At 59.6% G+C, this 56,899-nt stretch carries 58 protein-coding genes (2 of these 58 cut by a window edge); 41 read left to right on the top strand and 17 right to left on the bottom strand.

The genetic code is table 11. The features are described from left to right. The 22 genes from IG616_RS05075 to IG616_RS04970 form a co-directional block, all read left to right on the top strand. Positions 1-770, top strand: the 3' portion of a protein-coding gene (locus IG616_RS05075) for a phage protease (protein WP_192147049.1). The gene continues 244 nt to the left of window position 1, outside the view; only the last 770 of its 1,014 coding nucleotides appear in the window; its start codon lies beyond the left edge, outside the window; the stop codon is at positions 768-770. Next, positions 770-1,171 carry a hypothetical protein gene (locus tag IG616_RS05070; protein WP_192147048.1) on the top strand — a complete coding sequence of 134 codons (402 nt, stop codon included), beginning with the start codon at positions 770-772 and terminating at the stop codon, positions 1,169-1,171. The genes IG616_RS05075 and IG616_RS05070 overlap by 1 nt, the downstream gene beginning before the upstream one ends. Positions 1,172-1,205: 34 nt before the next feature. Continuing rightward, the gene (locus IG616_RS05065) at positions 1,206-2,105 is read left to right on the top strand and encodes a Mu-like prophage major head subunit gpT family protein (protein ID WP_192147047.1); all 900 of its coding nucleotides are present in this window, start codon (positions 1,206-1,208) and stop codon (positions 2,103-2,105) included. 35 nt (positions 2,106-2,140) lie between these two features. Continuing rightward, complete coding sequence (locus IG616_RS05060) at positions 2,141-2,503, top strand: hypothetical protein (protein ID WP_192147046.1); 363 nt, start codon at positions 2,141-2,143, stop codon at positions 2,501-2,503. Positions 2,504-2,506: 3 nt separating this feature from the next. Further along, positions 2,507-2,938, top strand: a complete 432-nt coding sequence (locus tag IG616_RS05055) for a gp436 family protein (protein WP_192147045.1) — start codon at positions 2,507-2,509, stop codon at positions 2,936-2,938. A 20-nt stretch (positions 2,939-2,958) separates the two neighbouring features. Next, complete coding sequence (locus IG616_RS05050; RefSeq protein ID WP_192147044.1) at positions 2,959-3,417, top strand: phage virion morphogenesis protein; 459 nt, start codon at positions 2,959-2,961, stop codon at positions 3,415-3,417. After that, positions 3,414-3,917, top strand: a complete 504-nt coding sequence (locus IG616_RS05045; RefSeq protein WP_192147043.1) for a hypothetical protein — start codon at positions 3,414-3,416, stop codon at positions 3,915-3,917. The genes IG616_RS05050 and IG616_RS05045 overlap by 4 nt, the downstream gene beginning before the upstream one ends. Continuing rightward, complete coding sequence (locus IG616_RS05040) at positions 3,877-4,410, top strand: hypothetical protein (protein ID WP_192147042.1); 534 nt, start codon at positions 3,877-3,879, stop codon at positions 4,408-4,410. The genes IG616_RS05045 and IG616_RS05040 overlap by 41 nt, the downstream gene beginning before the upstream one ends. A gap of 10 nt (positions 4,411-4,420) precedes the next feature. Further along, positions 4,421-4,618 (top strand): hypothetical protein, encoded by a 198-nt coding sequence (locus IG616_RS05035; protein ID WP_192147041.1) that lies wholly within the window; start codon positions 4,421-4,423, stop codon positions 4,616-4,618. Beyond that, on the top strand, positions 4,618-4,953 hold the full coding sequence (locus IG616_RS05030) for a GPW/gp25 family protein (RefSeq protein ID WP_192147040.1): 336 nt from the start codon (positions 4,618-4,620) through the stop codon (positions 4,951-4,953). Before IG616_RS05035 ends, IG616_RS05030 begins: the two co-directional genes overlap by 1 nt. Positions 4,954-4,961: 8 nt before the next feature. Further along, complete coding sequence (locus IG616_RS05025) at positions 4,962-5,873, top strand: baseplate assembly protein (protein WP_192147039.1); 912 nt, start codon at positions 4,962-4,964, stop codon at positions 5,871-5,873. Next, complete coding sequence (locus IG616_RS05020) at positions 5,870-6,610, top strand: phage tail protein I (protein ID WP_192147038.1); 741 nt, start codon at positions 5,870-5,872, stop codon at positions 6,608-6,610. The genes IG616_RS05025 and IG616_RS05020 overlap by 4 nt, the downstream gene beginning before the upstream one ends. After that, positions 6,607-7,179, top strand: coding sequence for a phage tail-collar fiber domain-containing protein (locus tag IG616_RS05015; RefSeq protein WP_192147037.1), 573 nt, complete (start codon positions 6,607-6,609; stop codon positions 7,177-7,179). The genes IG616_RS05020 and IG616_RS05015 overlap by 4 nt, the downstream gene beginning before the upstream one ends. A gap of 1 nt (position 7,180) precedes the next feature. Continuing rightward, the gene (locus tag IG616_RS05010; RefSeq protein WP_192147036.1) at positions 7,181-7,888 is read left to right on the top strand and encodes a hypothetical protein; all 708 of its coding nucleotides are present in this window, start codon (positions 7,181-7,183) and stop codon (positions 7,886-7,888) included. A 26-nt stretch (positions 7,889-7,914) separates the two neighbouring features. Then, complete coding sequence (locus tag IG616_RS05005) at positions 7,915-8,322, top strand: hypothetical protein (protein WP_192147035.1); 408 nt, start codon at positions 7,915-7,917, stop codon at positions 8,320-8,322. A 170-nt stretch (positions 8,323-8,492) separates the two neighbouring features. Next, the gene (locus IG616_RS05000) at positions 8,493-9,716 is read left to right on the top strand and encodes a phage tail sheath subtilisin-like domain-containing protein (protein WP_192147034.1); all 1,224 of its coding nucleotides are present in this window, start codon (positions 8,493-8,495) and stop codon (positions 9,714-9,716) included. Between the two features lie 24 nt (positions 9,717-9,740). Continuing rightward, the gene (locus IG616_RS04995) at positions 9,741-10,259 is read left to right on the top strand and encodes a phage major tail tube protein (RefSeq protein ID WP_192147033.1); all 519 of its coding nucleotides are present in this window, start codon (positions 9,741-9,743) and stop codon (positions 10,257-10,259) included. Between the two features lie 79 nt (positions 10,260-10,338). Continuing rightward, positions 10,339-10,683: a phage tail assembly protein gene (locus IG616_RS04990; protein ID WP_192147032.1), complete on the top strand. Its 345-nt coding sequence runs from the start codon at positions 10,339-10,341 to the stop codon at positions 10,681-10,683. A 185-nt stretch (positions 10,684-10,868) separates the two neighbouring features. Continuing rightward, entirely contained in the window at positions 10,869-14,387 is a 3,519-nt protein-coding gene (locus tag IG616_RS04985) for a phage tail tape measure protein (RefSeq protein ID WP_192147031.1), read from the top strand. Next, entirely contained in the window at positions 14,387-14,803 is a 417-nt protein-coding gene (locus tag IG616_RS04980) for a phage tail protein (protein WP_192147030.1), read from the top strand. Before IG616_RS04985 ends, IG616_RS04980 begins: the two co-directional genes overlap by 1 nt. Next, entirely contained in the window at positions 14,791-15,021 is a 231-nt protein-coding gene (locus IG616_RS04975) for a tail protein X (RefSeq protein WP_192147029.1), read from the top strand. Before IG616_RS04980 ends, IG616_RS04975 begins: the two co-directional genes overlap by 13 nt. Before the next feature lie 4 nt (positions 15,022-15,025). Beyond that, complete coding sequence (locus IG616_RS04970; protein ID WP_192147028.1) at positions 15,026-16,003, top strand: contractile injection system protein, VgrG/Pvc8 family; 978 nt, start codon at positions 15,026-15,028, stop codon at positions 16,001-16,003. A 6-nt stretch (positions 16,004-16,009) separates the two neighbouring features. Here the strand turns inward: IG616_RS04970 and IG616_RS04965 are convergent, their stop codons facing one another. Next, positions 16,010-16,510, bottom strand: a complete 501-nt coding sequence (locus tag IG616_RS04965) for a hypothetical protein (protein WP_192147027.1) — start codon at positions 16,508-16,510, stop codon at positions 16,010-16,012. A gap of 119 nt (positions 16,511-16,629) precedes the next feature. On the opposite strand from IG616_RS04965, the gene IG616_RS23420 reads away from it, so the two are divergent. The 6 genes from IG616_RS23420 (at position 16,630) to IG616_RS04935 (ending at position 26,271) form a co-directional block, all read left to right on the top strand. After that, positions 16,630-16,839, top strand: a complete 210-nt coding sequence (locus IG616_RS23420) for a Com family DNA-binding transcriptional regulator (protein ID WP_425504151.1) — start codon at positions 16,630-16,632, stop codon at positions 16,837-16,839. Positions 16,840-16,843: 4 nt separating this feature from the next. After that, positions 16,844-17,551, top strand: coding sequence for a DNA-methyltransferase (locus IG616_RS04955; protein ID WP_192147025.1), 708 nt, complete (start codon positions 16,844-16,846; stop codon positions 17,549-17,551). Between the two features lie 187 nt (positions 17,552-17,738). Continuing rightward, entirely contained in the window at positions 17,739-19,715 is a 1,977-nt protein-coding gene (locus tag IG616_RS23000; protein WP_192147024.1) for an AAA family ATPase, read from the top strand. A 141-nt stretch (positions 19,716-19,856) separates the two neighbouring features. Next, entirely contained in the window at positions 19,857-22,781 is a 2,925-nt protein-coding gene (locus IG616_RS23335) for an autotransporter domain-containing protein (protein WP_192147023.1), read from the top strand. A gap of 287 nt (positions 22,782-23,068) precedes the next feature. Continuing rightward, entirely contained in the window at positions 23,069-23,920 is an 852-nt protein-coding gene (locus IG616_RS04940) for a 3-oxoadipate:acetyl-CoA acetyltransferase (protein WP_192147022.1), read from the top strand. Between the two features lie 281 nt (positions 23,921-24,201). Next, a complete protein-coding gene (locus IG616_RS04935) occupies positions 24,202-26,271 on the top strand; it encodes an EAL domain-containing protein (protein WP_192147021.1) in 2,070 nt (689 codons plus the stop codon). Positions 26,272-26,321: 50 nt separating this feature from the next. Here the strand turns inward: IG616_RS04935 and IG616_RS04930 are convergent, their stop codons facing one another. Continuing rightward, positions 26,322-27,278 carry a cation diffusion facilitator family transporter gene (locus IG616_RS04930; protein WP_192147020.1) on the bottom strand — a complete coding sequence of 319 codons (957 nt, stop codon included), beginning with the start codon at positions 27,276-27,278 and terminating at the stop codon, positions 26,322-26,324. A 412-nt stretch (positions 27,279-27,690) separates the two neighbouring features. Continuing rightward, complete coding sequence (locus IG616_RS04925; RefSeq protein WP_192147019.1) at positions 27,691-28,332, bottom strand: MarC family protein; 642 nt, start codon at positions 28,330-28,332, stop codon at positions 27,691-27,693. 242 nt (positions 28,333-28,574) lie between these two features. Here IG616_RS04925 and gyrA point away from each other — a divergent pair, with 242 nt between their 5' ends. Then, a complete protein-coding gene (gene gyrA / locus IG616_RS04920) occupies positions 28,575-31,379 on the top strand; it encodes a DNA gyrase subunit A (RefSeq protein WP_192147018.1) in 2,805 nt (934 codons plus the stop codon). 116 nt (positions 31,380-31,495) lie between these two features. Here gyrA and IG616_RS04915 read toward each other — a convergent pair whose 3' ends face one another. After that, positions 31,496-31,900: a hypothetical protein gene (locus tag IG616_RS04915; RefSeq protein ID WP_192147017.1), complete on the bottom strand. Its 405-nt coding sequence runs from the start codon at positions 31,898-31,900 to the stop codon at positions 31,496-31,498. 190 nt (positions 31,901-32,090) lie between these two features. On the opposite strand from IG616_RS04915, the gene coaD reads away from it, so the two are divergent. The 6 genes from coaD to tgt all read left to right on the top strand — a co-directional run bounded on the left by coaD (position 32,091) and on the right by tgt (position 36,420). Then, positions 32,091-32,597 (top strand): pantetheine-phosphate adenylyltransferase, encoded by a 507-nt coding sequence (gene coaD, locus IG616_RS04910; protein WP_192147016.1) that lies wholly within the window; start codon positions 32,091-32,093, stop codon positions 32,595-32,597. 37 nt (positions 32,598-32,634) lie between these two features. After that, entirely contained in the window at positions 32,635-33,174 is a 540-nt protein-coding gene (locus IG616_RS04905; protein ID WP_192147015.1) for a peptidylprolyl isomerase, read from the top strand. Positions 33,175-33,248: 74 nt separating this feature from the next. After that, entirely contained in the window at positions 33,249-33,710 is a 462-nt protein-coding gene (locus tag IG616_RS04900; protein ID WP_192147240.1) for a peptidylprolyl isomerase, read from the top strand. Further along, the gene (locus IG616_RS04895; RefSeq protein WP_192147014.1) at positions 33,710-34,114 is read left to right on the top strand and encodes a VOC family protein; all 405 of its coding nucleotides are present in this window, start codon (positions 33,710-33,712) and stop codon (positions 34,112-34,114) included. The genes IG616_RS04900 and IG616_RS04895 overlap by 1 nt, the downstream gene beginning before the upstream one ends. Before the next feature lie 52 nt (positions 34,115-34,166). Next, positions 34,167-35,264: a tRNA preQ1(34) S-adenosylmethionine ribosyltransferase-isomerase QueA gene (gene queA / locus IG616_RS04890; protein WP_192147013.1), complete on the top strand. Its 1,098-nt coding sequence runs from the start codon at positions 34,167-34,169 to the stop codon at positions 35,262-35,264. A gap of 4 nt (positions 35,265-35,268) precedes the next feature. After that, a complete protein-coding gene (gene tgt / locus IG616_RS04885) occupies positions 35,269-36,420 on the top strand; it encodes a tRNA guanosine(34) transglycosylase Tgt (RefSeq protein WP_192147012.1) in 1,152 nt (383 codons plus the stop codon). 30 nt (positions 36,421-36,450) lie between these two features. On the opposite strand, the gene IG616_RS04880 is transcribed toward tgt, so the two are convergent. The 3 genes from IG616_RS04880 to galU form a co-directional block, all read right to left on the bottom strand. Beyond that, positions 36,451-36,888, bottom strand: a complete 438-nt coding sequence (locus IG616_RS04880; RefSeq protein WP_192147011.1) for a DUF4864 domain-containing protein — start codon at positions 36,886-36,888, stop codon at positions 36,451-36,453. 158 nt (positions 36,889-37,046) lie between these two features. After that, positions 37,047-38,351, bottom strand: coding sequence for a nucleotide sugar dehydrogenase (locus tag IG616_RS04875; RefSeq protein ID WP_192147010.1), 1,305 nt, complete (start codon positions 38,349-38,351; stop codon positions 37,047-37,049). Positions 38,352-38,468: 117 nt separating this feature from the next. Further along, on the bottom strand, positions 38,469-39,371 hold the full coding sequence (gene galU, locus IG616_RS04870) for a UTP--glucose-1-phosphate uridylyltransferase GalU (RefSeq protein WP_192147009.1): 903 nt from the start codon (positions 39,369-39,371) through the stop codon (positions 38,469-38,471). 324 nt (positions 39,372-39,695) lie between these two features. Here galU and kdsA point away from each other — a divergent pair, with 324 nt between their 5' ends. Both kdsA and eno read left to right on the top strand, forming a co-directional pair. Then, positions 39,696-40,538, top strand: a complete 843-nt coding sequence (gene kdsA, locus IG616_RS04865; RefSeq protein ID WP_192147008.1) for a 3-deoxy-8-phosphooctulonate synthase — start codon at positions 39,696-39,698, stop codon at positions 40,536-40,538. Positions 40,539-40,643: 105 nt separating this feature from the next. After that, entirely contained in the window at positions 40,644-41,918 is a 1,275-nt protein-coding gene (gene eno, locus IG616_RS04860; protein ID WP_192147007.1) for a phosphopyruvate hydratase, read from the top strand. 76 nt (positions 41,919-41,994) lie between these two features. Here the strand turns inward: eno and IG616_RS04855 are convergent, their stop codons facing one another. The 4 genes from IG616_RS04855 to IG616_RS04840 all read right to left on the bottom strand — a co-directional run bounded on the left by IG616_RS04855 (position 41,995) and on the right by IG616_RS04840 (position 47,531). Continuing rightward, a complete protein-coding gene (locus IG616_RS04855; protein ID WP_192147006.1) occupies positions 41,995-42,678 on the bottom strand; it encodes a DsbA family oxidoreductase in 684 nt (227 codons plus the stop codon). A 90-nt stretch (positions 42,679-42,768) separates the two neighbouring features. Then, complete coding sequence (locus tag IG616_RS04850; protein WP_209007289.1) at positions 42,769-43,950, bottom strand: response regulator; 1,182 nt, start codon at positions 43,948-43,950, stop codon at positions 42,769-42,771. 38 nt (positions 43,951-43,988) lie between these two features. Next, the gene (locus IG616_RS04845; protein WP_192147005.1) at positions 43,989-45,617 is read right to left on the bottom strand and encodes a class I adenylate-forming enzyme family protein; all 1,629 of its coding nucleotides are present in this window, start codon (positions 45,615-45,617) and stop codon (positions 43,989-43,991) included. Between the two features lie 21 nt (positions 45,618-45,638). After that, on the bottom strand, positions 45,639-47,531 hold the full coding sequence (locus IG616_RS04840) for an extracellular solute-binding protein (RefSeq protein WP_425504150.1): 1,893 nt from the start codon (positions 47,529-47,531) through the stop codon (positions 45,639-45,641). Positions 47,532-47,867: 336 nt separating this feature from the next. Between IG616_RS04840 and IG616_RS04835 the strand changes: the two genes are divergently transcribed. The 3 genes from IG616_RS04835 (at position 47,868) to IG616_RS22985 (ending at position 50,222) form a co-directional block, all read left to right on the top strand. Continuing rightward, positions 47,868-48,491 carry an invasion associated locus B family protein gene (locus tag IG616_RS04835; protein ID WP_192147004.1) on the top strand — a complete coding sequence of 208 codons (624 nt, stop codon included), beginning with the start codon at positions 47,868-47,870 and terminating at the stop codon, positions 48,489-48,491. 776 nt (positions 48,492-49,267) lie between these two features. Further along, positions 49,268-49,630: a helix-turn-helix domain-containing protein gene (locus IG616_RS22990; RefSeq protein WP_246476117.1), complete on the top strand. Its 363-nt coding sequence runs from the start codon at positions 49,268-49,270 to the stop codon at positions 49,628-49,630. A 16-nt stretch (positions 49,631-49,646) separates the two neighbouring features. Then, positions 49,647-50,222: an IS630 family transposase gene (locus tag IG616_RS22985; RefSeq protein WP_343072344.1), complete on the top strand. Its 576-nt coding sequence runs from the start codon at positions 49,647-49,649 to the stop codon at positions 50,220-50,222. Between the two features lie 12 nt (positions 50,223-50,234). Here IG616_RS22985 and hspQ read toward each other — a convergent pair whose 3' ends face one another. The 3 genes from hspQ to IG616_RS04815 all read right to left on the bottom strand — a co-directional run bounded on the left by hspQ (position 50,235) and on the right by IG616_RS04815 (position 52,739). Further along, the gene (gene hspQ, locus IG616_RS04825; protein WP_192147003.1) at positions 50,235-50,558 is read right to left on the bottom strand and encodes a heat shock protein HspQ; all 324 of its coding nucleotides are present in this window, start codon (positions 50,556-50,558) and stop codon (positions 50,235-50,237) included. Positions 50,559-50,670: 112 nt separating this feature from the next. Next, on the bottom strand, positions 50,671-51,714 hold the full coding sequence (locus tag IG616_RS04820) for an HpcH/HpaI aldolase/citrate lyase family protein (protein WP_192147002.1): 1,044 nt from the start codon (positions 51,712-51,714) through the stop codon (positions 50,671-50,673). Positions 51,715-51,851: 137 nt separating this feature from the next. Further along, a complete protein-coding gene (locus IG616_RS04815) occupies positions 51,852-52,739 on the bottom strand; it encodes a lysophospholipid acyltransferase family protein (protein WP_192147001.1) in 888 nt (295 codons plus the stop codon). Between the two features lie 214 nt (positions 52,740-52,953). On the opposite strand from IG616_RS04815, the gene IG616_RS04810 reads away from it, so the two are divergent. Further along, complete coding sequence (locus IG616_RS04810; protein ID WP_192147000.1) at positions 52,954-53,910, top strand: AEC family transporter; 957 nt, start codon at positions 52,954-52,956, stop codon at positions 53,908-53,910. 415 nt (positions 53,911-54,325) lie between these two features. On the opposite strand, the gene IG616_RS04805 is transcribed toward IG616_RS04810, so the two are convergent. From IG616_RS04805 to IG616_RS04795, 3 genes are all read right to left on the bottom strand, one after another. Further along, the gene (locus IG616_RS04805; protein ID WP_343072343.1) at positions 54,326-54,922 is read right to left on the bottom strand and encodes a regulatory protein RecX; all 597 of its coding nucleotides are present in this window, start codon (positions 54,920-54,922) and stop codon (positions 54,326-54,328) included. A gap of 151 nt (positions 54,923-55,073) precedes the next feature. Further along, positions 55,074-56,630 carry a DHA2 family efflux MFS transporter permease subunit gene (locus tag IG616_RS04800; RefSeq protein ID WP_192146998.1) on the bottom strand — a complete coding sequence of 519 codons (1,557 nt, stop codon included), beginning with the start codon at positions 56,628-56,630 and terminating at the stop codon, positions 55,074-55,076. Positions 56,631-56,664: 34 nt separating this feature from the next. Continuing rightward, positions 56,665-56,899, bottom strand: the final stretch of a protein-coding gene (locus IG616_RS04795) for an HlyD family efflux transporter periplasmic adaptor subunit (protein WP_192146997.1). It continues 908 nt past the right edge of the window; 235 of the gene's 1,143 nt are visible here — the last part of the coding sequence; its start codon lies off the right edge, out of view — the gene reads right to left on this strand; its stop codon occupies positions 56,665-56,667.

The following is a 56,899-nucleotide window of genomic DNA, read 5'->3' as shown; positions in this document are numbered from 1 at the left end:
GTCATATTGTGGAGCTGGAGATCCGCGACGGCGGGTCCGTCTGGGGCCGGGCCGAGTGGTCCACTCTGGGGGCGGACAAGGTCTCCAGCCGCCAGTACCGGTACATTTCTCCGGCCTTTTACTACGAGATCGACAGCGGGCGCATTCTTGAGCTGACCTCGGCTGCGCTGACCGTCGATCCAAATCTCTCCCTGACCGCGCTGAACAGGCGCGGCGCTTCCCTCCCTGAAACCGAAAGAGAAAGCACCATGGACAAGGAAAAGCGCCGGGCGCTTTGCTGTACCCTCGGTCTGGCCGATGAGGCGTCTGACGACGCGATCATGACTGCGGTGGCCAGCTTGAAGGACGGCAAGGCCAAGGCCGAAAACGCGGCTCAGATGCCGGACGTTCAAAAGTTCGTGCCGCGCGCGGACTACGACAAGGTCGTCGGTGAGCGCGATACCGCGCTCAACACCATCAAACGATCCGGAGAGGCCGAAATCGAGGCCTTGATTGATCAGGCGGCCCAGGAGGGACGGATTGCCCCGGCCTCCAAGGACTATCACCTTGCCGCCTGCAAGGCGTCTCCCGATGGCCTCAAGAACTTCAAGGCTTTCATTGAGGCCGCGCCGGTTCTCGATCTCGCACAGAACAGCGGCCTTGACCGGGCGGACCCGGCCAAGGGCAAGGCCGTGCTTTCTGCCGATGAAAAGAAGGTCGCCGCTCAGCTGGGACTTTCCGAAGAGGATTTCGCCAAGAGCCTGGCTGAAGACCGGAAGGGAGATTCCTGATGCTTTCGAAGATGAAGAACATTCACCGGCGCGTTGGCCGTCAGGTGGCACACCCGGTCGCGGCAGGCGCGAAGATCTTTGGCGGCGGGCTCGTCGTTCTGGAAGGCGGCTTCGCCAAGCCCGGCTACACCGCAACCAACCTCATCGCTGCGGGTATGGCGGATGCATCTGCCGACAACAGTTCGGGAGCTGCCGGTGCAATCACGGTCACCGTGAGCCGGGACGATTGGGTTCGTGTCCCCAATGACATTGGCGATCCGGTGACCCGCGCCTCCATCAACCAGCCTTGTTTCATCGTGGACGACGAAACCGTCGCCGCGACCGACGGCGGCGGCACCCGGTCTGAGGCTGGCACCGTCCGGGACTTGGACGACGGCGGCGTCTGGATCGAATTCGCCTGACCTTAGGCGCGTCACTTAAAGCGGAGACAGTTTAATGGAAGTCACAGGCGCAACCCTTAGAACCCTCGGCACCGGGTTCAAGACGAATTACCAGAATGGTTTCGATGAAGTCGATCCGTCCTGGAACAAGATTGCCGAGGAAATCCCTTCCACGACGGCGAGCAACGAATATGGCTGGCTCGGCGAGTGGCCGTCCTTGCGCGAGTGGATTGGCGACCGGCTGATCAAGGCCCTGACCGGCCACAGCTACACCATCAAGAACAAGGAATTCGAGAGCACCGTCGGCGTCAAGGCGACAGACATCGAAGACGACAACCTGGGGATCTATGCGGGCCGCTTCAAGGCCATGGGCCGCGCCGCTGCGCGCTGGCCTGATGAGCTGGTCTGGCCAGCATTGGCGGCTGGGTTTTCGTCAGAATGTTACGATGGGCAGTTCTTTTTCGACACCGATCATCCGGTTGGCGATCCGGCTGAAGGAAACGTCAAGACCGTTTCCAACATGCAGGCCGGTGGTGGCGATCCCTGGTTCCTGCTGGACACCAGCCAGGCCCTGATGCCGCTCATCTTGCAGATGCGCAAGAGGCCGGTGTTCACCCAGCAGGTGGACGCAAACACTTCGGAACGGGTGTTCATGAAGGGCCAGCATCTTTACGGCGTCGATGGCCGCGCAAACGTCGGATACGGCTTCTGGCAGATGGCCTTCGCCTCCAAGGCCGAGCTGAACGAGGACAACTTCAAGGCCGCTTACGCAGCCATGACCAGCCTTGAGAATGACCAGGGCGGCAAGCTTGCCATCAAGCCGACGTTGCTTGTTGTGGGGTCTTCCAACCAGTGGAAGGCGGACGAGCTGCTGAAGAAAGCCCGCAAGGCCAACGGCGAAGACAACATCCTTCAGGGCAAGGTGGACGGTTTCGTATCGCCGTATCTCGCTTAACCGCGGTTCGATCCGCCATCGTCAAGGAGCTTGCCATGAATTTTGAAGATGCCAACGCGGTGATCGTGACCGCATCCCGCGAGCGCTGGCGGGCTGGCCGGAAGTTTCCGGCCAATAAGCCCGTCACTGTTCCTTTCTCGGAGCTGAGCGAAGAACAGGCCCGGCAGCTGGAAGCGGACCCGCTTCTCAGCCTGCGCTTTGTTGAAGTGCCGGATACGGCTTCGCATGATGCCGCCCCTGGCACCATCCTCGACGCCATCGAAAAGCTGGACCGGGAAAAGGACTTCAACCACGACGGAACGCCGAAGGTCCAGGCCGTCTCGAAGATCCTCGAACGGGACGTTTCCAAGTCCGAGATCCTTGCCGCTCTCGGCAACGCAAAAGCCGGGGAAGCTTAAGCCATGGCTTACGGGAGCGTGGACGACTGGCTGACCTTGGAGAAATCGCAGGCGCACATCGGCGACCTTGACGGCGACGGCGTCGCCGACGCCTCCGAGATCGCCAATGCGCTTGAGGCTGCCTCGAACGAAATGGACGGCTGGCTGGCTGGGCGTTACCGCGTGCCGGTTACCGATCCTGCGGCCCAGCCTGTGCTGAAGGTCCACGCTCTCAACATCGCCACCTATCATCTGGCCCGCACATCCAGCGTGGTCACCGAAGAAATCAAGGACCGCTACGACGCGTCTATCGCCTATTTGAAGGCCATTTCAAAGGGTGACGCCCAGCTGCCGCAAACGCCGGTGTCCGACGATACGATGACCCCGACTGTGGGGGATGTGCAGATGGTTGCCTCTGGCCGGGTGTTCGCCCGCGACGAGTTCGGGGGCTGGTGATGGCGGGAGTTCAGTTCATCATGGACCTTGATCTTGACCTGCCAGCCGCTCAGCTCGGCAGGCTGGCGGATCTCGACCGATCCGAATTGATCGATGGGCTTGGCGCGTTAGGTGCCAGCCAGACACAGCGCCGGATCGAGGAAGAGAAAACCGATCCGGACGGAACACCCTGGCCCGCCAACGGGGCAGGCTCCGGCATCTTGTTCCAGTCGGGGGATCTGGCAACCAGCATCGATCATCAGCAGGAAGGTGCGGATCAGGTTTCTTGGGGATCGCCCCTGATCTATGCCGCCATTCACCAGCAGGGGGGCGAGATCCGTCCGAAGACGGCAAAGGTGCTGGTCTTCACGATTGGCGGCGAGACTGTCTTTGCCAAGAAGGTGACCATTCCGCGCCGGTCGTATCTGGGAATGAGCGCTGACAATGCCCGCGAAATGGAGCAGGCCGCTCTGCGCTTCATTGGGGAGCAGCTGCGATGAGTGCTCCCGTCTCGCCAACCAGCTATAGCGCTATTCAGGACCAGATTGCCGGGCGTCTGGAAGCCTCCGGATTGCTGAAGCAAGGGGCGCGCATCGAGGCCGCTCCGGGCAACCTGACGGAAGCCTGGCTGAAGACCAATTCCTTGCCGCGCCAGGGCGCGGCCCTGATCGCAACCGGCTTGCTCTACGGCGTGCGCCATGAGGCAAGTGGCGCGCAGATGCACACCCTCGGTCTGGGCCTGTTTCTGGTTCCGGAGATCGGCAAGCGGGAGCGGCAGGCGTCTTCCCTGGTCGACCTGACCGGCGTGGTCGTCCGGTGGATCGACCGGAACCGGTTCGGCCTGTCAGGAGCCCGTCAGCCTTCGAACCTTTCGGCACGCAATCTCTATTCGCCGACGCTGGACAGCCGGGGAACAACGCTCTGGCAGATCGAGTGGCGGCAGGAGTTCCATCTGTTTGATGCTGAAACCGGCGGTGAAGCGGGGCTGGTCGATGTTTGACGGCTATCACGATCTTCAACGCCGTGTGGCCGACCTTGAAAAGCGGATTGAAAACGGTGTCCGGAAGGTCCGTGTCAAGTCCTATGAGGGCGGCAAGGTGGTCGTGGAAGATGACTCCGGCTTTGTCTCTGCGCCGATCCCTCAAGGCTCGATGTCAGCGGGGGCATGGCGCATCGATGCGCCCGCCGAGACGGGCACGCAAGGGCTGATGTTCTCGGACGGCGATCCCGCCAACGGTGTCTTCGTGCCGATGCTGCCAACCCAAAACGCAGGCAATGCATCGACAGAGACCGGCACCATGAGGCTGATCTCACCTGCGGGCAAAGTGCTGACCATTGATGGCGATGGTTTCGCCCTTGAAGGCGACGTGAAGATCCAGGGCCGTCTCGATGTTTCCGGAGCGGGGGTCACCCATAACGGCACAAACATCGGCGACGACCACAAACACACAGACGTTATGCCGGGTCCGGCTTTGACCGGTCCCCCTGTCTAAAGGAGCGACCATGAAACAGACAAACACCAAGCCCTACCGGGTTCTGAAAAAGCAGTTCGTCAACGGGGCCTGGCACGAGCCGGGGGCGGAAGTCGGTCTGACAGAACAGGAAGCCCTGTTCCGCCTCAGATCCGGCAGCATCGAACCGGTTGCGGCAGCCAAGTCTGTTGCATCTTCACCCAAGAAGCAGGAGGCGAAAGCGGACTGATGGCTGGCTTCGACGCAGCAACAGGCAGACCGCTCAGCGGGGATGACCGGATTGCCCAGGCAATCCGGCGCCTTCTCGTCACCGAGCATTCGCTTGTTATGCGCCGGGATCTCGCCTGCGCCTTGCCGCGCATCATTGGCGCTCCGGGTAACCCGGCGATTGAACTCCAGTTCTGCGCGGCGGTTGCCGAGGCCATTCATGAATACGAACCGCGTGTCGATCTGATCAGCGTCGCCTTCACAGAAGGGACGGCTGACGGCGAGCGCCAGCTCTCCATTCTGGCGACCAGCCGGGAAACCGGCAACGGCATCGACCTGTCGGCACCGGTCCAGTGAGGTTTTGAATGAGCCGCTTTGACGACATTCTGCAATTGCCGGGGCTGCCAGCTCCCAAGCTGATCGAGGACTTGAGCTTCGAGACGCTGCTCGACCGGCAGATGGCGGAGTACAAGCGCCTTTGGCCGGAATTCGCGGACGAGACCGAGTTCGAGCCGGTTCGCGCCCATCTGGGTGTTGATGCCTATGTGGAGAACCTGCTGCGCCAGCGAATCAACGAGGCGGCTGCGGCGTCCCGCCTTGCGACGGCGACTGGCAAGGATCTCGATATCATCGGAGCTTCGCGCCGCCGGAATATTCCGCGTCTGGTTCTGGACCCGGGCGACCCGGATGCAACGCCACTCATCGCGCCAACCTATGAGGATGACGAGGCATACCGCGCCCGCATCCAGCTCGGGCCGGAGAGCTATTCTGTTGCCGGTCCCGAGGGCGCTTATGTCTTTTGGGCAATGTCGGTGGCCGGTGTTGCCGACGCGACAGCCGTTTCACCCGCGCCTGCCGAGGCTCTGGTGACCGTGCTGGCCATTGAGGGCGATGGCGCAGCGGATGAAGGATTGCTTGTACAGGTCGCCGAGGCGGTGACAGACAAGACCCGGCGTCCGATTGGGGACAGGGTCACGATTGAGGCGGCAACCATTCTCTCCCATACGCTGCGGGTCACGCTGTCGATCCCGGCAGGTCCGTCTCCGGAGCTGGTTCTTGTGGAAGCCCAGGCGCGGTTGGCGGCGTATCTGGCGGAGAGGCGCGGCATTGGCCGCAGTCTGCCCGTTTCCGGACTGCATGCAGCGCTCACCGTGTCGGGCGTACTGGACGTGGCGCTGGAGGTAGACGGTGCGCCAATCGCAAGCGTGGGGATCGTGGCGGCAGCGGGAGAGGCCATCCATATCAGCGCTGCCGAGATCGTGACGGTGGTTCAATGACGGACCTCTCCAATCATGCCGGTCTTCTGCCGTCCTATGCGACCGATCTGGAGCGGCGCGTTGCCAGCGTTGGCTATTCGGTCGAGATCGAGGGCCGGTTTGGACCGCTGTCCAAGGTGACCTTGCCGCTAGATGCGCCGGAGGCGGAGCTGCCATTTCTGGCCTGGGAAGAGAGTGTGGACTATTGGCGAGACGAGTGGCCGGCTGAGATCAAGAGGCAGGTTATCGACGCGGCGGAAACCGTCCATATCTTCAAGGGCACTTTATTTGCCGTTGAAACGGCACTCAAAGCCCTCTCCATCACAGCCCAGATCACCGAGTGGTTCGAGGCACTGCCGGAACGGGAGCCCGGCACCTTCCATGTGACGGCCTATGCCAACAGCGCGGTGTTCGAAGATGGCCCGATCCTGGACGCGCGTTTGCAAGCCGACGCCATCGCTTGGGTCAACGCGGCCAAACCCTTGACCCGCCAGTTCAGCTTCGAACTCGGTGCTCTCTCATCGAGTGACTTAGGTCTGGCCGAGGGCGCGCGCGCCACAGGATTTCAACGTCTCGATGGCAAAGCGCTCATCCCAAACACCGGCAACGCGGTTGGCTCAGGGGTTTCCGGTCGCCAGATCGCGCTTTGCTCTGGGAGCGCCTCAGCCGATCTGCCATCGCTTGGTTGCGCAGCGGGTATATCCCTTGCCGGGCGATCAACCCAAATGCTCCGGGTAACAGGAGACCTCATCAGATGACGATTACCGCTCTCAATCCTGTGCTCACGACACAAGGTCTGGCGAAGGCGTTCAAGGCCGATGGCACCGGGATTGCTCTTACTGTGAGTCATATTGCGTTCGGAACCTCCGGATACACGCCGGTAGGGGCGGAGACCGCGCTCGCTTCGGAAATTGTTCGGGTGCCGGTCGCAAGCGGCAAATACGTCGGCGACCATGTGGTGGAGATTGCTGCACTGCTCGACCACGATGCGGGGTTTTGGGTGCGCGAATTAGGCTTTTACCTGGATGACGGAACCCTCTTTGCTGTCTGGTCCGATCCAACCGTTGCCCTTGCCTATTTCACTCCGGGCGTTCCTCTCGCCGTCGCATATCTCTTAGCGCTTGAGGCGCTGCCCGCTGGGGCTATCACCTTCACCGGGGACGTCGATCTGCATCTCACGTTCGCGGCAGAATTCGCAAAAATAAGCATGGCCTTGGCCCGCAACACACGGGTAATCGAGGCCGACGCCCTCCGCATCAAAACCCTTGAAAATGAAGTGAAGGCACTGCGATCCGTCGTCGTGGCCTTGGCAGACAGGAGCAGATAGAATGTCGCTGGAAAGCAGTATTACCGATCTGACGGCCGCACATACCCAACTCGCCGATAGCTTTCGATCCTTTCAGGAGGACGCCAAAGCCGCGCTCGCCGAGGCATTGTTGGTTACGCCGACAACCATTCGCGCCTACCATGTCGATCAGATCAATGGTTCCGATGCCGGAGAAGGGACTGCCGCTGATCCATTCCAATCCCTTGGAAAGGCAACTTCCTTGGGTGTGCAGGGTGGTGTCCTGAAACTCATGGTCCATGGGACGTATTTTGTTTCCGAAGGCGTCTACTTCCCGGAAGGCGTGGTTGAGCTGTACTCTGACAATGCGGTGACAGGTAGGATCGTTTTTGGAAATCTACGTTCCGACAACCCTGCCGAAATGCCTCGTTTCTATACGGCGTTCACGGGTGCGCGTTTTTTCATTCACGACATAACATTGGTTGCAGGAACCGCCCCTGATGGGGTTGGGCAACGGCATATGATTGCATGTCATGGTCACACAACGGCAGTGTTTGTGAGTGCTGTCTTTGATCTGCCGGAAGGGTCAAACCAAAACATATTCCAGCTCGCTCATGGGGTGGGGTTCGTCTGCCAGGATTGCACGTTTCCCGCGTCTGGTATGGGGGGGCGTTGGATTGAGGCTGTGCCTGCTGGGACAGCCCATACAGAGGTTCGCCAGCTGAGTTTTACCAACGTAGGAACGCTTTGATTGTATAGCCCACGAGGAGCTAAAACATGACAGATGACCAATTGTCCGTATCGCACAACAATAATCAGCTTCTCGGATCTCCCGAGTGGCTCAGAAAGCAGGGTGTTCCGGATACTGCCATCGATGCTGCGCGCGCCGCTGACAGAACGACGCTGGTGAAGGCGGAGTGCCGTCGGCGCATCTACCGCGTTGCGTCTGCCGAGAGCCAGATGAATATGGCGGCGGCAGCCAGTGTGATTGCCGCAAAGACGGCCAGTGCCCGTTCTTCTGAAGAAAACGACGTGCTGGCGAGGATCGAGGCCACAACCGCTTGGGTTGCGGCTATGCGAGGCAATATCCTGCCGCTTTCAGAAAGTGCTTCAGCCGATGTCTATGCCAACGAGAGTTGGCCGGAGTGCCCGGCGGAAGTTGCTGCACTGGTTGCGGAGTATTGAGGAAGAGGCAATTGGCTCGTGGCCCCTTGACGGCCAATCGAAAGCGGGCCTTTCTATAGGTCTTATGTGAATTCAGTCTACCGGCGGCATTTGTCGCCGGTTTTTGTTTGTGCCGGTGCCGCTACCGTCTGCTCATCCAATTGAGGTTACAGACAAGCGGGCCGAAGCACATGGCAACCAATTACCATCATGGCGTAAGGGCGAGCGATCAGACGTTCGGCACGCCGCGTATTCGCGTCGCTGACGCAGGCGAGATTTGCATCATCGGCACCGCGCCGGATGCGGATGCTGCGATCTGGCCGCTGAACCAGCCGGTCGCCATTCTCGGCGACATTACCAAGGCGGATACGCTTGGTGACACGGGCACCCTGCCGCTATCCCTGAAGGCCATCTGGAACCAGTACGAGAAAACCTCTGGCAAGATCGCCGTGATCCGCGTGGAAGAGAAGGTGGACCCCGCCGAGCAGGTCTCCGCCGTTGTCGGCAGCGCCATAGACATGACCGGCGTTCACGCAGCCCGCAAGGTTCAGGATCAGCTCGACTTCGTTCCGGACCTCTTGATCGCGCCGGGCTTTGCCTTTGCCGACGATGCGGTCACCGCCAATCCGGTGATCAAGGAGATGGTTTCGGTCGCCGAGCGCATCCGGGCCTATGTCTTCGCCGATGGGCCGAACACAACAACCGCAGAGGCAATCGCCAATCGCGACCTCTATTCCTCTGACCGTCTCTCGATCATCGATCCGATGTGCAAGATCTGGGACACGGTCACCAGCACCAATATTGAAGTGCCGGGATCTGCGGTCTATGCGGGCATTCAGTCCCGGCTGGATCTGGAGAAGGGCTTCTGGTGGTCGCCGGACAACAAGGAAGTACGCGGCATCACCGGTCTGGCCCGTCCTGTCGACTGGCGCTTGAACGACAGCAACTGCGAAGCGACCCAGATGAACGCATCGCAGGTCTCCACCTTTTTCAAGGACAAGGGCTTCTGGACCTGGGGCGGCGGGTCTGTTGATCCGCTGCGCACGCTCGGGGGCACCGTCGTTGGCCGCCGCGTTGCTGACAAGGTCTATGACGCGCTGGAACAAGGTCTTCGCGCCTATATCGGCGTTCCCATGTCGCTTCACGCCATCCGGGACATTGCCAGCCTGGTTGAGACCTTCCTTCGGGAACTGGTCCAGAAAGGCGCAATCATCGGCGCCGAGTTCGAGATGCCCGAAGATCTCAATACCCCGCGCCAGATGGCGGACGGCATTCTCTTCTACCGCCTGAAATTCGTCGAAGCCACGCCGATCCGGGACATTGAAATCTGGGGCTACCGGACCCCGGAACTCTATGAGGAGTTCCTTGAACAGGCCTCGGCTGCATCTGCCTTCACGCTTGTGAGCGGTAACTGACGCGCAGCCCCCTAGGAGACCGATATGCTTCATTCACAAGCTCACCGCCAGTTCACACTGTGGCACGGCACAAACGATTTTGGCGGTTCCATTACCGAGTTCAAGCCTCCCATGTCCAAGCTCAAGACGGCGGAACGCCGTCCTGGCGGCATCGCGGCTCCGCTCGACACCCGCCACGGCTTTGAGAAGCTGACCACAGAGATCACCCTGACCGGCATGTCCGACGCGCTGTTCGGCTTGATCAAGGGGTACCGGATCGACCAGGAGCGCTTCTTCCTGCGTGCTGGCTGGGAAGATGAAATCACCGGTGAAGCCTTTACCGAAGTCCATACGATGCAGGGCCGCTGCACGGAGAATGACCTTGGCGACCGGAAGCCGGACGAGGACGTAAAGGTGAAGCTGGTCTTCTCGCTTGTGTTCTGGTCCCACGAATACGCCGGTTCCGAGCGCTATTATTTCGATCTTCTGAACAACAACATCCGCCAGAACGGCACCACGATCACGGACGCGGTCAACGCGGCCTTGGGCCGGGGCGGCGCTTAAGTCCACCGGATAAGACCGTCTGCGGACGGCGCAGGCCGGTGAGAGCCCGGCCCTCATCCCTTACCAATCGAGGCACATCATGGACACTGTTGAAGTCACCCTTCCGAAGCCACTCACCGTGAACGGTGAAACCGTCAGCACCATCACCTTGATGCGCGAACCGACAGGGCAGGATCTGGGCCGGTTCTCGGTCATGGATCTTCTTGTCGAGGGCGACAAAAAAGCGATTGCCCATGTGACCGAGAAAATCGGCGTGCCGTGTGTTCCTGCCGAAGTGATCCGCAAGGGATCTGGTGCAAACCTCCTGGCGTTGCAGGCGGCCTTTGGCTCTTTTTTCGAAGCCATCGACTTCGATGGGCTGGTGGTGCGCAAGACGATGACGCCGGAGACTGGGACGACACCGGGGCCGAAGACGCCGAAGTAACCCTGCTCAGGCCGGAGAGCATCAACCAGATCTATTACGAGATCACAGAGGCTTTCCACTGGCAGCTGTCGGAACTGAAGGCGCTGCCCTGGTCTGAGCTTTACGAGCACTGGATCGCCGCCCGCAAGCTCCTGGAGGAACGGGTGGCGGCAATCGAAAACGCACAGCGGGAGAGGCGGTAGCCGGTGGCTCAGCTCAAGGCACAAATGCTGCTTACCTTGCGCGACCGGCTGTCCGGCAAACTCTCCCGCGTGCGCCGTCAGATGAAGGACATCGGACGGGACCAGCGAGGCGTTCGCCGCGAGTTCAGTGAGACCGCCCGTCAGTCCGCCCGGATGGGGTTGCGTACGGCGGAAGCGGCAAAAGTGGCCGCTCAAGGACAGTCCAGGCTGCTCCAGGAATTCCGGGCACTGAAGCAGCAATCCGTCGCCACGCGGGAAAAGCTTGCCGGTGTGCAGACGCGCCTTAAGGATCTCTCCAAAGCCGGAAAGGCAACGGGGCAGGAGTTCAAACGGCTGCGCTCTGAAGCAGGCCGTTTGAAACGGTCTTTAAGCACCAATGAAAGGGGGCTTGAACAGCTGCGGCGGAAGCTGCGGACCACGGGCACCTCTACTCGCGATCTTGCGAAAGCAAGCCGGGACAGCGCAAGCGCCTTGCGCGCCTCGACCGATGCGGTCAACACGCACGAAAAGTCTCTCGCCAGAATGGAACGCCGCCAGCAGGCAGTCCAGCGGCTGACCAACCGGCTGCGCGACCGGCGCAACCGTCAGATGGCTCTGGGGGCGGGGTTTGGCATTGCGGGTGCCGGTGGGCTTTACGCCGGGCGTCAGGCCGTGCGGCCCGTGCAGTCCACCGTCACAGAATTTGCGTCCTTTGAAGAGCAGATGGATGCGGTCGCGGCTGTCGCCCGCGTAACGAAGGGCAGCGCTGCCTATGAGGCTCTTGCCGAAAAGGCGCGTGAGCTTGGTGCCTCGACCAGTTTCTCCGCCCAGGAAGTTGCCGAAGCCATGCAGTTCCAGGCCATGGCCGGTTTTGATGGCAATGCGATCCTGGCATCAATCGCGGATAACCTTGATCTTGCGAAAGCCACCAAGACGGGGCTTGGCGAAACCTCGGACATTTCGTCCAATATCCTGTCTGCGTTCGGGCTGGACCCGAAGGAGATGAAGCGGGTCGGGGATGTGTTGACCGCGACCACCACCCGCGCAAACGTCGACCTGATCATGCTCGGTGAGAGCATGAAATACGTGGCTCCGGAGGCCAAGGCCCTAGGCGTTTCCCTGGAAGAAACGGCTGCCATGGCCGGTCTGCTCGGCAATGTCGGCATTCAGGGCAGTCAGGCCGGTACATCGCTCAGAGCCATCTACCAGCGCCTGGCTGCACCGACTTCCAAGGGAGCCGCCGCCTTGAAGGAACTGGGCATTCGCGCCAAGACGGCTCATGGCGATCTTCGGCCTGTCCCGGAGCTTCTTGCCGAGATCGGCAAGGCGACCGAAGCGATGGGATCGGCAGACCGCAAGGAGATCTTCAAGGAGCTGATTGGCGTAGAGGCAGGCTCTTCATTCTCGGCCTTGATCGATGAAAAAGGCTTTGCCGTCTTTCAGGATCTTCTGATCGCCTTGAAGGATGCAAACGGCGAGGCCTCCCGTGTCTCCAAGGCGATGGGGGACAACCTGTCGGGAGATACGAAGGGGCTGCTTTCGGCTCTGAGTGAACTCAAAATGGTCATCGGCGAAGAGCTTAACCCTGCCATGCGAGAGGCCACGCAATGGCTGACGGCTGCAACGCGCGGCATCGCCTCATGGCTCAAGGAAAACCCCAGGCTCACCCGTGCAATCGGCTTTGCCGCAATTGCTCTTGCCGGGTTCCTGATCGTTGGCGGAGGGTTGCTGACCTTTCTGGGGTCCATCACCATCATGCTTGCGGGCATGCGCTTCGGGATGCAGATGCTCGGCCTAAGAGCCATGGCATCGGCGGGCCGTGTCGGGTTGCTTGGGCGTGCCTTGAACGGGTTGAGGCCTGTTCAACTGGCGATCCGGCTGTCCGGATTGTTGCGGCTTGCTTCGCTCTCCGGTCTGTTCGCAGGGCTCCAGGCTGCGGGTGTGGCGGCGCTCTCCGCCATTGCCGCCATCGGCTGGCCGGTTACGGCACTGATCGCGGCAATCGCTGCCGGAGCGTTCGCTGTGTGGAAATATTGGGACCGCATCAGCTCCGTGGTCTCCGGCTTCCTGGGCGGGCTCGTGGGCGCCTTTACCCCGGAACTCGACGCACTAAAAAACGCTTGGGCAAGCGGGATAGATGCGATTGCTGGCACCATCGGCGAGGCGGCATCAGCCATCGGTCTCGACGGCGGCAAGATCCATCAGGCTTTGGCGAGTGCCTTCGATATGTCTGGCATGCTGGCCGGTCTTGCCAGCATCAAGGATGCCGTCGCCTCGTTCTTCTCCGGCTTGTTCAGTCAGGAAACGCTCGGAGCGGATCAAAAGGAACGTTTTGCCAATCTGGGCCGCGAGGCCGCTGCCGCGTTCGGTGAGGCGATCAAGTCTTCCTTCAAGGCTCTGGCTGGTGCGAGCAGCTTTGCCCTGGCTGCTGTCACCGGTGATTTCCGGAAGCTGCAGCAGCTTTTCGATATCGATCTGACCGAAGCCGGGCGCAAGATCATCACCTCACTGCTTGAAGGCATGAAATCGGTCTTTGTTCAGCTGATGGCCTGGGTCGATCAAAAGATCGCCGCGCTGAAGGATGCCTTCTCTTTCAACATCTCAATGCCGAGCATCTTCGGCGGCGGCACTCCGGCTGCTGCCCCGGCTCCAGCCTTAGCCAATGACAACGCCCCGGTGGGCAAATATGCCTCCGGCGGCATTGTCCGCAAATCCGGCATTCAGCTTGTTGGCGAACGCGGGCCGGAGCTGCGCTATGCCAGCAAGGGCGAGTTTATCGCTCACCACGGCCAGCTGCGGGACATGGCCCAGCTCAGCCGCCACATCCAGGAGGGCGGTCAGACGGGCGGGACTGCGACACCGACGGGCCGCGCCAGATCCTTTGTATTTTCTGTGCCGGATCTTTCCGCGCTCCGCGCTCTGGTCCCTGCGAATGACTCTATCCCGGCAGGTAAGAATGCGGGCGTGTCCACTGCGCCTGATGGCCTGCCGCGAGAGACCGCCCGCGTCAGCCGGCACATCACCACGGGCAGGCCTTTGGGCGCGCCTGTGTCCTATGCGAGGGGAGGATCATTCAGGCTTTCGATGCCGGATCTTTCCGGGGTCAGCACTCCCATTCCCGCGAATGACTTCACCCCGGTGGGCAAATATGCCTCCGGCGGAATCGTCCGTAAATCCGGCATCCAGCTTGTCGGCGAGCGCGGGCCGGAGCTGCGCTATGCCAGCAAGGGCGATTTCATTGCGCACCACGGCCAGCTGCGAGAAATGACGCAGCTCAGCCGCCGCGCCGAGGAAAGCCGTCAGGCGGGCGGGCTCGTGTCTTATGCGACCGCCGAGCCGATCATGCCCCGTCTTGCCGCAGCAACCGGGCGCGCCGAGGGGCAGTCCCCGGCAGACGGTGGCCAGGGAACCGGTTCGGATCGGGCAGTGAGCCAGCAGACCAACTACAACACGTTCCATCTTTACGGCAGTGATCCGCAGGCCTTGGCCCGCGAGGTCTCCGACATTCTGGAACGTCAGTCGCGCCGGAGGATGTCTGACTGATGCAGCGACCCCTGGCAGCGCTTTCGGGCGGCGGAACGTTCATCTTCGCGCCGTTGCAAGGTTCTTACGAAGAACTGTCCCAGACCTGGTCCGCAAGCTGGGCAAGGCACGACGTTATCGGCGCGCCTGCTGTGCGTCAGTTCACCGGGCCAGATGACCGCGAGCTGTCCATTCGCGGCAGCATATGGCCGGAAATCCAGCTGCCGGGCCTCTGGCGCATCGAGGCGCTGGCGGGCGTTGCCGAAAGCGGACGGCCCGTAACCTTCATTCTGGCCTCGGGAAGGGTCGTTGGCCGCTTCGTGATCGAAGAGGTCACCAAGGACGAGGCCCTGATCGAAGGTCTTGGCTATCCCGGCGAGATCCAGTTCGAGCTGCGCATGGTCCGCTATACGGGAGGGATTTCATGGCCGTTTTAACGAGCCTTGAAGGCGAGACCATCGAGCAGGTCGTGTTCCGCCACTATGGCCGCCAGGACGCGGTGCTTCTGCGACGGGTCCTGGACGCTCCGGCCAATAAGGCCCTTTCCGCAAGCGGCCCGTTTCTGCCCATCGGCACGTCCGTCACCATGCCCGAGGTTGAAGAGGAAACCACCGTGCCCGGTGCGATCTCTGCCGCCGTAAGCTTGTGGGATTAAGGCCATGACACCGATCTTTCTTGTCAGCGTGGCGGGTTTGGAAATTGCCGGTCTTGTGGGGCAAGGCGGGCTTTTGAATGCGACCGTGACCGATGAGGCGGGCATCAAGTCGGACGCCTGCGACTTGGAGTTTGCCCGTTCCGCGCTCTCCGCACCGCCGCCGCCCGGCTCACCCATCCTGATTGCCTTCGGCTACAAGGAAAGTGGCCTCGGGCAGATCTGGAGGTTTGTTGTCGATGAGGCAGAGACCTCCGGCTCCAAGTCGGGCGGTCACCTGATCAAGGTTTCCGGTACTGCCGCCGATATGACCCAGGGTTTCAAGGAAGAGCGCACCGAAAGCTACGACAACAAGACCATTGGCCAGATCGTCAAGACCATCGCGGGCCGGAACAAATTGCAGCCTGTCGTATCTCAGAAGCTTGCCAGCGTGATGATCAAGCATCGCGATCAGACACAGGAATCGGATCTGCATTTTCTGCAGGGTCTTGCGAGGGACTACGGCGCAACCGTCAAGGCGGCAGAAGGCAAGCTTGCGTTCCTCGAAAAGCGATCCGGCCAGTCTGCGGGCGGCTCCGCCCTTGATGCACTCGGTGTGCCCACGTTCCTCATAACGGACTACCGGTGGCGGGGAGCCAAGCGCGGCGAGTTCAAGTCCGTCCGGGCGGCCTGGCACGACCAGAAAGAGGCCAAGAAGAAGTACGAGGAAGCCGGGTCCGGCAAGCCTCAGAAGACGTTGAAACGGACGTTCCCCGATCAGGAGGCGGCGAAGAAGGCGGCGGAAGCGGAACTGAGGGAAACGGCCTCCACGGCAGAGATCTCGCTGACGCTCCCAGGCAATCCGATCATCCGGGCCGAACGGCCGATCTTCCTGCCGCCCATCCAGCCGGAACTGGTAGGCCAGTGGATCGTGACGCGGGCGGTGCACCGGTGCAGCAAATCAGGCGGCTACACGACGGATGTGGAAGCGAGGAAGCAGGTATGAAGTGCTTTAATTGCAAAGCTCGCCTGGGAGTGCTCCCAGGAGCTGTCCCAGAAAGCCAACAACGATCAGCAGAACCGCAACTTCGGTGTTTCGGATTGTCGCACTTGCTGAGACAGTCAATTGCTTGCGCGCGGCAACATTGCTTTCGAGTGCCCGTATCAGGACTCTCGAGGTTTCTCGTGATCCTAATCCGATCACCTCGCCGCGTTCAGCAGCCTGCCTTGAGCTGTAAACAAAGGCTGCATCGCCAAAGCGGGCAGGGTCGAGAATACCTGTTCGTCCAGAACTCATGGCAGTATCGACCCTTTTTTGAAGCTCGCGAAGACCTCGTAGCTCTTCTTCAAGCGCGTCATTCTTTTGCAGAACGAGTTCTTGAGTCCTTACAAGGTCGAAAACCAACACGCCAAATCCGGCGATGTCAAACAACAATCCACCAACGCTCCAGAAGGTGCACCCCATACAAACAGCGGAGGGCAAGAGGCATAAGTCTTCCACGACTGTCATCAATACGGCCTCCGTAGCTGACGGACGGCCCGGACCCGAAGATCCGGACGGCGGGCCTCAATCGCCAAACCAAGTGCCCGCCCGGCAGGAATAGACAACCACCGCGCCCGCTGCATCGCGCGATGCCGGGAATTTATGGACGAGTCGCCATAAGGTTGTCACCAAGTATGAACGAGATCCGATGCGGCAGCTGCCGCAAGCTCCTGATGAAGGCACAGCAAAACGCCATCACCGGCACGATAGAAATCAAGTGCACCCGCTGCGGGACACTCAATAACCTGAGGCCAGTCGAGCCCTTCTCAGATCGCCAAGAGCGCCTGACGAAAGCTTGAAAACATGAACTGGCAACTGTTTCAGCAAGACGCTTTAACCTGGTTGAATGACCAGTCGGACGAACAGTTCGATGCACTCATCACCGATCCGCCCTATAGCTCCGGCGGGCTTCATTCCGGCACCCGGACAGCCGGATCGGCGAATAGCAAATACATCAACGACCCTACGCTTTATCCGGAGTTCTCCGGCGAGAACCGCGACCAGCATTCCTATCTGCTCTGGTCCGTGCTGTGGCTGACCGCTGCCTTCCGGACTTTGAGGCAAGGTGCACCGGTCATGGTCTTCATCGACTGGAGGCAGCTGTCGGTCATGATCACCGCCATCCAGGCGGCGGGTTTCACCTATCGGGGATGTGTGCCTTGGGACAAGACCGAGGCCTGCCGACCCATGAAGGGCCGTTTCCGCCAGCAGGCAGAATTCATCCTGTGGGGTTCAAAGGGTGAATGGCACGACAAGGATGGCCCGACGCGGCCCGGCGTCTATCGCTTCGCCGTCAACGCCGGTGGCCCGAAGCTTCACACGACAGGGAAGCCGCTGCCGCTGATGGACGCGCTTGTGCAGGTCTGCCCGGCGGGGACCATTCTCGATCCGTTTGCAGGTTCAGGCACGACGGGCGTTGCGGCACTGAGGGCCGGACGCCGGTTTGTGGGGTGTGAACGGGAGGCTGCCTATTACGACATTGCGAGTGCGCGGATGGCGAAGGTGGCTTAGGTTGTGGGTTCGGTGTTTACGCTGGTAGGGCCGGTTCGGGAGAGGGAGCGGAATGGCAGCTATAAAAGTGGTAAAACTAGAAGAGCGGCCATTCGCTCGCGCTGCCAAGCGACATCTACCAAAAAACTTCTCTGATCAGCGCCTACGATACCATTTTAGTGCAGATAAAAGCCGGGGGATTCGTTAAGTGAGGCTTTCGTTCAAACAATCACACCTATCTATATTGGCGTTTCCCGATATCGAGCTCCCGTCCTTTTCGGTCATTGTTGGCCTGAACGGCAGCGGGAAAAGCCATCTGTTGCAGGCTATAGCCAATGGATGCATTTCTAATTCGGTCGCGGCGGGACAGCCCGAACTTTCTGGCAACGCCAACCCGAGTATAAAACTGTTTGGTCAGGATGGCCGCGTCCTTGACCTTGGCCAAGCCTATTTCGTTACCCCGCAAGGCGACGACATGATGGAATCGTTCGAAGAAACACGGCTTCAACTCTTGCGGACACAGCGCGTGGCGCTTGAAGAGGCAGCAAACCATAAGATCGCAGAGATTTTGCAGTCTGGAGAAGACGTCTGGCGGCTTGGAGCGAGCGAGGTCGCCTGTAGGTTAGGTGAAGCGGACACTGGTCGGATCGAAGGTATCTTTGCCGCAGCGGAGCAATCACTCGTAACACCCAATGATAACATTCGGTTCATTACTAGAGATCTTCGCAGAGTGCCGGTACCACAATTGCAGGCGATGGTGCAGAAGGTCGCAGCGAAAATCGGGATCTCACCGTTGCAGGTCGACATGACGCAGATGAAGTTGTTTGCGCCATGGGGCAGTATGGATCAATTCTCCACAAACTTGCCGCTCTTGTTCGGCAAGTATCGCGATGCTCGGCTGCGGAACCAGCTTCGTCGAATGGGCGACAGTGAGCGTGGCTTAGTAGACGCGATGAGCGACGAGGATTTTATCGCGAGCTTTGGTAGTCCGCCATGGGAACAGATCAACGAAACCCTCGCTGCATTCGCGTTGCCCTACAAAGTGTCACCGCCGAGCCTTTTCGACTACGATCCAGTAACTGTGAATCTCAAAAAAGTGGGCACGGACCATGTTGTAAGCCCACAAAATCTCTCTTCGGGTGAGAAGGTCTTGCTGCAATTTGCAGTCTCCTTATTCCACATTGATGAGTACTTTATCTCCGTTTCACGACCACAGCTTCTGCTTCTAGATGAAATGGACGCCTCGCTTCACCCTGAAATGGTCCACAGGTGGCTTGGAGCCGTTCAGCATGGCTTGGTCGATGAGCAAGGTATTCATTGCATTGCAACAACCCACTCACCCACCACGGTCGCGCTCGCCCCCGAAGAATCTTTGTTCGAGATGAAGGATGGGCTCTCGGGGCTGGCAAAGATTTCCAAGCAGGAAGCGCTGAACAGGCTCACATTTGGTGTCCCGACGCTTTCGATCAACTATACAGGTCGTCGTCAGGTCTTCGCTGAAAGTGACACAGACGCCGCAGCCTATGAGAGAGTTTACGCGCTCATCAAATCGCACATTAGCTGCGAAAGGGAATTGAACTTTCTCTCCACCGGCCTGCGCGACAAGGACAACGGCGAAATCAATGCAGGCTGCACAATCGTAAAGCAAACCGTCGGGCATCTCGCCAGTTGCGGTATCTCATCGCTCTTCGGCATTGTCGATTGGGACGGCGAAGCTATTCCCACTGATCGGATTAAGGTCGTGGCGTACGGCGAACGCAACGGCATCGAGAACGTTCTCCTCGATCCTCTTCTTGTGGCACTGCTACTGATGAAAGAGCAGCGCTTACCGGAAGGGCTTGAAGATATTAGCCGCTTCACGGGAGCGCAAAGCCTTGAACCTCCTGAACTCCAACGGTTGGTTGATGCGATCCAAATTGCCGTATTTCCTGACGAAACCGAGCAGGTGGCAGTCTCCTATCTTGGAGGAGCAACGAGCAGCGTCTTCCGCGCCTATCTCCAAGCTGACGACCATGCGCTCGAAGAGGCTCTCGTCGAAAAGTTTCAAACACTCAACAAATGGAAAGGCAGAGGCAGAGGCGCACTCGTCATGGCCGTGATCGAGCATGTTATATCGGAGCACGTGCCATTTTGCCCCGTTGCATTACGAGAGGTTTTTGAAACCATCGCAAACGCCCCTGACTAGTCGTCCGGCATCAGCAGATTAAACGATCGTTTTTGGAGTGAGTGATGTTGCCGCATAATATTGAAAAGCGGGCGGGGGAAAGCTGCCGGGCGATGGGTGGGATACTCAACTCTAGCTCCCAACGACTGGACTTGAATTTGGGTGCCAAATGAAGTTGCGCGGAATGCCAAGCGATTTTGCGCGCTACAGGAGCTGGCGGGAGCGTTCGGTTTCACCTTCACGCTTGGCAACGACGATTCCGATGAGAACCCCTACACAGTTGCCGTCAGTGGTTCCGCCGGCGGGACACCGGAAATCGCCGTGAGCTCTTCGGAAGGCGGCGGCGTTTCGAGCGGCGGAACAGATACCGTTACATCTGTTCCAGTTGCAGCCACGGCTTCGTCCATTGTTTACACCATCACAAATTCCGGTACCGATGCACTGACCATTACCGCGCCGTCGGTTGCTGCGAACGTCAGCTCCACCAGCAATGTCACCGTTGCCAGCATGACTCTTGCATCAACGAGTGTTGCCGCAAATGGCGGAACGACAACGCTCACGGTCGGATATACGCCCGCGGCAGGCGGGGCGTTCGGCTTCACTTTCAATCTGCAGAACAACGACGCGGACGAAGGAACCTATACGATCAACGTGGCGGGGACGGCCGCGAGCCAACCCACGCCGGACCTGACGGTGATCGCGCCGGACGGCGGTGAGGTGCCAAACGGCGGCGAGGAGACGGTATCAACGCCGCCGCAAGCGGGTTCCTCAACGACCATAACCTATACGATCAGGAACCCGGGAGGGTCTCCTCTCACGGTAACCCAGCCGACGGTGTCCGGAAACATCAGCGGACAAACCAACGTGGAAGTCCGGAGCATCAGTCTGACGGTGTCAGCGCTCAGACGGGCTTCCCGCTACAGTATCATGACTGCAGGTCTTTCAAGAAAGGCACAGGCGCTTTCCGGGTTCGACCGGGTTGCGCTGTCCGTAGCCGCAACGGCCTCTTCGATCGTCATTCCTGCTGGCGGAACCGCAAATCTCGTCATTGACTATGTGCCGAGTGGTCTGGGGGCTTACAGTTTCAAGCTGAACTTGACGTCTGATGACCCAACGACACCGGTTTTCCAAGTCACCACATCAGGGACGGCGGTTGGCAACGCGGATATGGCGGTTTCCTCCTCTGAAGGGGGGAGCATTACCAATGGCGGTGAGGACGCCATCAAGGGCAACAAACAGCAGGATGAACAAGCTACAGTCACCTATACGATCACGAACAGCGGCAATGCCGACCTGACCCTGACGGCCCCGACTGCCGCAGGCAGTGTCAGCGGATTGACCAATGCCACGGTCGACAGCCTGATCCTGTCGGCAACGACTGTTCCTGCAAATGGCGGATCCGCGACCCTTGCGGTGACCTATACGCCCAAAGGCCCAGGAGCCTTTGGATTTACGCTCCGGCTCGATAACAACGACCCTGACGACAACCCTTTTGTCATCATGGCCAAGGGTAACTCCCTGGGGTTTGCCTCCGGTCTCGTCGCCGTGTCGGGCGATGGCCAGGAAACGGATATCAACCAGCGCTTTGACCAGCCACTCGTTGCCACAGTGGTGGATGACGCCGGTCAGGGAATACCCGGCGTCAGCGTCACCTTCACGGCTCCGGGCAGCGGGGCATCCCTGATCTTTGCCAGCACGGGAACCCATACCGAGACAGTCACCACAAATGCGGCTGGTGTCGCGGCAAGTTCCGCCATGACCGCAAACGGCACCGCGTCGACCTATCTTGGCGGAAGGTCCTTCGCGCCCTACGCGGTGACCGCAAGCTCGTCCGGACTGAGCAGTGTGTCCTTCTTCCTCAAGAACAGACGCGACTCCGCCGCCGATGTGAAAAAGACACAGGAAGTTATTGCCACTTTTGTTACCCGGAGAGCGGACCGTATTGTCAGCGCCCAGCCAGACCTGGCCCAGCGTCTGATCGGAGGCCCATTCGGCCAGCAACGCGGGCTGAACGCGCTTAACTTCAATGCGGCACCCGGCAGCTTTAATGGCAGCTTCCAGTTTTCGCTGCGCTCGTTCATGAACAAGCTTCAACAGCCGGACGAAAGCCGGAGGAAGCAGGTCAAACCGGCGGCGGACCGGTTTGCGGTCTTCGACAGCTTCAAGACAGAGGAAGAGAAACGGCAAGAGCGCAGCACCAATCCGTTCCTGGCGAATGCCTACACCCAGTCTGCAGCCTCGGAAGCTCAGGAAGCAACGGAAGCGGTTCTAACCTCGAACGATGCACCGCAGGGAGACGGCGAAGGGGAGGGCCAGTCCGGCTTTGACGTCTGGCTGCAAGGCTCCTTCAACAAGTCGTCAAATGGCAGCAACAAGGGCCAAAGTGGCATCTTCTTCGCGGGGGTTGACTATCGTTTTGCCGACACCGCCCTGTTCGGCATCATGGGGCAGCTCGACATAACGGATGAGGAAAACCGTGTGGCCAACACCGCGGCAGACGGAACCGGCTGGATGGCGGGCCCCTATGCGGTGGTTAGACTGCACCAGAACCTCTACCTCGATGCCCGGGCGACCTATGGCCAGTCTTACAACAGGGTCAATGCGCTCGGCCTTTTCTACGACGACTTCACCACCAACCGCCTGCTGTTGCAGGGTGGGCTGACGGGAGACTTCAAGTTCGGTGACCTTTCCTTCAACCCCTTCGCCAAGGTGACCTACTTCTGGGAAAAGCAGGATGCCTACACGGACACGCTCGGGAACTGGATTCCAAGCCAGGATTTCGATCTCGGCCGGCTGGAATTCGGGCCGAAAGTGACCTGGGACGTGCCGGTCGATGACGGGTTGCAACTGGCGCTTCAGTTCGGCTTCTCCGGGATCTATGACTTTGATCTGCTGCAGGCGGAAGCGGTCTCTGATCCGTCGCTGGAATCAGCCAATCAGCGGTTCCGCGCAAAGGCCACAGGCGGTGTCGCCGTCGTGGTTCCGGGCAGGAACATCCAGGTGAAGGGCGAGGGCTATTATGACGGGATCGGGGCCAAGGACTTCGAGGCCTTCGGCGGTGCCCTCCGGTTGTCCGTGCCTTTCTAACCGTGAGCGCAGACCGGAGCTTTGCGCAGGAAGCACCAGCTTCAGGCACATGATGAGCTGTGCCTGCCATGAGGCCGTTGAATTGGCCGGTTGAAGCTGTTTGAGCCCCGCACCTTTGCCCCAACATGCGGGGCTTCCTCTGGAGGCATTGGAACGGCTGTTACCGGTGAAAGGCGGATTCCGCTCTCTGTTCCCGTCACCTCGCAGCCACCGGCTTTGCTTGACAGTCTCTCTCCGGTCACCTAGCCCGTTAGAAACGCTTCTCCAAAGCGGAACGGGAGGTCTTCATGCCGGAATCTGTTGCAGGGAAACCCTGCATTATCTGTGTTGCCATCACGGGCTCTTTGCCGACCAAGGCCAACAATCCGGCAGTGCCGATTACTGTCGAAGAGCAAATCGAAAGCACTCAGCAGGCTTTCGAGGCGGGGGCGTCGATCGTGCATGCGCATGTCCGCAATGACGACCAGACCCCATCGAGCGATCCGGAGAAGTTCGCGCGTCTGCAAGAGGGCGTGAAAAAGCATTGTCCCGGAATGATCATCCAGTTTTCGACCGGTGGCCGGTCGGGTGCTGGCCAGGCGCGCGGCGCGATGCTGCCGCTGAAGCCCGATATGGCGTCTTTGTCCGTCGGCTCGAACAATTTTCCAACGCGGGTCTATGAGAACCCGCCGGATCTCGTCGACTGGCTTGCGTCTGAAATGCTCGCCTATGACATCAAGCCTGAGATCGAAGCCTTTGATCTGAGCCATATTCATCAGGCGGCCGCCATGCAGAAGGACGGACGGCTGAAAGCACCAGCCTATGTTCAGTTCGTCATGGGGGTGAAGAATGCCATGCCTGCGGACAAGGATGTCTTTGACTATTACATCCGCACGATGGAACGCTTGCTGCCGGATAGCCAATGGTGTGCGGCAGGCATTGGCCGCGAACAATTCGTCCTCAATGAGTGGACCGTCAGCTCCGGCGGCCATGCCCGCACGGGGCTAGAAGACAACGTCCGGATCGACAAGGATACGCTGGCGCCCTCCAACGCAGCCCTCGTGCGGCGCGTGACGGAACTATGCGGGAAATACGAGCGGCCAGTGGCAACACCGGCTCAGGCCCGCCAGATCCTGGGCCTGCGGCCGCAGGGCGCCTGATCTGGCAACAGACATATGCCCTTCAGGTCCATCCGTTGACAAAGCCATTGGCTGGACCTGCAAGCCCGCAGTCTTTGTGATGCAGCGGCCCTTGTGAGGTCTCACAAGGGGTGGCAATTTATTAGTGTTTATCTCCTAGTCTAATTTCACAGGCTTTTCTTTTGAGAGCTTGCCGGAACCTTCCGGAATACGTTTTGTTTTTGTAAGAAAAGACCATTGACGTGACAATGCCAGAGAGTTTCTCATCAGGCCGCCGTCGAAGCATTGAGGAGTCACGTCCGGTGTCAAAGGATGGTGGCTTCGGCGCCGGAAACGAGCCGGTACAGCAAACGGCCGATGCGCTGGCTCCTCTCCCAGGAGCCGGAAACCTCCAGGCCGTAGACGAAGCTCTGCTTGACGCTGCCTACAGCAACAATCTCACGAGCATGCTGGTCAACTTTATCTGCGGGGCTGGTGTCCTCCTCACGCTTTGGGTTCTTGCTCCCGATCCGGTGTTTCTGTGGGGGTGGTCGGCAGGTCTCGTGGCCGTGACAACGTTCCGTCTCGTGGTGCATCTGCAGAACGCCAGGACACCCGCTGAATTTTGTGCCCTGCCGCAGAACCTGAAGATCAGATGGCAGCTGGCCTCCGCCATCGGGCTGGTTTTTTCTGCACTCCTCTGGATGATCATGACCATCCATGTCCTGAGTGGCGGCGATCCCACCATTCAATTTGTCAATATTGTCGTGGTGTCGTCGCTGGCCGCCGGAGCCACAGGCACAATGGCTCCCCAGCTGGGAGTTGGCCGCCTTTACCTGTCGGTGTTGTTGATTCAAGGCTGTGCCGCGCTGCTCTATCAGGGCGGCCCGATGATCGCCGTGAGCGTACTGGGTGTCGTGCTTCTGGGGGCCATGCTGTACGGGCACTACCGGAATCACATGATTCTGCGCAATTCGATCGAGTTGCGTTTCGCGAACAGCCAGCTTGTTCTGGATCTTGAAGACGAACGCCGGGCGCTTGAAAATCTGAACGCAACACTTGAGGACCGCGTTCGCAGCCGGACCGCAGAACTCAAGGTTCAGGCAGAGCATGACTCGTTGACCGGGCTTTGCAACAGAACCGGTCTTCGCCAATGGGTCAGCGAACACACTCTCAGTCCAGGTTGTGTTTTTGCAGTCATCTTTATCGATCTCGACCGTTTCAAACAGATCAATGCCGGATTGGGGCACACCATTGGTGACGCGGTGCTGCGTGAAGCCGGAAGACGGCTTTCCGCACATCTGCCGGAAGGTTCAGTTCTGGCAAGGTGGGGCGGAGACGAGTTTCTGATTCTGTTTTCCGGTCACGGAACCATTGCCCAGCAAGCCGGTTTCATGCTGGCGAACAGGATGCGGGAGGCGGTTGAAGCACCCATAAACTTTTCGGGGCACACGCTCTACGTCAGCTTCAGTGCCGGGGTGTCACTTTCAAACGCGGGAGAGCGCAATGTCGGTGCCGCAATCCGGGCCGCCGATCTCGCTATGGGGCAGGCCAAACGGACGCGGCGCGGCTCAACACTGATTTATTCGGACGATATGAAGGGCGAGCAGGAACGGCGCCTCATGATCGGCCAGTTCCTGAAACAGGCGATCAAGGCGGGTGAATTCGCTCTGGCCTTTCAGCCGGTCGTCGCAGCCTCCCTGGATTCCATCGACGCCCATGAAACACTTCTACGATGGAACAACCGGGTTCTGGGGCCTGTTTCGCCGGACGAATTCATCCCCATTGCCGAGGAAACCGGCGAGATCGTTACCATCGGTGCCTATGTTCTGGATGAGGCCTTGCGCCAATATGCAGCCAGCGGCCTGGCGGCCCGCGCGGGCAAGCTGGCCATCAATCTGTCTCTGCTGCAAATCGTGACACCTGGCCTCACCGAGCAGGTGCGAGCGGCACTCGCACGACACCGAATCTCGGCGCACAAGCTTGTGCTGGAGGTGACAGAGTCGATTTTTGACGACAGGAATTCATCCCTGATCAACACGGTTCTGACCGGACTTCATAAGGATGGGATCGAAATCCATCTGGATGACTTTGGCACCGGCTATTCGTCGCTCTCCCGGCTTCATGAAATGCCGATCACGGCACTGAAGATCGACAAGTCTTTCGTTCAGAAGGGGGATGCTCAGGCAACGGCCATCATTGAGGGCAGTGTTCTGATTGCCCGGCAGTTCGGGATCCGTGTGATTGCGGAGGGCGTGGAAACCCTGGAACAAGCGCAATCCCTGCAGGCCATCGGCGTCGACGCCCTGCAAGGCTATCTTTTCTCCCGTCCTGTTCCAGGATTTCAAGAGACCGTCACGGTCAATCCGCAGGAACAACTGGCGGCTGGCTGAACCAGCCAGATCTCGGCGGTCCGTGCCGTATCTCTCCAACTCCCGCTGGATTATATTTTCGGGTCGCTCTCGATCTCCGCTTTCAGCATTTCCTGATGATGCCTTGACGCCTGAACCTCGATGAAGAGGCGTTTGACAATGGGGTTCTGCCGCTTGATGGCTATTTCCAGGGCGTAGATCGCATCTTCAACGGCTCCGGCGTTCAACTGATCTTCGAAGTCGACAGACAGGGCGAGCAAGACGTCCTGAGGGCCACGGTGCAGCGTTCTGATCTCGTTCAGGGCATGCACCGCCGGAGCAGCCTCCACAATCGAGCGGACAGAGGCGACGAGTTCCGGACCCGCCCCTTCGCCGATCAGAAGCCCCTTGGTTTCATAGGCAAGAAGAACGGCGGTCGCGCCGAGAATTATGCCAATCACGATGGAGGCTGCGCCATCCAGCCAGGGTAGCCCGAGGATTTGAGCACCAAGCAACCCCAAGAAGGCGACAACCAGTCCCAGCATGGCCGCAGTGTCTTCGAAAAGGACCGTAAAGACCGTTGGATCCTTGGAATCATGCACCGCAGTCAGAAAATTTTTTCCCCCGCGCACCTGATTGAATTCCTTGAAGGCAATCCACCAGGCCCCTGCTTCGAAGATGAAAGCCAGTCCAAGCACAGCATAGGCGATATAGGGATCACTGACAGGATGCGGCTCCAGTACCTTCTGGATGCCCTCGTAAATGGAAACCCCGGCGCCGACGGCGAAGATCAGCAGGGCGACCACAAACGACCAGAAATAGAGTTCAGCGCCATAGCCGAAGGGGTGGCGCTCATCGGCGGGCTGGCGGGCCTTGCGCATGCCATATAGCAAAAGTCCCTGATTGCCGGTATCGACCATGGAGTGGATCCCCTCCGACATCATCGCGGAAGAGCCGGTAAACACGGCAGCAGCGAACTTTGTGACCGCAATGGCCGCGTTCCCGGCAAGCGCTGCGAAAATTACCTTCTTGGACCCATGCCCCGCCATTCCAACGCTCCTTTTGCCGCAGCCCCGTGCGAAAATATCTCCGGAATTAAAGTCTAGGGTGTTGACCCATAAATTTGAAGGTAATAGCGCGTCAACTGGCACCGAAAGGCAAGGCGAGCGGCGAAAAGCGGGCTTTTTGCCTGTTGAGACGCTCAACGCCGCATTTCAAAGCCAGTTGCGCGTCCGGCAAGGATTTGGCGAATTCGTCCGGCTACAGCGTTGCAAGCCTTTGAAAGCCATAAGGCTTCCTGCAGTCTTGCGCCTTGTATCCAAACAAATTCGTTCAAACCATTGCCTTCAAATTTACGGGTCCGCACCCTGGAGCCGATACGGCTTAGTGACAGGGCTTGATCTCCAGAAACGAGCCTAAGGTAATGAAACGGCACCGCAATGTCATAAAGCTCAAAAAAGCTCAATGGCTGGCCATGAAGGTCAGAACCCCATCGGCCACGAACTGGACGGAGAGGGCGGCCAGAAGCACGCCCAGCAGCCGTGTAATCACCAGCTGCGCCGTGTCGCCCATCAGGCGCTCGATTCTGTCCGCCAGAAGAAAGGCGACCATGCAGCTGGAGAGAATGACCACGATGACGCCTCCGAGCCCTGCATAGGCCACCGTGCTGGGTGCCTGGCTGGAGAGCAGGATAATGGCCGAGATCGCTGCGGGTCCCGCTATGAGCGGAATGGCAAGCGGGAAGATCGCGACTTCATGAAACTCGGTCTTCTGCTGTTCTTCCAGCGCCTTTTCCGCCGTCTCGCTCTTTCTCTGGGTGCGCTTGCCGAACACCATCTCGATGGCGATCAGGAACAGCAGAATGCCCCCTGAGACCCGGAAGGCCGAGACGGAGATCCCGAGGACATTGAGCACCGTCTGCCCGGCCACAAAAAACACCAGCAGGATGGCGGCTGCGGTCAGGGTGGCCCTGACGGCTATCCGCCGCCGCTCCACGGCGGTCATGCCTGCCGTAACGGCCAGGAACATCGGCGCCAGCCCGACGGGGTCGATCGTCACGAAGAGCGTCGCAAAGGCGTTTATAATGAAATCTGAAAGGGGCATCCTGCTCTAATCCTCGCGAGGTCTGGGACGGGTCCGGAACCGCATCGCGCCGCCAATTCTGGAGCAAAATGCCCGATCCGTCGCGCAGATACCCCCAATCAATTTTCCAGCCTGTGCATTACCTCTGCAACATATTGAAATCACTTAACAATAATATTGCGCCATGGTTCAGCCGGATTTGGTCGGCAATGGTGAATCGGATATAAATATCTGCACCTTAACAAGACCTAAGAGTTCAATCCTTGGCTGATCAGGACACAAGTACTTCCGGGGGCGGGTTGCCGTCGGATATCAAGCCGATCTCCATCGTCGATGAAATGAAGCGCAGCTATCTCGATTACGCGATGAGCGTGATCGTCAGCCGCGCACTGCCGGATGTCCGGGACGGCCTCAAGCCGGTTCACCGCCGCATCCTGTATTCGATGCATGAGAACGGGTACGAATTCAACAAGCCTTACCGCAAGTCCGCCCGCGTGGTCGGGGACGTGATGGGTAAATATCACCCTCACGGCGACAGCGCGATTTATGACGCGCTCGTGCGTATGGCTCAGAGTTTCTCGCTCCGTCTGCCTCTGATCGACGGGCAGGGCAACTTCGGCTCTGTCGATGGCGATCCGGCAGCCGCAATGCGATACACCGAGTGCCGTCTTGAAAAAGTCGCGCACAAGCTCCTCGACGATATCGACAAGGACACGGTCGACTTCCAGGAAAACTACGACAACTCCGAAAGCGAGCCTGTCGTTCTCCCGGCGAAGTTCCCGAACCTCCTTGTCAATGGCGCGGGCGGCATCGCCGTTGGTATGGCCACGAACATTCCGCCGCATAATCTCGGCGAAGTGATCGATGCCGCCATCGCGATCATGGAGAATCCGGCGCTTTCTCTGGAAGAGCTGATGGAAATCGTCCCGGGCCCGGATTTCCCGACCGGCGGCATTATCCTTGGCCGCTCCGGTATCCGGTCTGCCTTTGAGACGGGCCGCGGCTCGGTCGTCATGCGCGGCCAGGTCGAGGTCGAAGAGATCCGCAAGGACCGCTTCGCTCTGATCGTTTCGGAAATTCCGTATCAGGTGAACAAGTCCTCGATGATCGAAAAGATCGCCGAGGCTGTCCGCGACAAGCGCATCGAAGGCATTTCCGACATCCGCGATGAAAGCGACCGCTCGGGCATGCGCGTCGTGATCGAGTTGAAGCGTGACGCAGTGGCGGATGTGGTGCTGAACCAGCTCTTCCGGTTCAGCCAGCTGCAGACTTCTTTCGGCTGCAACATGGTCGCCCTGAACGGTGGCAAGCCGGAACAGATGAACCTGAGCGACATGCTCAAGGCATTTGTTAACTTCCGCGAGGAAGTCATTGGCCGGCGGACCCGTTTCCTTCTCAAGAAGGCGCGTGACCGCGCTCATATCTTGGTTGGTCTGGGCATTGCGGTTGCCAATATCGATGAAGTGATTCATCTCATCCGGACCGCTCCGGATCCGGCAACGGCCCGTGCCCAGCTGATGGAGCGCAACTGGCCGGCGCGCGATGTGGAGCCTTTGATCCGTCTGATCGACGATCCGCGCCACATGGTTCTGGAAGACGGCACCTACAAGCTGTCGGAAGAACAGGCCCGCGCCATTCTGGATCTGCGTCTGCAGCGCCTGACAGCTCTGGGCCGCGACGAAATCGCGGATGAACTCAACAAGATCGGCGGCGAGATTGCCGACTATCTCGACATTCTGCGCTCCCGCGCGAGAATTCAGGAGATCGTCCGCAATGAGATGCTGGAGATCAAGGCCGAGTTCGCAACGCCCCGCCGCACCCAGATCGTGGATGGCGGCGCAGATTTCGACGACGAAGACCTGATCCAGCGCGAAGACATGGTCGTGACCGTGTCGCACGGCGGCTACATCAAGCGTGTTCCGCTGGCGACCTACCGGGCACAGCGGCGCGGCGGCAAGGGCCGTTCTGGCATGGCGACCAAGGACGAGGATTTCGTCACCCGCCTGTTCGTGGCCAACACCCACACGCCTGTTCTGTTCTTCTCGTCCCGCGGCATTGCCTACAAGATGAAGGTCTGGCGGCTTCCGCTCGGTGGCCCAACGGGCCGCGGCAAGGCCCTCATCAACATGCTGCCTCTTGAACAGGGCGAAATGATCACCTCGATCATGCCGCTGCCGGAGGATGAGGACACCTGGGCAAACCTCGACGTGATGTTTGCAACGGTGCGCGGCACCGTGCGGCGGAACAAGCTCAGCGATTTCATCCAGATCAACCGCAACGGCAAGATCGCGATGAAGCTGGACGATGGCGACGGTATCGTCGGCGTCGAGACCTGCTCCGAGCATGATGACGTGATGCTGACCACCGCATCGGGCATGTGCATCCGCTTCCCTGTCACGGACGTCCGCGTCTTCGCCGGCCGCAACTCTGTCGGGGTGCGCGGTATCAACCGTGCGGAAGACGATACGGTTATCTCCATGCAGATCCTCCGCCACATTGATGTGTCGGCGGAAGAGCGCGCCGCCTACCTCAAGATGTCCCGTGCCCTGCGCGGTGAAACGGATGAGGCCGGTGCGCCGGATGAGGATGTGGTGGCCGGTGAGCTTCCGCAGGAACGCTATGCCGAGATGGGCGCCTACGAACAGACCATTCTCACCATTTCCGAGAACGGTTACGGCAAGCGCACGTCGTCCTACGAGTACCGGGTGACCGGACGTGGCGGCAAGGGTATCACGGCGATGGCTGTGAACCAGCGCAATGGCGGTCTGATTGCATCCTTCCCGGTGGAAGACAGCGATCAGATCATGCTGGTGACCGATGGTGGTCAGCTGATCCGCTGCCCGGTGAACGGCATCCGCATCGCAGGCCGTGCGACCCAGGGCGTGATCGTGTTCAAGACAGCCGCAGACGAGAAGGTCGTGGCTGTGGAGCGCATCAGCGAAGTGGATGAAGAGGCGGAAGCCGTCCTTCTCGAAGGAGAAACCGGTGCGGCCGGCGGCACTTCTGTAGAAGGGACGGACGAAGCTCCTGGAACTTCTGAGGAAGGTGAGGGCGGAGAGGCTGAATAAGCGTCTCTGACACCTGTCATCTTGTTTCAAAAAACGGCAGCGGCCGGGCACATGCCTCGGCCGCTGTCTTGCCGTTTGGGGCAGGGAATGTGTTCCGTCCTAACGGAATATGCCTTTTACCCGTCGATCGGCATGCGGTGCAGAACCGTCGTGTTCGGCTCGGTCGGAGACGCCGTCGACGTGGTGACGAACCCGACCTGACGGACAGAAGAGGCTCCGGTGATCTGAGCGGCACATTCGCTCGACCATGCGCCCCAGGCCTGACCTTTGCACGGAGCTGCGGTTTCAACGCGCTCCAGCCGGTCGGCCTTGTTCACCGTGTTGACCGTACGGGCATCCGCCGCACCGACGGGCGAAAGGGTCATGAAGCCGGCAACGAAGATGGCGCCGACTGCGAGGGACATGATGGCCGCGACCTGAAGGCCGGCGGCGGGATGGGTTGCTTCCGGCGAGGAGAAGAAAACGTCCCGGCTAAAGAAACGGCGCTTGCTCTCTCTGTTTTCGTTTTCCCGTGTTTGCATTGTTCTTACTCCGTGCTGACATTCAGCCGTATCAGGCACCCTCACAGTGCGGTATTCGGGAGATAAACTCCGTGATGGCCATCACAGTTCCGCAGAAAATACGTTTTGTTCATAATTTGGGCAAAAAGGATAACCGGCACCGCGCTCAGGGGCGCTTGCCCGCAGGCCTCTGGCGGGCTATGGAAACGCCATGACCAGAACCGCTCTTTATGCAGGATCCTTCGATCCGGTCACGAATGGCCACATGGATGTGTTGCGTCAGGCTCTGACACTCACGGACAAGGTGATCGTTGCGATCGGTATTCACCCCGGCAAGGCGCCCATGTTTTCCTTTGAGGAACGCTTGGAGATGATCCGGGCCTGCGCATCCGATGCTTTCGGCGCGGATGCCGCCGAGCGAATATCCGTCGAAGCCTTTGATGGCCTTGTGATTGATGCGGCGCGCAAGCATGGCGCTGCCTGCATCATCCGTGGCCTCAGGGATGGAACGGATCTGGACTATGAAATGCAGATGTCCGGCATGAACGGCACCATGGCGCCGGATATTCAAACTGTGTTTCTTCCAGCTTCACCGGGTGTCCGCCATATCACCGCCACGCTTGTTCGGCAGATCGCCAAAATGGGCGGGGCCATTGAGGCCTTCGTCCCCGAAGCGGCGGCCCGGGCCCTCAAGGCAAAGACCGCGGCGGGGGCCTGATCAGGGCTGCCCTCTCAAGATCCGAACGGAGTTCCACGTGTCACGTATTCTTTCCATTTTCGCGGTGATTGCATCCCTGCTGATCGCCACGGTTCCGGTTCGCGCCGAAACCCTTGATCCTGAAAACACCATCTATCTCGACCTGAAGGATGGCCGTGTCGTCATCAAGCTGCGCCCGGATCTGGCGCCCAAGCATGTCGAGCGGATCAAGAAGCTGACCCGCGAAGGCTTTTATGACGGCATCGTCTTCCACCGCGTGATCGATGGCTTCATGGCGCAGACCGGTGATCCCACCGGCACCGGCATGGGCGGCTCCGAAGAGCCGGACCTCAAGGCCGAATTCAACGATGCGCCCTTCAAGCGCGGCGTTCTGGGCATGGCGCGCGCCGCAAGCCCGGACAGCGCCAATTCCCAGTTCTTCATCATGTTCGCCGACGGCGAGTGGTTGAACGGCGAATATACGGTCTGGGGCGAAGTCGTCTCCGGCATGGAATTCGTTGACAAGATCGCGAAGGGTGAGCCGCCGGCAAATCCCGACAAGATCATCAAGATGCAGGTTGCGGCCGACGCCAAGTGACCTGACGCACCTAACCTTTCCAGAAATAGGGCGAGAGCCTGGTTAAAGACGAACGGAGACAAGTCATGGCCGATATCAAAGATCCGGAAAACACGCTGCTGATGGAAACCACCGTCGGTAATGTCGTGATCGAAATGAAGCCGGAACTGGCACCGAACCACGTTGCCCGCATCAAGGAACTGGCTCGCGAAGGCTTCTACAACGGCATCGTGTTCCACCGCGTCATCGAAGGCTTCATGGCTCAGACCGGCTGCCCGCATGGCACTGGCACCGGCGGTTCCGGCAAGAAGCTCAAGGCAGAGTTCAACAAGGCTCACCATGGCCGCGGCGTCTGCTCCATGGCCCGCGCCCAGAACCCGGACTCCGGTGACAGCCAGTTCTTCATCTGCTTTGCAGACGCAGGCTTCCTGGACGGCCAGTACACCGTCTGGGGTGAAGTGATCGAAGGCATGGAAAACGTCGACAAGATCAAGCGCGGCGAGCCGGTCCAGAACCCGGACAAGATCGTTTCGCTCAAGGTCGCAGCAGACGCCTGATGACGGCGCCTGCGGCCGGATATCCGACCCTGCGCGTGGCGAGGCCAGCCAATGACCTCGCCGCGCTGCACCGCTTTTATTGTGATGGCGCTGGCTTTTCCGAACTGACCAGCTTCGATCACAATGGCTATCAAGGCCTCATCCTGGGCTTTCCCGAAGCCAAGTGGCATCTGGAACTCTTGCGGGAGGAGGGCGTCGAAGCTCCCCGCTGCAACAGTGACGAGCATCTTCTGGTTCTCTACATACCTGATGACCAGCTGTGGCAGACGGCCATTGATCGCATGCAGCGCCATGGCTATAAGCCAGTCCCGTCGCACAATCCCTATTGGGACGATGCCGGCATGACATTCGAGGATCCGGAAGGCTACCGGATCGTCTTTCAAAGAAGAGCCTGGACGCTTTAGGCAGTGATCTGCCTGACCGGTCTTGACCGGGGCGGACCGCCGGAAGAGACCCATGCGCGTAGACCTGTTCGACTTCGAGCTCCCGAATGAGCGGATTGCCCTGCGTCCCGCACGCCCGCGCGATTCTGCACGCCTGCTGGTGGTCAGACCCGACGGGACACCGGAACTGACGGACAGCATCGTCAGCGCACTGCCAGACTGGCTGGAGCCAGGTGACGCGCTGGTTTTCAACGACACGAAGGTGATCCCGGCCCAGCTGGAGGGCACGCGCACGCGCGGCGGCGCCACGGCGAAAATCGGCGCGACCCTGCACCTGCGGGCTGGCGACGACCGCTGGTGGGCGTTTGTCCGGCCCGCCAAGAAGCTTGTCATCGGCGACCGTGTCCGCTTTGGCGGCGAAGGCAGCACCTGTCTTGCCGGGACGCTGGATGCCACCGTTGCCGAAAAAGGCGAGGCGGGCGAAGTTCTTCTGGTCTTCGATATCGCCGGTCCCGCTTTGGACGTAGCGATTGCCACTGTCGGCCACATTCCTCTGCCGCCCTATATTGCCGCTCAGCGTCCCGAAGACGAGCAGGACCGGTCCGACTATCAGACCATGTTTGCCGAGCGGGAAGGGGCAGTTGCCGCCCCAACAGCGGGCCTCCACTTCACGCCCGAGCTGTTGGAGAACCTCAAGGCACGCGGTGTCGAAACATATGGCGTGACCCTTCATGTCGGCGCCGGAACGTTTCTGCCGGTGAAAAGTGACGACACCGACGGCCACAAGATGCATGCCGAGTGGGGCGAGATCTCTGCGTCCACGGTTGCTGCCCTCAAGGCGGTGAAAGCCCGGGGCAACAAGGTTGTTGCCGTCGGCACCACGTCCTTGCGCATTCTCGAAAGCGCGTCGCAGGGCGAAGACGGGCTAGCCCCTTTCTGCGGGGAGACCCGGATCTTCATCACCCCCGGCTACCGGTTCCGCACCATCGACGCGCTGATGACCAACTTCCATCTGCCGCGCTCGACCCTCTTCATGCTGGTCTCGGCCTTTTCCGGCCTTGAGACCATGCACCGGGCCTATGTCCACGCCATCCAATCCGAATACCGCTTCTACAGCTATGGGGACTCTTCGCTGCTGTTTCCCCGGCTGACGCGCGAACAACAGGACTGACGCCATGAGCGCCTCCGCCAAGCCCTTTTCCTTCAAGCTGATCAAGACGGACGGTATGGCCCGCCGTGGGGAGATCTCCACGCCGCACGGCACCGTCCAGACCCCGGCCTTCATGCCGGTCGGCACCCAGGCGACCGTCAAGGCCATGTTCATGGATGATGTCGAGCAGACCGGCGCGGAAGTCGTGCTTGGCAACACCTATCACCTGATGCTGCGTCCCACCGCCGAGCGTGTCGACCGGCTGGGCGGGTTGCACAAGTTCATGAACTGGCCGCACACGATCCTGACCGACAGTGGCGGGTTTCAGGTCATGTCGCTTGCCCAGTTGCGCAAGCTGGACGAGGATGGCGTCAAGTTCCAGAGCCACATCGACGGCCAGCGCTACCACCTGACGCCGGAGCGTTCCATCGAGATCCAGGGGCTGCTCGGCTCCGATATCCAGATGCAGCTCGACGAATGCATCAAGCTGCCGTCGCCACCGGAGGAAGTGAAGCGCGCCATGGAGCTGTCGCTCCGCTGGGCCGAACGCTCCCGCCGCCAATTTGAGACCATGGGCGGGCCGGGCAAAGGGCAGGGGCTCTATGGCATCGTGCAGGGCGGCGATGTGCCCGATCTTCGCATCCGCTCAGCCGAGGAGCTCGGCAAGATGCCGTTCGAGGGCTATTCCGTCGGTGGTCTGGCTGTGGGGGAACCACAGGATGTAATGCTGCGCATGCTGGACATCACCACGCCGGTCATGCCCGCCGACAAGCCCCGCTATCTGATGGGCGTCGGCACCCCGGACGATCTTCTGGAAAGCGTCAAGCGCGGCATCGACCAGTTCGACTGCGTGATGCCGACCCGCGCAGGCCGCCATGGCCTTGCCTATACCCGCTTTGGCAAGGTCAACCTGAAGAACGCCCGCCACGCGGATGACCCGCGTCCACTGGATGAAGAGGCCGCGTGCCCGGCGGCCTCGACCTACAGCCGCGCCTATCTTCATCACCTGGTCCGCTGCGGTGAAGGCCTGGCTGCCATGCTGCTCACCTGGAACAACATCGCCTATTATCAGACCCTGATGAAGGGCATGCGCGATGCGATCGAGGCAGGCACCTTCGAGACTTTCTACAGCAAGACCAAGGAAGACTGGGCCAGGGGCGATATCGCCGCCCTCTAGTCCGGGACTGTCAGGCCGCAAGGTTCCCCGTCAGGCCGAAAGGCTTGGCGATTTGGTCAGATAGCAGCCGGAAATCTTCCAGCTGCCGTCTTCCTGTTGCTCGAAGCTGTAGAGCGCCAGCCAGCTGTTCCCGTCCGGGCCGGTCACATAGACCTCTTGAACGGGCCCCTGAGGTCCTGGCTTCACAGCTCCGAAGGACACATCCCGTGGACGGTAAACGGGCTGATAGCCCTGCCGGACCATATGCATAAAGAAGTCTGGCGTCTCAAACCTGTTTTGAAGATCCCGGCTTGCAAAAGAGAAAGCCTGTTCGGCATCGCCACGGGCGAAGGCATTCATCTGGCCGCGGATGATCTTTTGGAACGCGGGGCTATCCCCGATTGCAGCCTCTTGCGCAGAGGCATTGCCCGCCAGACCAAAGGCCGCGGCAGATAAAACCCAAAGACAGAAAAAGCCTATGAACCGCATGACGGACCACTCCTTTTCGTAGGGGAATGGTCAGTATACGTCAGAATTCCCTTAAGGGATTGCTGGTAATTTTAGCAGGATTCTTTTGGGGGGAGCGCCCTCAATGCCGCAGGGTACGAGCTCGTTTGATATCCTCGGGTATACCGCCGCGACAAACCTCAGAGCCGCCAGAGCTGAACGTTGTCCGGGCAAAGGTAACGATCAAGGCGGGCAGGCAGATCCGCCACCAAACACGTTCCCACACCAAGATAAGGCGTAATCGCATCCCAGTTGCGCCCCCCCTCGAAAAGCGTGTCGTGGGGGACTGCGATGATTACCGCATCGGAACCCGTCAGGTCCTCTGGGGCGCTGAGATCAAGACCATATTCCCCGCGCACGTCCTCAGCATCTGCCATCGGATCCAGAATACGGACGTCCGCGCCGAAATCCTTCAGCTCCCGCACCAGATCCACGACCTTGGAATTGCGTGTGTCTGGCACATTCGCCTTGTAAGTCAGGCCGAGAACGGCAATTTTCGGCGGCATCTGGCGGCCAAGGCGGACACAGGCCTGAATGATCTTGCCGGCCACATAGGAAGGCATGGCCTCGTTGGTGCCGCGGCCGGCCAGAATGACCTGAGGGGTCAAGCCGATCTCATGCGCTTTGTGGGTGAGATAATAGGGGTCGACGCCAATGCAGTGGCCGCCAACGAGACCCGGCTGGAACGGCAGGAAGTTCCATTTGGTGGCAGACCCGGCAAGCACGTCGCGGGTATCGATCCCCATGGCGTGAAAGAGCATGGAGAGCTCGTTCATCAGGGCAATGTTGAGATCGCGCTGGGTGTTCTCGATCACCTTGGCAGCTTCCGCCACCTTGATCGAAGGCGCCTCGTGAATGCCTGCGGTCACCACGCTGCCATAAAGCGCGGACAGGAACTTCACTGTGGCGGGAGTGCTGCCGGAGACGATCTTGACGATGTCCTTGAAATCCCGGTCCGGATCGCCCGGATTGATCCGTTCCGGGGAGTAACCGACTTCGAACCCGGCACCGAAACGAAGCCCGGAACCGGCTTCAAGGATCGGAACCGCAACATCTTCCGTTGCACCTGGGAAAACAGTTGATTCAAACACGACCACCGCTCCGGGACGCAGGGCAGGCGCGACGGCACGGGCAGCATTGGCAAACGGCGTGAGGTCAGGCCGCTTGGCCTTGTCCACCGGAGTTGGTACCGCAACGATGTAAACGTCAAATCCGGCAAGATCCGCCGGATCAGAACTGACCGTCAGGCTGCATTGGCGGAGCCGCCCGGACGTAACGGAAGAGGTGCTGTCCTTTCCGGAGCGAAGCTCTGAGACCCGGCTTTCCTTGATGTCGAACCCCAAAACCTCGTAACCGGCTTCGGCAAAGGCGACCGCGACGGGCAGCCCCACATAGCCCAGACCGATGACGGCGATCCGGGTGTCTTCCAAAGCAATGACGGTCATGGGGGAGGAAACCTTTAGGGAACAAAGAAAAACCGGGTGCCAAGGACACGCCATGGCCACCCGGTTCTCTCCTAGCCGGAAGCTGCCGGTGAATGCAAGCGGCAGCCGGAAGTCGGTTTACTCCGCAGCGGCCATCAGGCCTTTTTCACCGATCATCTCCCTCAGAAGCGGCAGAAGCTCGCGGGAGAGCTCCGGATCTTCGAGGGCATAGGCGATGTTGGCGCTGAGGAAGCCTGCCTTGGAACCACAGTCATAGGTCTGACCCGTGAAACGCAGGCCGGTGAAGGTCTGCTTGCCCATCAAGGTCAGCATGGCATCGGTCAACTGGATCTCACCACCGGCGCCGGTTTCCTGATTTTCAAGCAAATCAAAAATTTCTGGCTGCAGAATGTAGCGGCCGTTGATGTAGAGGTTTGACGGCGCGGTGCCCTGAGCAGGCTTTTCCACCATGCCCTTGATCCCGAAGGTCAGGTCGTTCTGGTCACCGTCAATTTCGACGATACCGTAATTGTGTGTCTGGTCTTCCGGCACGGCCTCTACCGAGATCACGTTGCCGCCCTTCTGGTTATAGACATCGACCATCTGGCTCAGACAGCCCGGGTTCGACTTCATGATCATGTCCGGCAGAAGAATCGCGAAAGGCTCACGGCCGATGATGTCGCGGGCACACCAGATGGCATGGCCAAGACCAAGCGGATCCTGCTGGCGGGTGAAGCTGGTGGCGCCTGCAACCGGGCGCAGCTTATCGAGCAGATCAAGCGCGGTTTTCTTGTTGCGGCTCTGAAGCGTATCTTCCAGTTCATAGGCGCGGTCAAAATGGTCTTCGATAACCTGCTTGTTCCGGCCCGTGACGAACACGATATGCTCAATCCCGGCAGCCTTGGCTTCCTCGACCACATATTGAACGATCGGACGGTCTACAATCGTCAGCATTTCCTTCGGCACTGCCTTGGTGGCTGGCAGGAAGCGCGTGCCAAGACCGGCAACGGGAAGGACGGCTTTACGGATCGGTTTTGTCATTCACTAATCTTCCAAATTTCAAAAGTTTAAAGCCCGGCGAAGAAACCCCGCTCCTGGTCGAGTGCTTATCGGGTTACAAACGCGCGAAACACAGCTTGGTTTCAAAAACAACGTTCATAGTGGCTGTTTCGAGGCGAACCGGCCCTGCTCGACGGCTTTGAACATTATATATTTTTTCCGCAATTGAACAGAGAGCCTTTATCGTTAGCAAATGAACCCGCGAATCTTGCGGCCCTTGCCAAGAAAGGCTATGGAACGGGCGATTTCCAAAGTGGCTTTGCGAAGTGAAGAACAGCCTGGCCACGTTTCCATAAGGAATGCCTCATGTCCCAGCCGAACAGTCAGGTTCGTGTCGGCAATGTCACCTTTGACAATGCAGCTCCCTTCAGCCTGATCGCTGGTCCCTGTCAGATGGAAAGCCGCGCGCATGTTCTGGAATGCGCGGCAGCTGTGAAGGAGATCGCTGGCACTCTCGGCATTCCGGTTGTGTTCAAGTCGTCCTTCGATAAGGCCAACCGCACGTCTCTGTCCGCTTCGCGAGGGGTTGGGCTCAAGGACGCCCTGCCGGTTTTTGCCGAGATCAGGGAAACCTACGGCCTTCCTGTTCTGACCGACATCCACTCCGCCGATCAGTGTGCTCCGGTCGCTGAGGTGGTCGATGTGCTTCAGATACCAGCATTCCTGTGCCGCCAAACCGACCTTCTCGTTGCCGCAGCCAACACCGGCGCGATCGTCAACGTCAAGAAAGGCCAGTTCCTGGCCCCTTGGGACATGAAGAACGTGCTGACGAAAATTGTCGAAAGCGGCAATCCGAATGTTCTTTTGACCGAGCGTGGTGTGAGCTTCGGCTACAATACTCTGGTGAGCGATTTCCGCGCCCTGCCGATCATGGCCGAGACCGGCGCTCCCGTCGTGTTCGACGCGACCCATTCCGTGCAGCAGCCAGGCGGTCTTGGCGGCGCATCCGGTGGTGACCGGCGCATGGTACCGGTGCTTGCACGCGCGGCAGTGGCCGTGGGCGTTGGCGGCCTCTTCATCGAAACCCACCCCGATCCGGACACCGCCCCATCTGATGGACCGAATATGATCGCCCTGAAGGATCTGGGCGCGCTTCTGTCCGAGCTCAAGGCCATCGATGCCGTGGTGAAAGCCCGCGCCACCGTTTGATTTTTACTTTAAGGGCCGTCCGGTTGGGCAGCCCTTCGCAATTGGACCCAAACCTCCCCGGCAGGTCCGCATCTGCCGCCCGGCGGCAAACACAGGAGTTGATCTATGACCGCAATCATCGACATCAAGGCCCGCGAGATCCTCGACAGCCGCGGCAACCCGACCGTCGAAGTGGACGTGTTTCTGGAAGACGGATCTTTCGGCCGCGCGGCTGTTCCGTCAGGAGCATCCACCGGCGCCCATGAAGCCGTGGAGCTTCGCGATGGCGGCTCCCGCTACCTGGGCAAGGGTGTCGAACAGGCCGTTGATGCCGTGAATGGCGAGATCTTCGATACCGTTTCCGGTCTTGATGCGGAAGAACAGCTCAAGATCGACCAGGCCATGATCGAGCTGGACGGCACCGAGAACAAGGGCCGTCTTGGCGCAAACGCCATCCTCGGCGTGTCCCTCGCGGTTGCCCGCGCTGCTGCTCAGGCCTCTGGCCTGCCGCTTTACCGCTACGTCGGCGGCACCTCTGCCCGCACCCTGCCGGTTCCGATGATGAACATCATCAACGGCGGCGCGCATGCGGACAACCCGATCGACTTCCAGGAATTCATGATCATGCCGGTTGGCGCGTCTTCTCTGAAGGAAGCCGTCCGCATGGGATCGGAAGTGTTCCACACCCTCAAGAAGGCTCTGAACGACGCTGGCCACAACACCAACGTCGGTGACGAAGGCGGCTTTGCGCCGAACCTGGAATCCACCGATGCGGCCATCGGCTTCGTCATGAAGGCCATCGAGAAGGCAGGTTATAAGCCGGGCGAAGACATGTTCCTCGCACTCGATGCTGCCTCCACCGAATTCTTCAAGGATGGCAAGTACGTTCTGGCTGGCGAAGGCAAGACGCTTTCTCCGGAAGAAATGGCCAAGTACCTGGAGGATCTGGCTGCCCGTTACCCGATCATCTCGATCGAAGACGGTCTGGCAGAAGACGACTGGGCTGGCTGGAAAGCGGCGACCGATCTTTTCGGCTCCAAATGCCAGCTGGTGGGTGACGACCTGTTCGTGACCAACTCCAAGCGTCTGCGCCGCGGCATTTCCGAGGGAATCGCCAACTCGATCCTGATCAAGGTCAACCAGATCGGCACCCTGTCCGAGACCCTGGACGCCGTCGAGACTGCTCACAAGGCTGGTTACACCGCTGTCATGTCTCACCGCTCGGGTGAAACTGAAGACGCGACCATTGCCGACCTGGCAGTTGCCACCAACTGCGGTCAGATCAAGACTGGCTCTCTGGCCCGGTCCGACCGGCTCGCCAAGTACAACCAGCTCATCCGCATCGAGGAAGAGCTGGGCGGTCAGGCAATCTACGCAGGCCGTTCGATCCTGCGCGGCTAATCTTTTTCACGTTTAAAGACAAAGCCCCCGGAACCTGCGGTTCCGGGGGCTTTCTTGTTTGGCTTCAAGGCAACTCTCACAGCGGAGAGGGAGGCGCTTGTGTCCCGTCGCCCGGACGTGTTTCCTCAGCATGGCGCAAAGCGGCAGCCAGTGTTTCGGCAGCTTCCGCACCAGCGACCGCAAACCGGCCATCGATGACGAAGAACGGCACGCCGGTTACGCCGATCTGCCGGGCCTTGGAGATCTGCTTGCGGGTTTTCTCCACATCGGAATCCGTATCGAGAAGCTGCTCGACAAGGTCTTCTTCCAGCCCGACTTCCTTCGCGATTGAAATAAGCGTTTCGGCCTTTGTCAGATCTTCGCCCTTGACGAAAAAGGCCTGGAACAGGCGTTCGACCATTTCGGTCTGCTTGCCTTCCGCCTTGGCCCAGAGGATGAGACGGTGCGCATCCAGAGTGTTCGGGCAGACTTCAATCTTGTCGAAGGCAAAATCGATGTTCTCTTCCGCGCCGATCTGCTCGATCCGGTCATGAATTGTGTCAATTCGGTCCGGACCGAACTTGTCCAGAAGATAGCGGCGCCGGTCCTTGCCTTCGAGAGGCAGGGTTTCGTCGAGCTGATAAGGATGCCAGCGAACCAGGACGGGAAGGTCCGGCACCATCGCGAGAGCCGCCTCCAAACGGCGTTTGCCGATGTAGCACCAGGGGCACATGACATCGGAAACGATATCGATGGAAATCGGGGCAGCGGAAGACGTCATGTTGGTTCCTCAGGAAGGCATATCCGGAAGTCTGGGTCTCTGGTCCCGGCATTTTATGAAATGGATCAAACCTGCACAGTCGCGGTCCGGTCAAAGTCTTGTGTGCCCAAGGATAGCACTGATCCGGGATTTCAGCCTCTCGCATCCGCGCTCGCTCTTGAGGACGGCAACGGGTCCGAGATCGCGGACGAAGCAGACGAGATCTTCCTCACGGCTGGTCGCATCGGCAATCGACAGCACTGTTCCGCAGAGATCGGGAGCAAGCTGGCCGGTAAAGTTGTTGTTTGGCGGAACATCGGGAAGCAGGCTGATCTGCCAGATCATCAGACCGCGCGCGGAAAGCGCCTTTGCGGCCTGATTGAGATAGTTATCGTAGTCGCGGCGCTTCAAGCCGCCGGATTGCAGCTGCTGCATCAGCCACTTCCGGCTTTCCGCCAGAACTCGGTCTGCCAGCCTGCGGCGTTTGCCAAGCCGGATCGCGGTGGCAAGCCTCTGCCTGAGCATGTCCTGGGACAGGGGAGCGAGCAGAACGTCGTTGGCACCGGCGTCGTAGAAAACCGGCAGATCGCCTGCAAAACCCGTCACCGCCAGAACCGGAATCGAGGCAAACCGCGCATCCCGTCTCAGACAACGAAGGTTTTCAAGCACATCGTCGAAAGCGCCGTCGAGAATGACCGCATCGAAGGCCCGCTGGGAGAGATACTCCTCGCCCATGCGTTGATCGAAGGCGCCGATCACATCCACATTCTTCTGCCGGGCCTGCATGACATCGAGAAACCGGCCGCCAAACCCGATGACAAGAAGACCGCCCCGTCCTGAGTAATGGGGGGCTGCGCCATAGCCTGGCACCCGGCCGAAGACCATGCGCCGGAGACGCGCCTCTTCAGACCGGATCAAAACCCGCTGCAAATCGCAGATCCGCTCGAACAACGCGGTTTGCGAGATGGTGCGGTTCAGAATTGCCGAGGCTTTCGGCTTCTCTGGAACAAGGGTGTCTTCCGTGCAGAAGTAAATCACGGGAACATCGCTTTGCAGCCCCTGAAGCTGGGCGGCCAGCCAGTTCAAAAACGGCTCGCGGATGTCCTCTGGGACTTGATCCGGGTCGATCAGGACGGAACTCGGCAGCGGAAAGGAAATGTCCTCATCCGCGGCAAACGCAGCCAGGAGATCGACATCAGCGCCAAGGCCCGGAATGCCGCTTGTGGGAACGGGCGGCGTCCGGCCAAGGAGCCAGGTCGGCCCCTGCCAGAGAAATGAGCTTTCAGAATCCATGAGCCGACACTAACCGTTTCGCTGAGACACTGAAAGTGTCACGCGACCTGAGCAGACATACGCTGGGTTCTCAAGGTCAGGCGTTCCCGGTCCACAGACCCGTCTTCCTGCCGGGGCAGGCTCTGCAGAACCAGAACGCGATGAGGTATGGCTGCCAGATCAACGCCCTGCGCGTCCAGATAGGAATAGAAGGCGCGCGCATCCGGCACCGTTCCAGAGGACGGAACCAGAGCAGCAAAGATTCTGCTGCCGAGCACTTCGTCTTCAACCAGAAAGGCAGCAGCTTCGCGCAAGCCAGGGAAACCCTTATAGGCTTCGTCCACCTGCTCCAGATCACCGACACCCTGGGCATAAACCCCAGGAATGCCGAACCCCAGCAAACCGCCGTCATGAGTCAGAACCATAATGCCGGTTTCCAGAAAGCCTTCGGCATCCTTCTTGACCCGCTTGTGGTCCGGGATCGTCGGCCAGTCCGTCCCCGGAACAACAGCGCCCTTGACCAGCAGCGTTCCCGGATAATTGGCAGTGATACCGTCCTTCAGACCGATTTCCAGAAGAGCCGCACCGGCTTGGCTGCCCTCAGGCCCCAGCGGCTTTCCCACGGGCACAGCCGCGACCTCCTCGCTAGTCCGCTTTTTTGCGACCAGGGCATATTCATCAGCGATATGCAGATCAATCAGTGGATGGCGGGGCGTAAACCGGCCCGGCAGCGGGGCCGCGATGTTCCATGCGGCGACAATCGCAGCGTCCTTGGACGCGATTCCGCGGTCAATAATCTGAGCCAGCGGCCCGGGCGCCAGAATGTAATCTGCCTTGACCGCGTTCGCATGCCGGGCGAGGACGGGCAGGGACGTGGGATGGTGCAAATGCAAAGTGCCACCGCACATGAGCCAGGGGGCAACCCCGCCGCCCAGCCCGGTCAGGCCGCTCAAGGCATAAGGCACAAGGATCGCCGAGCCGTCTTTCAGACCGGTTTCACCCATGATCATCTGGGCTGCTGCCATCCAGTGGTTATGACTGCGTGTCACCGCCACCGTATCCTTGGAGGACCGGCTCCAGGAAATCGTCGCGATGTGGTCAGACGCCTCGTCCCGGGCTTGGGGAAGAGGAGGCAGGTCGTTGCCCATCTCGGCGAGCATCGGGCCAAGCTCGACCAATCCATCCGGCAGGTCGTGACCGAGGCCGAAAACGAACCGCAAGCTGAACAGCTCACCGGCGACATCCCGCGCGGCATGGGCCATCATGCGGGTCTCGACCCGGTCAGCTGCGATAAAGCCCTTAGCACCGATGGAGTTGAGCGCGCTCAGCACGTTCTTCTGGCGCCAGTGCAAAGGCAGCGGCGATACGATCAGCCCGGCACGCAAAGCCCCGAGAAAAGCCAGAACGGCGTCGACAGTATTGGGCGCCTGGAGACCCAGCACATAATCCGGCTGCATACCGATCGCGCCATAAAAGGCCGCCAGCCGGTCGATTTCCCGGTCAGCCTCCGCGTAGGTCAGCTGGCGCGGGGTGCCGCCGGTCCAGTCGCTCCGGTCCGGTGCATCCACCAGGGCAATCCGGTCCGGATGCGCGGCAGCGGTGGCCGCAAACAAGCCATCAAGGGTAACGTCTCCCCAGATACCGGCCTTCCGGTAGGTCTCCGCCTGCGTTTCGGTGATCACTTTCATCGTGTCAGATCCCGTATCCGGTCATTTGCCAGCTGCCTCGGCAGACCACCAGGTATCGAAGGAATTGCCATAGAGCGAGAAGGTCTCCGGCGGCTGAACCTTGCTGGCCCAGTAGCCGATCCATTCATCCGGCACATGGTGCAGCGGAACCGCATAGGCTCCCGAAATCAGAACCCGGTCGAGCGCGCGCACCGCAGAGACGAAATCCTCCTTGGTCCGCGCGGCAACTATAGCATCAATCAGCGCGTCGATCGCCGGACTATGCGCGCCAACGAAATTGAACGAGCCCTCCGCATCCGCCGATGCGCTGGACCAACGGCCATATTGCTCGCTACCCGGCGACAGGGACGAGATCCAGGTGTTGAAAACCATGTCGAACTGGCGTTTGGTGCGGCGGTCTTCGAACTGGGAAGGGTCGACAGCCCGGACGGAAATTTCGATGCCGAGCGCCTTCAGCGTGCGGGCATAGACCAGCGCCAGCTTCTCCTCATCCTCGTTCTTGGTCATGATCTCGAAGGTCAGCGGCTTGCCGCTGGCCAGATTGACCATTTTCCCATCCTTAATGTCATAGCCAGCGGATTTGAAGGCTTCGAGCGCCTGCCGCATCACCTTACGGTCGCGCCCCGAGCCATCGGCCTGTACCGGCTGCCATGTTCCATCCATCACATCCGGCGTAACAGCATCCGGGAAGGGGGCAAGCAGGGCCTTTTCGCGCTCATCCGCCGGACGCCCGACGGAGGACAGAATGGAGTTGTCCCAGTATCCGGCGGTCCTCCTGTAGAGGCCATGATACATGTTCCGGTTCACCCACTCGAAGTCATAGAGCATGGACAGGGCCCGGCGCAGCCGCACATCCTGAAAGACCTCCCGGCGGGTGTTGAAAGCGATTCCCTGCGTATTGGCAGGAATGCCCAGCTCCACAGAAAGCTGCTTGACCCGTCCGTCCTTGGCAGCGGGAAAGTCAAAGCCGGTGGCCCAGCGGGTGGGGTCACCGAATTTCAACGCATCGATCAGCCCCTTCTTGAAGGCTTCCTGAAGCGTTGTCTCGTCGCGGAAATACTCCACCCGGATCTCGTCGAAATTGTCGAACCCGGCTTTGACCGGCAGATCCTTTGCCCAATAATCCGGGTTCTTCTTCAAAACCGTGCGCTTGCCCGGATCAATCTCGGAAAAGACGTAAGGACCCGAGCCGACGAGCGGTTTGAGAGAGGACTTGTCGAAACTCTCCGCATCCGTTGAAGTTTTCGAGAAGACCGGCGCCAAAGCGATCAGCAAAGGCAGCTCGCGGTTATCGCCATTTTCGAACACGAGACGGATGGTCCGCTCCGCCGGAAACTCCTTGCGGACGATCTGCTTGTACCAGTTGCGGAACGGCGGTCGCCCCTTGTCCCGGATGATATCGAGAGAGAAAGCCACGTCCTCGACAGTGACCGGCGTGCCGTCGGAAAACTTCGCATCGGGATTGAGCGTGAATTCGATCCATTCCCGGCTGTTGGGCATGCGCACGCTTTCAGCCAGAAGCCCGTAGAGCGTGAAGGGCTCACCATAGGAGCGCATCATCAGGCTTTCCAGCACGTTGTTGCCGAACTCCCGCTCGCGCATGCCGCGGGCACTGGTCCAGCCGCCCTGGATGATGAAGGAGTTCATGCTGTCGAACGTGCCCTGAACCCCAAGCGTCAGCACGCCCCCCTTGGGCGCATCCGGGTTTGCAAAGGGCAGGGACTTGAAATCCGGCGGCAGAGCCGGTTCGCCATGCATGGCAATGGCGCTGACGGAGGGCACCGCTGCCTCTTCCGCAAGAGCGGTCTCTACAGAGAGCGGGGCGAGGGCCGAGACCACAAACACCAGCGCGCAGGCCGCTTGGACCGGCAGGCCGATCCGGGACAGGAAACGGCAAAAAGCGGATTGCATCATATTCAAGGGCTCAAGTCCGGCTTTGATTCTTGGGTGATGTTAACACAAGGCCCATTCTGGTGCCCCAATCGCTTCAAAACAAACTCCATTTATGCAACATTCAAGAGAAGATATTGACTTCGCGAGGGCAAGCAGTGCAGGTGGAGCTGCTTTGTAAAGGTGATTTGAAAACACACACGTTGAAAGCGTTAGCGTTGCAATTCCGCCACCCTCTTGCCCTATTCATCGGTCAACGGTGCGCCGGGCGATAAACCGCTGGCCGCAGCACTTGAAGTTGGCGCGTGAATGCAGCAGAACGGCGGTAGGTTCGCGGACGAACGTTTGAGGAAGGTTCGAATGACGAGTTTTTTCAAAAGAGGATTGATCGGCTGTGCGTTTGCTGCACTGGCAATCTCCTCTTCGGTGACAGGCGCTGCTGCGCAGAGCGAAGGGGATGAATCCCCCTGGATCAAGGTCTGTAACAAGGACCCCAAGGTCAACAAGCAGATCTGCCTCATCACTCAGGAATTGCGCACCAACACCGGCCAGTTCCTGGCGTCTGTTGCGCTGCGTGAAATCGAAGGCGAAGCCCGCAAGACCCTTCTGATCGCCGTCCCGCCGGGAATGCTGATTCAGCCGGGCCTGCGCGTTCAGGTCGATGCAGGTAAGCAGTCCGAAGGCAAGTACGGGATTTGTTTCCCGAACGCCTGCTATTCCGAGCTGGTTGTCGACGATGCCTTCATTGGCACGCTGAAAGCTGGCGGCAAACTGATCCTGACCACGCTGAACCAGCAGGCAAAGCCGATTCCGATGGAATTGACCCTTGCAGGCTTCACCAAGGTCTACACCGGCGCACCGACCGACGTTGCCGAACTGCAGCGCAAGCAGGAAGAGTTGCAGAACGAATTGCAGCGCCGCGCCGACGAAGCCCGCCAGAAGCTGATCGACGCTCAGAAGAATGCGGACGGCAAGCCGCAGTAATCTGCGCAGCCGGCAAGCTTGAAGATCTGAAGACGCCGTCCCCCAGGGGCGGCGTTTTTAATTCACGCCTAAATTTAAGTAGTCTTCGAACACTTCCAGCTGTTCCGATGGATCATAGCCAAAATAGTCTAAAAACTCTTCCCTTTTGTTCCAGTGCCAGTCGTCCTCAGGGTCTACCTCCTCATCGTGTGGGAAAAATCCAATTTTAATGTTGCACTCCTCTTCGACATGATCTACGTTAATGACAAGGTTCAAATTCTTAACCTGTTTTTCATAAAAAATAAGTTTTCAAGTATAGCTCACTCGTTGAGTGGCCGCAAATCAGGCTCAATGCATTGATTTTTCAAGATTTCGATAACACAACGTGCGAATCGAGCGCGGAGTGACCCGCAAGTAGAGTCCATGCGTTCTCCGAAATACCCCAAGGCGCGGGCAGTCCGCCCCAAAAGACCTACCGGCATGTCATCCCGGTTTGGTGCCTCTGCACCAAGACCGGGATCCAGTACTCCGTGCGAGCCTTATTGAAATAAAAAAATCCGAAGGTTACTGGATCCCAGCCTGCGCTGGGATGACGTGAGTTCCCTAAACTTTTGCGCAAATGAGAAGGTAGCGGCGGCAGAAACGGCGGGCCAGCAAGTAGCGCGAGGCCGGTTAGGTCCGGCATCTGTCCAAATTCAGCCTTGGACTTTTAGAGCGTGTCGTTTCAGACCAGATTCAGGATTCCCATTGGTATTGATCCGTGATTCCTTGTTTTGAACCGGAACAAGGGGAACGTTATGGGCAAACCACATCCTTTTGAACTTCGGCAGCGCGTTGTCGCGCATGTCGATGCGGGTCATACGCACAGGTCGGCAGCTGCTCGGTTTGCCGTTTCGGTCAAGTTTGTCAATGACATGGTCAAGCTGAAGCGTGAGACCGGGGCGCTGTCTGCCAAGCGGCAGGGCAATCCGGGCATTGGCAAGCTGACACCCCATGCGGACTGGATCCGCTCCCAGGCCGAAGCGAAGAGCGACATCACATTGGATGAGCTGGTGGTTCTGCTGGCGCGCGAGAAGCAGATTACCGTCCACCGTTCTTCGGTTGGGCGCTTGCTGCAAAGGCTTGGGCTGACACACAAAAAAAGACCTGCAAGCGCTTGAGCAGAAGCGGGCCGATGTGGCGCGCCAAAGGCATTGCTGGATCGTCCATCGCCAGCCCTTCATGGCCCATATGCTGGAGCGCCTTGCCTTCCTGGACGAAACCTGGCTGAAAACCAACATGGCCAAGCGCACCGGCTGGGCCCCACGCGGCCAAAGGCTTGTCGATCATGCGCCCTTCGGCCACTGGCGCACGCAGACCTTTGTCGCGGCCCTGCGCCATGACAGGCTGGCCGCACCCTGGGTCATCGACGGCGCGATGAACCGCGCCACATTCAACGTCTATGTTGAAACGCAGCTCGCCCCGGTGCTCAGGAAAGGCGACGTCGTCATCCTCGACAACCTGTCCAGCCACAAAAGCCCCCGCGCAGAAATGATCCTGCGCGAGCGCGGCGCATGGTTCCTGTTCCTGCCGCCATACTCACCAGACCTGAACCCCATCGAATTGGCCTTCTCGAAACTCAAAGCCCTGATCAGGAAAGCTGCCGCCAGAACCTATGAAGACCTGTGGAACGCCGTCGGGCACGTCTGCAATCTCTTCCCCGAGGAGGAGTGCTACAACTTCTTCAAAGCGGCCGGATATGAAAGCGATTAAACGCGACACGCTCTAGTGGATCTCGACCGACCGGGGCGTGTAGGTGCCGTCGGAGCCTTCCTCGAAGATCTCCAGCAACTGGGGATGGCGGATCGGCTCGCCGGTCAGGTCGGGAACGAGGTTCTGCTCGCTGACATACGCGACATATTCCGTCTCCTCGTTTTCGGCGAGCAAATGATAGAAGGGTTGATCACGTACGGGCCGGACTTCTTCCGGAATGGCGTCCCACCATTCTTCGGTGTTGCTGAAGGTCGGGTCGACATCGAAGATGACACCACGGAACGGGTAGACCCTGTGCCGCACGACCTGACCGATTTTGAACTTCGCCGTACGCATTTTCCTTACCTGACCTGCCTTGCCGGTTCCGGCCTCACCACCTGATCTGGCGATGGCCTTGAAGCGGGCAGGGGGCAGTTCCTTCCTTCCTCCAGACTATTATACCGAATCTCTAAAGACCGTAAACCTGTGCCAATTCAGGATCCTTGCTGGCGACCAGCTTGGCGAGATCGACAATAACCTTTGCCTGCTTCCAGGTGGCGTCATCCTGCATCTTGCCGTCGATCATGACCGCGCCGGTTCCGTCAGGCATGGCGTCAAGGATTTTCAGCGCAAAGGCGACTTCTGAAGGCTCCGGACTGAACACCTTCTTTGCCAGATCAATCTGGCTCGGATGCAGGGACCAGGCGCCCAGGCATCCCATCAGGAAGGCGTTGCGGAACTGGCTTTCGCAGGCGGCCGGGTCGGAGAAATCGCCAAACGGGCCATAAAAGGGCTTCAGGCCATAGGACAGGCAGGCGTCCACCATCTTGGCGACTGTATAATGCCACAGATCCTGCTGATAGGCGGTCCGCGGTGCGCCGTCGCCCGCCGGATCGGACAGAACGGAATAGTCCGGATGACCACCGCCAACCCGGGTGGTCTTCATGCCGCGGGAGGCCGCCAGGTCCGCAGGTCCAAGGCTCATGCCGTGCATGCGCGGGCTCGCCGCGGCAATTGCCTCGACATTCTTGACCCCTTCAGCCGTTTCCAGAATCGCGTGGATCAGGATCGGTTTGGTGATGCCGGAGCGGGCCTCAAGCTGAGCCAGAAGCTGGTCGAGGTAGTGGATGTCCCAGGGGCCTTCCACCTTGGGCAGCATGATGACATCAAGCTTGTTTCCAACCGCCGGCAAAATCTCCATCAGATCGTCCAGAAACCACGGGCTGTTGAGGCAGTTGACCCGTGTCCAAAGCCCGGTCTGGCCGAAGTCGTTTTCTTCCGCCATGCGGATGAAACCCCGCCGGGCATCGATCTTGGCATCTGCGGGAATGGCGTCTTCCAGATTGCCGAGAATGACGTCAACCCTGGAAATCAGGTCCGGCACCTTGGCGCGCAGCTTTTCCAGATGCGGGGGAACGAAATGGATCATGCGCTCCAGCGAGACGGGAAGCTCGCGATACGGGGAGGGGGCGCCGATGGCGAGGGGCTGATAAAAGGCACGGGGCGTCTTCATGGCACGGTCCTTCCGCTGCAAGCTGGATCTTTCCCACTCTATAGCCGGATTGGTGCGGTGCAACCATCCGCCGAAAGGAGGGGCCAGCCAGCCCGTTCACCAGCATGAATGGGACCGGTGTTGGGGAACCTGCGGGATCAGCTTCCGGCCCACTTGCGGTGGATCCACATCCATTGTTCCGGATATTCGCGGATCCAGCCTTCAAAGACCCTGTGTATCTCTTCCGTTGCCGCCTGAATGTCCGCCTTGCGGTCGTCGGTTTGCGGCACGGTGATGCCCCGTCCCTCGATCAGAAACCTGACGCCATCCTTGCGGATCACGCGGCCGGCGACGATGGGAACGCCGCAGGAGCGGGCAAGACTGGCCGGAACCGGCGTCGCATAGGCCTCCCGTCCAAAGAAGGGGACCCGGATGCCCCGGACCTCGCGCAGGTCGCTCATGATGGCGACGGTGCCGCCGCCGCGCACGATGCTGACCAGTTTGCGGGCGGTCTGGTGCCCCTTGGAGTAAAGGCCCGCCTTGTAGAGGTCCTTGCGCATATCGCGCAGCAACTCGTCCGCATAGGGGTTCTTGAGGGCCTGGTAGACCCCGGCGAGGGCTACACCGGCGCGGGTCGGCGGCTGAACGCAAAGCTCCCAATTGCCCGAATGCATGGACACAAAGACAATGGGCTGCTCACCCGCGATGACTTTCCGGGTCAGCTCGTCGGCGACCAGCTCGAACCTTTCATCCTGCTTCAATAGTTCGGGAATGTGGAAGGTTTCCGCAGCAACACGTCCGAGGTTGTCCCACATGCCGCTGAGGATACGTTCCCGCTCTTCCGGGGTCGTCTCGGGCAGGGCCAGCTCCAGATGCCGCAAGGCCCGCTTGTGGCGCGGATTGAGCGGGGCGAGCTTGCGCCACAGGAACCCCATGACGGCTGACGCCGCATCCACCGGAATCAGCTGGAAAAGCCACACGGCTCCCCGCAAGCCAAGAGCTTCAATGTGATAGCGCAACTTCACTAGGCGTTTTGTCAGGTTCATATGCCAGTCAGTACCGAACGGACCGAAGCAGACCTTGTGAGTGCCCGGTGAACAGGGCTCTATCTCGTCAGACCTGCCGTTGACCCTCAAGGGTGAAACGGTTAGGCGTGATTATCCAAGCTGTCCGCCGTATGCAAGCCGCCCGATGCGCCGGGAGACTTCGCAAACTGCCGGCTCCCGCGCTTTATGCGCAAAGACCCATCTGGATTTCTTCATGCAGGACGTCATCGCGCTGGCCTTTCCCTTCTTTGGGCTGATCTTCCTGGGCTTTGCCGCTGGCAAGTTCCGGAAGCTTCCGGAGGCCGGTCTTGCCTGGATGAATTTCTTCATCGTTTATATCGCATTGCCCGCTCTGTTTTTCCGGCTCCTGTCGGAAACCCCGATCGAGCAGCTGACGGACCTGTCCTTCGTGACAGCGACGACCTTCACCACCTATACAGTCTTCGCGATTGCCTTCTGCATCGGCGTTCTGGCGACCAGCGGCAACATACCGGAATCGACCGTTCTCGGAATTGCGGGTGCGTATTCCAACATCGGTTACATGGGGCCGGGCCTGACGCTCGCGGTTCTGGGGCCTGCGGCAACCGTGCCGACCGCCTTGATCCTGTGCTTCGACAACACGCTGCTCTTCATTCTCGCACCGCTGATGATGGCGGTCGGCGGTACGGACAAGGAGCCGATCACCAAGACGCTGCAGCGCATCGTCTGGCGCGTTTTCTCGCATCCCTTCATCCTGGCGACGATTGCGGGCGTCGGCGCGGCGGCCATCGGCTTCCGCCCGCCGACCGCCATCGACACCATGCTGAAATATCTGAGCGGTGCGGCAGCGCCCTGTGCGCTCTTTGCCATGGGCGTCAGCGTTGCGCTGCGGCCTGCCAACCGGATCCCGCTGGAACTGCCCGCCGTTCTGGTGGTGAAGCTGCTTGTTCACCCGCTGCTGGTGTTTCTGCTTCTGTCCTGGATCGGCGGCTTCGATCCGGTCTGGGTCGCAACGGCGATTCTCATGGCCTGTCTGCCACCTGCGACCAATGTCTTCGTCATTGCCCAGCAATATAACGTCTATGTGCAGCGGGCTTCGAGCTTCGTCCTGATCGGCACCATCGCCTCGGTGGTGACGGTGACCGGTTTCATCTGGGCGCTGACCCACAATCTGTTCCACCTCAATCTGTAGCAGCCCTTGGAAGGTCTTCTTGCAGCAGGGCGAACCTTAGCTGCGATCCCGGATCTTCTGGATGGCGTCCAGCCGGTTCAGTTCATGTTGCAACTTGGTGATCAAAGACATTGCGGCTCTGTCGGCGCTCAGTTGTGTGAAGGCCGGTCGTCCTTCCAACGGTTGACAGTGAACAGCTTCAGGAACGCGAGAGGGCTGCATCTCTAGCCAGCCCAAGTCCATGTGTGGTCACCAAATGGCAGCTATATGCCAAATCGGATAATGTAGATTATGGAACTATATTGGATTAGGTAAAATACGGCGCTGCCGGGTCTGAAACTGCCGTGTATTCCGTGTCCGGTCTGCCTCAGCGGCTTGGCCGTCTATCGTTTGGTTCCGTCCTAGATATCAAGCTGCCCGGACCGGAACTTCTGCATCATTGGGTCTCATCCGCTGCGCTGCTGTCATCGGAGTCCGGATCTTCGTCGATCACGCAACGGGCTGTCTGATAGGAAAACCCGGCGCGGCACAGCGCGGCCAGATCGCGGTCGCGATGGTCCTTGCGGGACGGCTCCGGACGCCAGGCACCGATGCGCTTCTTGCGGGCTGCAATCCGGGCTGCTTCCAGATCGCTTGTCTCGTCGCGCTCAAGTACGCCAGCGACGGTATCGGCGGCAACGCCCTTGGACCGGAGCCTCATGGCGATTTGCCGTTGTGACCGGCCACGGCGTCTGTCTGCGGCAACTTTCGCTTCGGCAAAGGCTTGATCATTGACCATTCCCGAGCGGATGCATTTCTCGACAACGGCGTCGATCAGACCGGAAAAGTCAGCGGGATCCTTGTCATGAAACCTGGCCGCACGGTCTACCTTGCGGCTGAGAACGCGGCGCAGGTTTTCCGAAGATGAGCCGTATCTGTCGAGATAATGGATCGCGGACCGGGTCAGCCGGTCTTCTGCCGGCAGCTTGAGCCGCTTTTGCCCGGAAGGCTTCCGGGCACGCCTCTCTTGTGAACTGCCTTGGCCAATCCCCACTGAGCCAAAGGTTCCGGATATTTTGTTCCCGTCTTGTTCCATTCGTGTAATTTACGGAAAAATCGTCAGAAATCAAAGAATTTTCGCAGGTTTCTCAGATGGCTTCAGAGGAAATCCGGGAAAAATGCAGCGGCGGGGCCGGAGGTGGGGGTCAGTGCCCGCCCCCGCCGCTCACCCCTGCCTTGGGCTTGTCAACGAAGACAAGCGCAAACAGGAGCATTGTGAAAAGACCGGTCAGGATCAGGAACACATCGGCAAAAGACATCACGAACGCCTCTCGGGTCACGATGCCGGACAAGGCCTTCAAGGCCGCCGTTTCCGACAGGGACCCGAGGCTGGAATAGGCGCGGGTCATGGCATCCAGCGTCTCCGTGGCGACAGGCCGCGTCCAGTTGAGGCTCTCAGACAGACGCTCATAATGAAAGTCCTGACGGTTGGTCAGAGCCGTCCCGATGAGTGCAAGACCGACAGCGCCGCCCAGGTTTCGCGTCAGATTGAACAGACCCGATGCGTTCTTGATCATGTGCGGCGGCAGCATGCCAAGCGCGATATTGTTGATCGGCACCATGCTGATCATCAGGGAAACACCGCGCAGGATCTGCGGCACGAACAGCTCCCAGAAATCCCAGTCATGGGTCAGGCCCGTGACCATCCATGTTCCAAGCGCGAAGCCGGCAAAGCCCAGGCCCATCATCAGCCGCGGGTCCAGTATGCCCATCAAGCGTCCTGCAAGCGGTGCGGCCATGAACATGGCAAGGCCGGAGACAAACATGGTCTCGCCGATCTGCAGAGATGTGTAGCCGCGGATACCGCTCAGATAGACCGGATAGAGATAGGTCAGCCCGTAGAGACCGATGCCCATGGTGAAGCTGAAAATGCTGCCCATGGCGAAATTCTTGTCGCTGAAGGCGCGCAGATCGACAACCGGTTCTTCTGCGGTGAAGCACCGCCAGAAGAAGACGAGGGCGCCAAAGGCCGTCAGTGTTGCGAAGAAAACGATTTCCTCGCTGTGGAACCAGTCGTCGGAAGCCCCCTCCTCCAGCACATATTCCAGCGATCCGAGAAAGACCGCCATGGCGGCAAAGCCCACCCAGTCGAACCGGTCGAACAGGCTGAAATCCGGCTCGTCAAAATCAATCAGGGTTGCGGCGGCGATGGTCACCAGAATGCCAGGGATGACATTGATGATGAACAGCCAGTGCCAGGAGGCGTATTCGGTCAGATAGCCGCCAAGCGTCGGGCCGATGGTCGGCGCAAGGGTCGCGACCAGACCGATCATCGGAGAGATGATGCTGAACTTGCTGCGCGGAAAGATCGTATAGGCCGAGGCAAACACGGTCGGGATCATGCCGCCGCCGAGAAAGCCCTGAAGCGCCCGCCAGACAATCATTTCGTTGATCGTGGTGGCGGTCGAACACATCAGGCTCATGGCCGTGAAACCTGCGGCAGAGAGCGTGAACATCCAGCGTGTCGACAGCATGCGCGACAGATACCCCGACAGCGGGATCATGATCACCTCGGCGATCAGATAAGCTGTCTGGACCCAGGCAATGTCATCCTGAGAAGCGCTCAGCCCCGCCTGGATCTCTGACAAGGAGGCCGAGACGATCTGAATGTCCAGGATCGCCATGAACATGCCGAAGACCATGCAAAGGAAGGTGAAGAGCTTCCGTTTGTCGATCGTGTCTGGGGCTGCCGCTTCGGACATTTCTTATGCTCTCGATGCCTGCCAGTTTTGACGGTCAGTTCTTGAATGCCAGTTCCGCAGGCTTGCCTTCGCCGCCCGTCCGGGTGTCGACTTCAACGATGACGGACATACCGGCGCGCAGCGGATGAGCTGCCAGTTCTTCCGGAGCCACAACAATCTTGACCGGAACGCGCTGGACAACCTTGGTGAAGTTGCCGGTCGCGTTCTCCGAAGGCAGCAGGCTGAAGACCGAGCCGGTCGCCGGGGAAATGCTTTCCACCTTGCCGGTC

The organism is Roseibium litorale (genome assembly GCF_014842915.1).
Classification (GTDB): Bacteria; Pseudomonadota; Alphaproteobacteria; order Rhizobiales; family Stappiaceae; genus Roseibium; species Roseibium litorale.
Note: the sequence above shows the minus strand (reverse complement) of the source record. Positions and strands in the feature narration are given on the sequence as shown.

Bases quoted from the DNA above. Each gene is read 5' to 3' on its own strand.
- IG616_RS04970 (WP_192147028.1), top strand. From the start codon at position 15,026: ATGACACCGATCTTTCTTGTCAGCGTGGCGGGTTTGGAAATTGCCGGT.
- IG616_RS05020 (WP_192147038.1), top strand. From the start codon at position 5,870: ATGACGGACCTCTCCAATCATGCCGGTCTTCTGCCGTCCTATGCGACC.
- IG616_RS04800 (WP_192146998.1), bottom strand. From the start codon at position 56,630: ATGTCCGAAGCGGCAGCCCCAGACACGATCGACAAACGGAAGCTCTTC.
- IG616_RS04840 (WP_425504150.1), bottom strand. From the start codon at position 47,531: ATGATGCAATCCGCTTTTTGCCGTTTCCTGTCCCGGATCGGCCTGCCG.
- IG616_RS05000 (WP_192147034.1), top strand. From the start codon at position 8,493: ATGGCAACCAATTACCATCATGGCGTAAGGGCGAGCGATCAGACGTTC.
- IG616_RS04875 (WP_192147010.1), bottom strand. From the start codon at position 38,351: ATGACCGTCATTGCTTTGGAAGACACCCGGATCGCCGTCATCGGTCTG.
- IG616_RS05060 (WP_192147046.1), top strand. From the start codon at position 2,141: ATGAATTTTGAAGATGCCAACGCGGTGATCGTGACCGCATCCCGCGAG.
- IG616_RS04995 (WP_192147033.1), top strand. From the start codon at position 9,741: ATGCTTCATTCACAAGCTCACCGCCAGTTCACACTGTGGCACGGCACA.
- IG616_RS04940 (WP_192147022.1), top strand. From the start codon at position 23,069: ATGCCGGAATCTGTTGCAGGGAAACCCTGCATTATCTGTGTTGCCATC.
- hspQ (WP_192147003.1), bottom strand. From the start codon at position 50,558: ATGCGTACGGCGAAGTTCAAAATCGGTCAGGTCGTGCGGCACAGGGTC.
- IG616_RS05030 (WP_192147040.1), top strand. From the start codon at position 4,618: ATGGCTGGCTTCGACGCAGCAACAGGCAGACCGCTCAGCGGGGATGAC.
- kdsA (WP_192147008.1), top strand. From the start codon at position 39,696: ATGTCCCAGCCGAACAGTCAGGTTCGTGTCGGCAATGTCACCTTTGAC.
- IG616_RS04815 (WP_192147001.1), bottom strand. From the start codon at position 52,739: ATGAACCTGACAAAACGCCTAGTGAAGTTGCGCTATCACATTGAAGCT.
- IG616_RS04895 (WP_192147014.1), top strand. From the start codon at position 33,710: ATGACGGCGCCTGCGGCCGGATATCCGACCCTGCGCGTGGCGAGGCCA.
- IG616_RS05015 (WP_192147037.1), top strand. From the start codon at position 6,607: ATGACGATTACCGCTCTCAATCCTGTGCTCACGACACAAGGTCTGGCG.
- IG616_RS04820 (WP_192147002.1), bottom strand. From the start codon at position 51,714: ATGAAGACGCCCCGTGCCTTTTATCAGCCCCTCGCCATCGGCGCCCCC.
- IG616_RS04880 (WP_192147011.1), bottom strand. From the start codon at position 36,888: ATGCGGTTCATAGGCTTTTTCTGTCTTTGGGTTTTATCTGCCGCGGCC.
- queA (WP_192147013.1), top strand. From the start codon at position 34,167: ATGCGCGTAGACCTGTTCGACTTCGAGCTCCCGAATGAGCGGATTGCC.
- IG616_RS23420 (WP_425504151.1), top strand. From the start codon at position 16,630: ATGCCGGGAATTTATGGACGAGTCGCCATAAGGTTGTCACCAAGTATG.
- IG616_RS05040 (WP_192147042.1), top strand. From the start codon at position 3,877: ATGCTGAAACCGGCGGTGAAGCGGGGCTGGTCGATGTTTGACGGCTAT.
- IG616_RS22990 (WP_246476117.1), top strand. From the start codon at position 49,268: ATGGGCAAACCACATCCTTTTGAACTTCGGCAGCGCGTTGTCGCGCAT.
- IG616_RS05050 (WP_192147044.1), top strand. From the start codon at position 2,959: ATGGACCTTGATCTTGACCTGCCAGCCGCTCAGCTCGGCAGGCTGGCG.
- IG616_RS05025 (WP_192147039.1), top strand. From the start codon at position 4,962: ATGAGCCGCTTTGACGACATTCTGCAATTGCCGGGGCTGCCAGCTCCC.
- IG616_RS04845 (WP_192147005.1), bottom strand. From the start codon at position 45,617: ATGAAAGTGATCACCGAAACGCAGGCGGAGACCTACCGGAAGGCCGGT.
- IG616_RS05045 (WP_192147043.1), top strand. From the start codon at position 3,414: ATGAGTGCTCCCGTCTCGCCAACCAGCTATAGCGCTATTCAGGACCAG.
- IG616_RS04850 (WP_209007289.1), bottom strand. From the start codon at position 43,950: ATGGATTCTGAAAGCTCATTTCTCTGGCAGGGGCCGACCTGGCTCCTT.
- IG616_RS04980 (WP_192147030.1), top strand. From the start codon at position 14,387: ATGCAGCGACCCCTGGCAGCGCTTTCGGGCGGCGGAACGTTCATCTTC.
- IG616_RS05010 (WP_192147036.1), top strand. From the start codon at position 7,181: ATGTCGCTGGAAAGCAGTATTACCGATCTGACGGCCGCACATACCCAA.
- IG616_RS05005 (WP_192147035.1), top strand. From the start codon at position 7,915: ATGACAGATGACCAATTGTCCGTATCGCACAACAATAATCAGCTTCTC.
- IG616_RS04810 (WP_192147000.1), top strand. From the start codon at position 52,954: ATGCAGGACGTCATCGCGCTGGCCTTTCCCTTCTTTGGGCTGATCTTC.
- coaD (WP_192147016.1), top strand. From the start codon at position 32,091: ATGACCAGAACCGCTCTTTATGCAGGATCCTTCGATCCGGTCACGAAT.
- galU (WP_192147009.1), bottom strand. From the start codon at position 39,371: ATGACAAAACCGATCCGTAAAGCCGTCCTTCCCGTTGCCGGTCTTGGC.
- tgt (WP_192147012.1), top strand. From the start codon at position 35,269: ATGAGCGCCTCCGCCAAGCCCTTTTCCTTCAAGCTGATCAAGACGGAC.
- IG616_RS05065 (WP_192147047.1), top strand. From the start codon at position 1,206: ATGGAAGTCACAGGCGCAACCCTTAGAACCCTCGGCACCGGGTTCAAG.
- IG616_RS05035 (WP_192147041.1), top strand. From the start codon at position 4,421: ATGAAACAGACAAACACCAAGCCCTACCGGGTTCTGAAAAAGCAGTTC.
- IG616_RS04955 (WP_192147025.1), top strand. From the start codon at position 16,844: ATGAACTGGCAACTGTTTCAGCAAGACGCTTTAACCTGGTTGAATGAC.
- eno (WP_192147007.1), top strand. From the start codon at position 40,644: ATGACCGCAATCATCGACATCAAGGCCCGCGAGATCCTCGACAGCCGC.
- IG616_RS05055 (WP_192147045.1), top strand. From the start codon at position 2,507: ATGGCTTACGGGAGCGTGGACGACTGGCTGACCTTGGAGAAATCGCAG.
- IG616_RS04835 (WP_192147004.1), top strand. From the start codon at position 47,868: ATGACGAGTTTTTTCAAAAGAGGATTGATCGGCTGTGCGTTTGCTGCA.
- IG616_RS04855 (WP_192147006.1), bottom strand. From the start codon at position 42,678: ATGACGTCTTCCGCTGCCCCGATTTCCATCGATATCGTTTCCGATGTC.
- IG616_RS04975 (WP_192147029.1), top strand. From the start codon at position 14,791: ATGGCCGTTTTAACGAGCCTTGAAGGCGAGACCATCGAGCAGGTCGTG.
- IG616_RS05070 (WP_192147048.1), top strand. From the start codon at position 770: ATGCTTTCGAAGATGAAGAACATTCACCGGCGCGTTGGCCGTCAGGTG.
- IG616_RS04925 (WP_192147019.1), bottom strand. From the start codon at position 28,332: ATGCCCCTTTCAGATTTCATTATAAACGCCTTTGCGACGCTCTTCGTG.
- IG616_RS04915 (WP_192147017.1), bottom strand. From the start codon at position 31,900: ATGCAAACACGGGAAAACGAAAACAGAGAGAGCAAGCGCCGTTTCTTT.
- IG616_RS04990 (WP_192147032.1), top strand. From the start codon at position 10,339: ATGGACACTGTTGAAGTCACCCTTCCGAAGCCACTCACCGTGAACGGT.
- IG616_RS04930 (WP_192147020.1), bottom strand. From the start codon at position 27,278: ATGGCGGGGCATGGGTCCAAGAAGGTAATTTTCGCAGCGCTTGCCGGG.